Origin of the sequence: Microcoleus sp. B9-D4 (assembly GCF_036705105.1) — a bacterium.
Taxonomy (GTDB): Bacteria; Cyanobacteriota; Cyanobacteriia; order Cyanobacteriales; family Microcoleaceae; genus Microcoleus.
In genome coordinates this window covers 1-57,671 of record NZ_JAUBTS010000034.1, presented here as the reverse complement: position 1 = coordinate 57,671, position 57,671 = coordinate 1, and the positions used below count along the sequence as shown (strand labels likewise).

At 44.7% G+C, this 57,671-nt stretch carries 51 protein-coding genes and 1 tRNA gene (1 of these 52 running past the window's edge); 37 read left to right on the top strand and 15 right to left on the bottom strand.

All coding sequences use genetic code 11. The annotated features are described in order from the left end of the window. A protein-coding gene (locus tag QUB24_RS19930) for a glycosyltransferase family 2 protein (RefSeq protein ID WP_333154908.1) crosses the window boundary here: on the top strand, window positions 1–1,558 show its 3' portion. Its footprint begins 944 nt before the window's first position; the window shows 1,558 of its 2,502 coding nt (coding positions 945–2,502); the start codon falls outside the window, past its left edge; it ends in the stop codon at window positions 1,556–1,558. On the opposite strand, the gene QUB24_RS19925 is transcribed toward QUB24_RS19930, so the two are convergent. Together QUB24_RS19925 and QUB24_RS19920 are read right to left on the bottom strand one after the other, a co-directional pair. Next, the gene (locus QUB24_RS19925) at window positions 1,555–1,698 is read right to left on the bottom strand and encodes a hypothetical protein (protein WP_333154907.1); all 144 of its coding nucleotides are present in this window, start codon (window positions 1,696–1,698) and stop codon (window positions 1,555–1,557) included. The genes QUB24_RS19930 and QUB24_RS19925 overlap by 4 nt on opposite strands. Window positions 1,699–1,764: 66 nt before the next feature. Next, window positions 1,765–3,192 (bottom strand): ABC transporter substrate-binding protein, encoded by a 1,428-nt coding sequence (locus tag QUB24_RS19920; protein WP_333154906.1) that lies wholly within the window; start codon window positions 3,190–3,192, stop codon window positions 1,765–1,767. Between the two features lie 906 nt (window positions 3,193–4,098). Between QUB24_RS19920 and QUB24_RS19915 the strand changes: the two genes are divergently transcribed. From QUB24_RS19915 to QUB24_RS19890, 6 genes are all read left to right on the top strand, one after another. Beyond that, the gene (locus QUB24_RS19915) at window positions 4,099–5,010 is read left to right on the top strand and encodes a heme A synthase (protein ID WP_333154904.1); all 912 of its coding nucleotides are present in this window, start codon (window positions 4,099–4,101) and stop codon (window positions 5,008–5,010) included. A gap of 133 nt (window positions 5,011–5,143) precedes the next feature. Next, entirely contained in the window at window positions 5,144–6,121 is a 978-nt protein-coding gene (locus tag QUB24_RS19910; protein WP_333154923.1) for a heme o synthase, read from the top strand. 79 nt (window positions 6,122–6,200) lie between these two features. Beyond that, on the top strand, window positions 6,201–6,440 hold the full coding sequence (locus QUB24_RS19905; RefSeq protein ID WP_333154902.1) for a hypothetical protein: 240 nt from the start codon (window positions 6,201–6,203) through the stop codon (window positions 6,438–6,440). A 100-nt stretch (window positions 6,441–6,540) separates the two neighbouring features. Further along, window positions 6,541–6,786, top strand: a complete 246-nt coding sequence (locus QUB24_RS19900) for a DUF433 domain-containing protein (protein WP_333154900.1) — start codon at window positions 6,541–6,543, stop codon at window positions 6,784–6,786. Beyond that, window positions 6,786–7,142, top strand: coding sequence for a DUF5615 family PIN-like protein (locus tag QUB24_RS19895; RefSeq protein WP_333154898.1), 357 nt, complete (start codon window positions 6,786–6,788; stop codon window positions 7,140–7,142). The genes QUB24_RS19900 and QUB24_RS19895 overlap by 1 nt, the downstream gene beginning before the upstream one ends. Before the next feature lie 114 nt (window positions 7,143–7,256). After that, window positions 7,257–8,285, top strand: a complete 1,029-nt coding sequence (locus tag QUB24_RS19890) for a hypothetical protein (RefSeq protein ID WP_333154897.1) — start codon at window positions 7,257–7,259, stop codon at window positions 8,283–8,285. 228 nt (window positions 8,286–8,513) lie between these two features. On the opposite strand, the gene QUB24_RS19885 is transcribed toward QUB24_RS19890, so the two are convergent. After that, window positions 8,514–9,113, bottom strand: a complete 600-nt coding sequence (locus tag QUB24_RS19885; RefSeq protein WP_333154896.1) for a class I SAM-dependent methyltransferase — start codon at window positions 9,111–9,113, stop codon at window positions 8,514–8,516. Window positions 9,114–9,822: 709 nt separating this feature from the next. Between QUB24_RS19885 and QUB24_RS19880 the strand changes: the two genes are divergently transcribed. From QUB24_RS19880 to QUB24_RS19865, 4 genes are all read left to right on the top strand, one after another. Then, window positions 9,823–10,062 carry a hypothetical protein gene (locus tag QUB24_RS19880; protein WP_333154895.1) on the top strand — a complete coding sequence of 80 codons (240 nt, stop codon included), beginning with the start codon at window positions 9,823–9,825 and terminating at the stop codon, window positions 10,060–10,062. Further along, the gene (locus QUB24_RS19875) at window positions 10,059–10,310 is read left to right on the top strand and encodes a hypothetical protein (protein ID WP_333154893.1); all 252 of its coding nucleotides are present in this window, start codon (window positions 10,059–10,061) and stop codon (window positions 10,308–10,310) included. Before QUB24_RS19880 ends, QUB24_RS19875 begins: the two co-directional genes overlap by 4 nt. 18 nt (window positions 10,311–10,328) lie before the next feature. Further along, the gene (locus tag QUB24_RS19870) at window positions 10,329–11,021 is read left to right on the top strand and encodes an SRPBCC family protein (RefSeq protein ID WP_333154892.1); all 693 of its coding nucleotides are present in this window, start codon (window positions 10,329–10,331) and stop codon (window positions 11,019–11,021) included. A gap of 476 nt (window positions 11,022–11,497) precedes the next feature. Then, window positions 11,498–11,872 (top strand): signal peptidase I, encoded by a 375-nt coding sequence (locus QUB24_RS19865; RefSeq protein ID WP_333154890.1) that lies wholly within the window; start codon window positions 11,498–11,500, stop codon window positions 11,870–11,872. On the opposite strand, the gene galK is transcribed toward QUB24_RS19865, so the two are convergent. After that, window positions 11,862–12,941: a galactokinase gene (galK, locus tag QUB24_RS19860; RefSeq protein WP_333154889.1), complete on the bottom strand. Its 1,080-nt coding sequence runs from the start codon at window positions 12,939–12,941 to the stop codon at window positions 11,862–11,864. The genes QUB24_RS19865 and galK overlap by 11 nt on opposite strands. A gap of 237 nt (window positions 12,942–13,178) precedes the next feature. Here galK and rsmA point away from each other — a divergent pair, with 237 nt between their 5' ends. Then, window positions 13,179–14,000: a 16S rRNA (adenine(1518)-N(6)/adenine(1519)-N(6))-dimethyltransferase RsmA gene (rsmA, locus tag QUB24_RS19855; RefSeq protein WP_333154887.1), complete on the top strand. Its 822-nt coding sequence runs from the start codon at window positions 13,179–13,181 to the stop codon at window positions 13,998–14,000. Window positions 14,001–14,205: 205 nt separating this feature from the next. Here rsmA and QUB24_RS19850 read toward each other — a convergent pair whose 3' ends face one another. Further along, window positions 14,206–15,732, bottom strand: a complete 1,527-nt coding sequence (locus tag QUB24_RS19850; protein WP_333154885.1) for an ATP-binding protein — start codon at window positions 15,730–15,732, stop codon at window positions 14,206–14,208. A gap of 90 nt (window positions 15,733–15,822) precedes the next feature. Between QUB24_RS19850 and ispE the strand changes: the two genes are divergently transcribed. The 6 genes from ispE (at window position 15,823) to QUB24_RS19820 (ending at window position 20,073) form a co-directional block, all read left to right on the top strand. Next, a complete protein-coding gene (gene ispE, locus QUB24_RS19845) occupies window positions 15,823–16,800 on the top strand; it encodes a 4-(cytidine 5'-diphospho)-2-C-methyl-D-erythritol kinase (RefSeq protein WP_333154883.1) in 978 nt (325 codons plus the stop codon). Between the two features lie 183 nt (window positions 16,801–16,983). After that, entirely contained in the window at window positions 16,984–17,337 is a 354-nt protein-coding gene (locus tag QUB24_RS19840) for a DUF3082 domain-containing protein (RefSeq protein ID WP_333154882.1), read from the top strand. Window positions 17,338–17,412: 75 nt separating this feature from the next. Further along, on the top strand, window positions 17,413–18,039 hold the full coding sequence (locus QUB24_RS19835) for a DUF488 domain-containing protein (protein ID WP_333154881.1): 627 nt from the start codon (window positions 17,413–17,415) through the stop codon (window positions 18,037–18,039). Continuing rightward, entirely contained in the window at window positions 18,017–18,469 is a 453-nt protein-coding gene (locus tag QUB24_RS19830) for a DUF488 domain-containing protein (RefSeq protein WP_333108398.1), read from the top strand. The genes QUB24_RS19835 and QUB24_RS19830 overlap by 23 nt, the downstream gene beginning before the upstream one ends. 65 nt (window positions 18,470–18,534) lie before the next feature. After that, on the top strand, window positions 18,535–19,215 hold the full coding sequence (locus tag QUB24_RS19825; protein ID WP_333154879.1) for a dual OB domain-containing protein: 681 nt from the start codon (window positions 18,535–18,537) through the stop codon (window positions 19,213–19,215). 105 nt (window positions 19,216–19,320) lie between these two features. Then, the gene (locus QUB24_RS19820) at window positions 19,321–20,073 is read left to right on the top strand and encodes a hypothetical protein (RefSeq protein ID WP_333154878.1); all 753 of its coding nucleotides are present in this window, start codon (window positions 19,321–19,323) and stop codon (window positions 20,071–20,073) included. A gap of 71 nt (window positions 20,074–20,144) precedes the next feature. Here QUB24_RS19820 and QUB24_RS19815 read toward each other — a convergent pair whose 3' ends face one another. Together QUB24_RS19815 and QUB24_RS19810 are read right to left on the bottom strand one after the other, a co-directional pair. Continuing rightward, window positions 20,145–20,768, bottom strand: coding sequence for a type I restriction endonuclease (locus QUB24_RS19815; protein ID WP_333154876.1), 624 nt, complete (start codon window positions 20,766–20,768; stop codon window positions 20,145–20,147). A 103-nt stretch (window positions 20,769–20,871) separates the two neighbouring features. Beyond that, window positions 20,872–21,348, bottom strand: coding sequence for a type II toxin-antitoxin system Phd/YefM family antitoxin (locus QUB24_RS19810; protein WP_333154875.1), 477 nt, complete (start codon window positions 21,346–21,348; stop codon window positions 20,872–20,874). A 202-nt stretch (window positions 21,349–21,550) separates the two neighbouring features. On the opposite strand from QUB24_RS19810, the gene metH reads away from it, so the two are divergent. Beyond that, on the top strand, window positions 21,551–25,102 hold the full coding sequence (metH, locus tag QUB24_RS19805; RefSeq protein ID WP_333154873.1) for a methionine synthase: 3,552 nt from the start codon (window positions 21,551–21,553) through the stop codon (window positions 25,100–25,102). Between the two features lie 250 nt (window positions 25,103–25,352). On the opposite strand, the gene QUB24_RS19800 is transcribed toward metH, so the two are convergent. Next, a complete protein-coding gene (locus QUB24_RS19800) occupies window positions 25,353–25,976 on the bottom strand; it encodes a hypothetical protein (protein ID WP_333154872.1) in 624 nt (207 codons plus the stop codon). A gap of 270 nt (window positions 25,977–26,246) precedes the next feature. Beyond that, the gene (locus tag QUB24_RS19795; protein ID WP_172184303.1) at window positions 26,247–26,573 is read right to left on the bottom strand and encodes a YbjQ family protein; all 327 of its coding nucleotides are present in this window, start codon (window positions 26,571–26,573) and stop codon (window positions 26,247–26,249) included. Window positions 26,574–26,723: 150 nt separating this feature from the next. Between QUB24_RS19795 and QUB24_RS19790 the strand changes: the two genes are divergently transcribed. Both QUB24_RS19790 and crtO read left to right on the top strand, forming a co-directional pair. Then, window positions 26,724–27,824, top strand: a complete 1,101-nt coding sequence (locus QUB24_RS19790; protein WP_333154871.1) for a tetratricopeptide repeat protein — start codon at window positions 26,724–26,726, stop codon at window positions 27,822–27,824. Window positions 27,825–28,254: 430 nt separating this feature from the next. Next, entirely contained in the window at window positions 28,255–29,952 is a 1,698-nt protein-coding gene (crtO, locus tag QUB24_RS19785; RefSeq protein ID WP_333154870.1) for a beta-carotene ketolase CrtO, read from the top strand. Window positions 29,953–30,038: 86 nt separating this feature from the next. Here crtO and QUB24_RS19780 read toward each other — a convergent pair whose 3' ends face one another. Next, entirely contained in the window at window positions 30,039–30,836 is a 798-nt protein-coding gene (locus tag QUB24_RS19780; RefSeq protein ID WP_333154869.1) for a HEAT repeat domain-containing protein, read from the bottom strand. A gap of 44 nt (window positions 30,837–30,880) precedes the next feature. Then, window positions 30,881–31,114, bottom strand: a complete 234-nt coding sequence (locus tag QUB24_RS19775; protein WP_333154868.1) for a polymorphic toxin type 34 domain-containing protein — start codon at window positions 31,112–31,114, stop codon at window positions 30,881–30,883. A 229-nt stretch (window positions 31,115–31,343) separates the two neighbouring features. Here QUB24_RS19775 and QUB24_RS19770 point away from each other — a divergent pair, with 229 nt between their 5' ends. From QUB24_RS19770 to QUB24_RS19750, 5 genes are all read left to right on the top strand, one after another. Further along, window positions 31,344–32,444, top strand: coding sequence for a saccharopine dehydrogenase NADP-binding domain-containing protein (locus QUB24_RS19770; protein ID WP_333154867.1), 1,101 nt, complete (start codon window positions 31,344–31,346; stop codon window positions 32,442–32,444). A gap of 400 nt (window positions 32,445–32,844) precedes the next feature. Continuing rightward, on the top strand, window positions 32,845–33,195 hold the full coding sequence (locus tag QUB24_RS19765) for a hypothetical protein (protein WP_333154866.1): 351 nt from the start codon (window positions 32,845–32,847) through the stop codon (window positions 33,193–33,195). A gap of 287 nt (window positions 33,196–33,482) precedes the next feature. Further along, window positions 33,483–34,004 carry a hypothetical protein gene (locus QUB24_RS19760; protein ID WP_333154865.1) on the top strand — a complete coding sequence of 174 codons (522 nt, stop codon included), beginning with the start codon at window positions 33,483–33,485 and terminating at the stop codon, window positions 34,002–34,004. A gap of 539 nt (window positions 34,005–34,543) precedes the next feature. Then, window positions 34,544–35,890, top strand: a complete 1,347-nt coding sequence (locus QUB24_RS19755) for a hypothetical protein (RefSeq protein ID WP_445300421.1) — start codon at window positions 34,544–34,546, stop codon at window positions 35,888–35,890. 484 nt (window positions 35,891–36,374) lie between these two features. After that, window positions 36,375–38,261, top strand: a complete 1,887-nt coding sequence (locus QUB24_RS19750) for a PAS domain S-box protein (protein WP_333154864.1) — start codon at window positions 36,375–36,377, stop codon at window positions 38,259–38,261. A gap of 81 nt (window positions 38,262–38,342) precedes the next feature. Here the strand turns inward: QUB24_RS19750 and QUB24_RS19745 are convergent, their stop codons facing one another. Beyond that, window positions 38,343–38,660, bottom strand: a complete 318-nt coding sequence (locus QUB24_RS19745) for a hypothetical protein (protein WP_333056746.1) — start codon at window positions 38,658–38,660, stop codon at window positions 38,343–38,345. A gap of 112 nt (window positions 38,661–38,772) precedes the next feature. Here QUB24_RS19745 and QUB24_RS19740 point away from each other — a divergent pair, with 112 nt between their 5' ends. The 5 genes from QUB24_RS19740 to QUB24_RS19720 all read left to right on the top strand — a co-directional run bounded on the left by QUB24_RS19740 (window position 38,773) and on the right by QUB24_RS19720 (window position 44,864). Beyond that, window positions 38,773–39,666, top strand: a complete 894-nt coding sequence (locus QUB24_RS19740; protein WP_333154863.1) for an ion channel — start codon at window positions 38,773–38,775, stop codon at window positions 39,664–39,666. Between the two features lie 194 nt (window positions 39,667–39,860). Beyond that, window positions 39,861–40,208, top strand: coding sequence for a DUF433 domain-containing protein (locus tag QUB24_RS19735; RefSeq protein WP_333154862.1), 348 nt, complete (start codon window positions 39,861–39,863; stop codon window positions 40,206–40,208). Window positions 40,209–40,211: 3 nt separating this feature from the next. After that, entirely contained in the window at window positions 40,212–40,385 is a 174-nt protein-coding gene (locus tag QUB24_RS19730) for a hypothetical protein (protein ID WP_333154861.1), read from the top strand. Between the two features lie 24 nt (window positions 40,386–40,409). Continuing rightward, window positions 40,410–41,585: an exonuclease SbcCD subunit D gene (locus tag QUB24_RS19725; RefSeq protein WP_333154859.1), complete on the top strand. Its 1,176-nt coding sequence runs from the start codon at window positions 40,410–40,412 to the stop codon at window positions 41,583–41,585. A 237-nt stretch (window positions 41,586–41,822) separates the two neighbouring features. Continuing rightward, window positions 41,823–44,864 carry an SMC family ATPase gene (locus tag QUB24_RS19720; protein WP_333154858.1) on the top strand — a complete coding sequence of 1,014 codons (3,042 nt, stop codon included), beginning with the start codon at window positions 41,823–41,825 and terminating at the stop codon, window positions 44,862–44,864. Between the two features lie 32 nt (window positions 44,865–44,896). Here QUB24_RS19720 and QUB24_RS19715 read toward each other — a convergent pair whose 3' ends face one another. Then, a complete protein-coding gene (locus QUB24_RS19715; protein ID WP_333154857.1) occupies window positions 44,897–45,472 on the bottom strand; it encodes a Uma2 family endonuclease in 576 nt (191 codons plus the stop codon). 96 nt (window positions 45,473–45,568) lie between these two features. Between QUB24_RS19715 and QUB24_RS19710 the strand changes: the two genes are divergently transcribed. The 3 genes from QUB24_RS19710 to QUB24_RS19700 all read left to right on the top strand — a co-directional run bounded on the left by QUB24_RS19710 (window position 45,569) and on the right by QUB24_RS19700 (window position 51,408). Further along, the gene (locus tag QUB24_RS19710; protein WP_333154856.1) at window positions 45,569–46,738 is read left to right on the top strand and encodes a pyridoxal phosphate-dependent aminotransferase; all 1,170 of its coding nucleotides are present in this window, start codon (window positions 45,569–45,571) and stop codon (window positions 46,736–46,738) included. 16 nt (window positions 46,739–46,754) lie between these two features. Next, window positions 46,755–48,644, top strand: a complete 1,890-nt coding sequence (locus QUB24_RS19705) for an aminopeptidase P family protein (RefSeq protein ID WP_333154854.1) — start codon at window positions 46,755–46,757, stop codon at window positions 48,642–48,644. Window positions 48,645–48,957: 313 nt separating this feature from the next. Further along, complete coding sequence (locus tag QUB24_RS19700; protein WP_333154853.1) at window positions 48,958–51,408, top strand: hypothetical protein; 2,451 nt, start codon at window positions 48,958–48,960, stop codon at window positions 51,406–51,408. A 325-nt stretch (window positions 51,409–51,733) separates the two neighbouring features. Here QUB24_RS19700 and QUB24_RS19695 read toward each other — a convergent pair. Both QUB24_RS19695 and QUB24_RS19690 read right to left on the bottom strand, forming a co-directional pair. Beyond that, window positions 51,734–51,806 (bottom strand) — tRNA-Thr (locus QUB24_RS19695). 140 nt (window positions 51,807–51,946) lie between these two features. Next, window positions 51,947–54,103, bottom strand: coding sequence for a WD40 domain-containing protein (locus QUB24_RS19690; protein ID WP_333154851.1), 2,157 nt, complete (start codon window positions 54,101–54,103; stop codon window positions 51,947–51,949). A gap of 382 nt (window positions 54,104–54,485) precedes the next feature. On the opposite strand from QUB24_RS19690, the gene QUB24_RS19685 reads away from it, so the two are divergent. The 3 genes from QUB24_RS19685 to cysW all read left to right on the top strand — a co-directional run bounded on the left by QUB24_RS19685 (window position 54,486) and on the right by cysW (window position 57,460). After that, on the top strand, window positions 54,486–55,631 hold the full coding sequence (locus QUB24_RS19685) for a sulfate ABC transporter substrate-binding protein (RefSeq protein ID WP_333154850.1): 1,146 nt from the start codon (window positions 54,486–54,488) through the stop codon (window positions 55,629–55,631). A 100-nt stretch (window positions 55,632–55,731) separates the two neighbouring features. Next, window positions 55,732–56,592: a sulfate ABC transporter permease subunit CysT gene (gene cysT / locus QUB24_RS19680; protein ID WP_333154848.1), complete on the top strand. Its 861-nt coding sequence runs from the start codon at window positions 55,732–55,734 to the stop codon at window positions 56,590–56,592. Next, complete coding sequence (cysW, locus tag QUB24_RS19675; RefSeq protein ID WP_333154846.1) at window positions 56,582–57,460, top strand: sulfate ABC transporter permease subunit CysW; 879 nt, start codon at window positions 56,582–56,584, stop codon at window positions 57,458–57,460. The genes cysT and cysW overlap by 11 nt, the downstream gene beginning before the upstream one ends. The last annotated feature ends 211 nt before the right edge of the window (window positions 57,461–57,671 follow it).

Below are 57,671 nucleotides of genomic sequence, written 5' to 3'. Positions count from 1 at the left end.
GCCGGAAGAAGAAATATTTTACAGGCAAATTGAAATCATCAAAGACAGCGCCGACAGCGTGGTTTGTTGCGGTACATCTTTTGTAGTGAGGCGAAGTGCTTTAGAAACAGCGGGAGGCTTGGTCACAGATTCAATCTGCGAAGATTATTTTACCGGAATTCGGCTGTCAGCAACCGGATATCGCTTAGTTTATTTAGATGAAAAATTGAGTGCTGGTTTGGCGGCTGAAAGTATAGAGGCTCATCTAAATCAACGGCTACGCTGGGCGCGAGGCACGCTTCAGGCATTTTTTATTGATTCCAATCCTTTAACAATTCGCGGTCTCAGATTCGTACAAAGGCTGTCTCATTTGGAAGGATTGTTGCACTGGTTTACCAGTTTAACCAAGGTTTTATATCTTTTGATACCTTTAGCTTATTCATTTTTTGGAATAATTCCTTTGCGGGCAAGTGCGCGGGAATTGCTGTACTTTTTCCTGCCTTACTATTTGGTGCAACTGACTGTGTTTTCTTGGCTGAACCGCCGATCGGGATCGGCTTTGCTTTCGGATATTTATTCGTTCGTCCAGTGTATTCCTTTAGCGGTGACGGTGGTGAGTTCCATGCTGAATCCGTTTGGGAAAGGGTTTCAGGTGACGCCAAAAGGAATGGCGAGCGATCGCTTTCGTTTTAACTGGAATTTGGGATGGCCTTTGATTGTCTTGTTCGCAGCTACAGCAGTCAGTTTGTGGCACAATTTAAACATTAATTTAGTTAAAAATGTTGGCACCGTACAGTCAATATCAGAAAGTGCAGATTTGTCAAAAAGCCTGGGTTGGGGATGGATTTGGAGCGCGTACAACCTGCTGATGCTGGGGATTGCCTTGCTGATTTTGGTGGATATTCCTAAGCCGGACATTTACGAATGGTTCAATTTACGCAGGGTTGTACAACTGAATATTGGCGGTCAAAGTTTTTGGGGTGTAACCACTGTAATTTCGGAAAGTGGCGCGGAAGTTGCTTTGACACAGTGGCCAAGTTTTGCGGTGAAAAATAAAGGCAGTAAAGAGAGTTTTACAGCAGCAGAGATTTTGCCAAAATATGCCGTTCCGACAACTTTATCCCAGGGTAAAATAAAAGCGCTCCCTCGCAGTGCGACAGTCAAAGCAAGTATATCTGTAGGGGCGTCTGTTGTTGAGTTGGGCACTGAGCGTCGTTTGGCAAAAGGTTTAATTGATTGCGATTCGGCGACTTTGGAAATTATGGAAGAGAACTGTTTTATTCCTGTGGCTAAGATTGAGTTGGTGAGCGATAAATCTCAGTTGGAGTCGAGTTTTCGGGATGGAAAAGAGTGCAGTTTTGCGGAATTTCCCACTGTGCGAATTGCGTTCGATCGCCTGAACATTAGCCAGCACCGCTGTTTGATCGAGATGCTTTACTGTCGGCCGGGCCAGTGGCAGCGGCAGGAAACTCCGGGAGAATGGCGATCGCTGTGGCTGTTGTTGAGAATTGCTTTGAAACCGAGGGCTGTTTTTGAGAGGAATAGGTCAGTTAGACCGATCGCAGTTTCGCAACTTTAGATCGAGTTTCCATCCCGCGCGGCTTGCACCAAACCTTTATCGCGCCAACAAATAATCCCATCAAGCTGCCCCCGCCAAGGAACAATGGTAGATTTTATAGCAACCGCCAAGACGGTTAGGAAGTTGTTAATGGCTGACACGATTGATTTTATTGCTTCTTCCTTCTTCCTTCTGCTATACATAGACAAATGACCAGAACTTGTTTTTTAATTAATCGGCACAAACTCGTAACCGTAACTGGTGCGATTTCCGGGTTTAACAGTTACTAATTGAACTGCGCGATTACGATCGCCCGAAGGTAAAAACCGAATCGGGCCCGATGCTCCTTTTGCCGAAAAATCTGACGCCGATAAAGCTTGTTGAATGCCTGTACGAGTCGGATTGCGCCCTAAACCAACAATTAACGCGATCGCCGCATCGTAGGCTAAAGCTGTGCGCCAACTTACTTCAGCATTCCAAAGTTGTTTGGATGTTTGGGGAAAGTTTGACTGCGGATCTGCGAGAATGTGCCAAGGAACAGCCAGCACCATATCTGTTGCTCCTGCGCCACCGATTTGCAGTGTTTTAGCAGTATAAGCACCGTCTCCCGCTAGTAATGGCAGCCGTTTGGCGTTTACTTGCACTACTTGCAAAGCTTGGTCGATCGTGGCTGAATTGGATGCTAACATAATAACTTCTGCTCCTTGGGCGATCGCACTTTTAACACTATCGGCGGCATTAAAATTGCCGTTAGCAAAGTCAAATTCGCCTACTATTTGTCCTCCATCTCCGTAAAGAGCCGTAGTGAATTCATCTTTTAAAGATTTGCTGTAACTGCTGGCCGAATTGAAAAATACAGCAGCTTTTTGCTTTGGCAATTTTCCCAGCATATAGCGGGAAAGAGCATTAGCCGCAAACCGATCGCTCGGCACTGTCCGAAATATATTGTTGGCAACTCCTGAAAGCTGCACCGACGTACTTGTGGGAGAAATTGCTACTAATTTTTTTTCCTGGTAAATCTTGCTTGCTGCTAAGGTTGTATCTGAACCAAAATGCCCGATCACTCCTAAAATTTCCGAGTTATTTGCTAAAGCACTGGCAATTTGTGCGGCAATTTCTGGATTGTTGTCATCGTTAGCAATTAGCACTTTTAATGGAGTACCGCTAATGCCGCCGCTTTGGTTGATTTCATTTTGAGCTTGAGCTACGCCCCGCATAATTTCTAGAGCAGCATTGATATCGCCACCAATGGGAACTGCGGCGGCAATTGTGTAGGATTTTTGGTTGCCAATACGGGCGTTGTTGAGGTAAATTAAGGCTTCTGGATCGTTGCGATTAGCTTGCAGGGAAGTTTCCAGGTTGGCAATAGCTGCGTTATAGTTGCCAGATGCGATCGCCTGTACTGCTGCTTGTTTGGTTGTTGTGGCTTGCTCTGGAAGTAACAGTTTTTGGCCAGCACTCAGACGCTGCTCAATTGCCAGCTCTGATTGCGGGGAATTCCCCGTCGGAGGCTTGGGAATTGTCTGATTTGGGGGTGATGAACCTCCGAGATTGATGCCGCCTCGGCTTGTCAGCCACCAAATACCTGCACCGGCTAGCCCGATCGTAATTAGGAGGGATAAGATGAGAACAGCAGTTTCATTTTTTTGTGACATAATTTTACATTTTTAGATTTTTGAAATAACGAAGTCATTACTCATTGTCATTAGTTATTAGGAGCAAGTAAAAAACATTGATCGAGGAGAACAAGTGATTTTAACTTGGCGATCCCGAATTGATGTAGGGTGCGTCAGATAGAGTGATTGTATCTATCAATTGATTATCTCGGAGCTGAGGCACCATGCAAGCCTAAAATCCAGTAGTCACTACTCCCTTATTATATGCGATCGCCCGGACATGATATAATTCAGTAACATTGGCATAGTAAAAATAGCGATCGCACTGTTTAGTCTGAATGCCTTCAAGGTGGTTCCACCAGAAAAGTGCAGGAATTTTTATAAATTACCGATTCAAAGATTAGTAAACCCTACCCTGCAAAAGCGCCACTTCCTCCATTCCAAATTTAGTTAAGCAGGCAAGAAATGATAACTGGTGGATTAGATAAAACGCTGAGTGTTGGAACTGAATTATACAATCTGAGGTGAGTAAACCTGAGAACTACCTTGAATAACACCTAGGGGGTAACTCTTCAGTCCTGTATTTAGTTACAAATTTTTACGTTAAAGTTGGGTATATATCATAAACCTTTGAAAAAAAGCTTTTCTTAATCATATCTTTATTTTTCTCCGCGAGTGCGACAGGGAGGGAGGCTGTAACAGCAAAGGGTTCGGTAAAATAATTAAAGTTTGTTGAAATTTATAAAAATAGCTGCAATACTTTGTAATGTAAAGAGGAAAGTTGAAAAATATCTAAAGACAAACTAATTGGATTGCGATGTCGCTAAGGTAGTATATATGACGGTTTGTCACAGAAAAAGAGTGTTAAGCTCCGCTAAGCTCAGCAAAAGTAAAAGCTCGCTATTTCATTAAGTTCGATCGATAACAAAGGCTAAGGTAAAGTTCATGGCAAACTCAGTTTTAAATCAGCCAAAAGCAGCAGGAGTGCAGTGGCAGCCAAAAGATATTATCCGCGGTCTAGTGTGGAAAATTGCGATCGCAACCTGGCTGTTAATGGCAGTAGGCAGCGCCACGCGAGTGATGAATGCGGGGCTCGCTTGCCCCGACTGGCCGCTGTGCTACGGTCAATTAATACCTGCAGCGCAAATGAATTTGCAGGTATTTCTGGAATGGTTTCACCGATTGGACGCTGCGGCGATTGGCTTAAGCGCGATCGCACTTTTAGGACTATCTTTGTTTTACCGCAGCCGCCTGCCAAAATGGCTGCCGATTGCGAGCGCCGGAGCACTATTTTTAATCGTTTTTCAAGGCGTATTGGGCGGCTTGACAGTAACACAACTGCTGAGATTTGACATCGTTACCGCTCACTTGGGAACAGCTTTACTATTTTTTGGCGCCCTGCTAGTCATCGGTTTCATGCTGACTCCCTACGAAGCTACAGGAAATGTCGGCAAATTAGCTTGGGTAAGTTCTATCGCAGCATTGTTAGTTTACCTGCAAAGTTTGCTAGGAGCATTAGTAGGCTCTAGATGGGCACTACACCAATGTTTGAGCTCCTCAGAATTGTGCTCGGTAATGAACAGCCACATCGCCGGTATCGTACCAGCTACAGCAGCGACTTTAGCCGTAGCAGTCATGGCTTGGCGGCAGCCTGCACTGAGTCCAAATTTGCGAAAACTGGCTAACTGGGCGAGTGTTTGCCTCATTGCTCAATTAGTTCTGGGATTAGCAACTTTCCGGCTGCACCTTCAGGTAGAACCGCTGACAGTCGCCCACCAAGCAGTCGGTGCTGCTTTGCTGGGAACCCTGATAGCTTTTAGTGTTTTAGCTTGGCGCGATCGAGTTTTATCAGCTTGAGAGATAAGACTAAAGTAAGAGGCGGCGGGTTTATTAATTCTTGTAGCTACATCAAATATTTCTTGTAAAACCCGCCACTCCAACCTAATGACTAATGACGAATTCGCAAATAATTACTAACAGCTTACAACCGATGCAAGAAATCCTTACCAACGACAGTCCCCGTCTCCACGAAAACTTTTCGCAAGTCGTGAAAAGTTACTATCAACTAACAAAACCCAGAATTATTTTACTGCTGCTAATCACCACCTCAGCAGGAATGTGGATGGCGGCTAAAGGAGAAGTCGATCCGCTATTACTGGTATCAACTATTACTGGAGGCGCTTTAGCTTCTGCGTCGGCGAATACGATTAATTGTGTCTACGACAGTGACATCGATTATATTATGGAGCGCACCCGGTGGCGGCCGATTCCTTCGGGGCGTGTCAAGAAGCGCGATGCTTTGATATTTGCGATCGCCCTAGCTACAATATCCTTTACATTGCTCACAGTTGTTGCCAACTTATTAGCCGCATTGCTAGCAATGTCAGGCATCGTTTTCTATGTCCTAATTTACACCCACTGGCTGAAGCGTCACAGCGTGCAAAACATCGTCATTGGCGGTGCAGCCGGGGCGATTCCCCCGCTAGTTGGGTGGGCTGCGGTGACGGGAGATTTGAGTTGGGGTGCGTGGCTGCTGTTTGGGATTATATTCCTGTGGACTCCGCCGCATTTTTGGGCATTAGCAATGATGATTCGCGACGAATACAAGGAAGTAGGCGTCCCGATGTTACCCGTAATTGAGGGCGACGAAGAGACAGCCCGCCAAATTTGGATTTACACGCTATTGATGATTCCTGCAACTTTGCTGCTAGTTTATCCCCTGAATTTAGCCGGCGCGGTGTATGCGGGAACAGCTATTTTCCTCGGTGCTATTTTTGCCCAAAAAGCTTGGTTGCTGTTGCAGACTCCAGAGGATAAGATTGTTGCGCGATCGCTCTTCAAATACTCTATTCTGTACCTGATGCTCTTGTGCGCCGGAATAGTCGTTGACAGTTTGCCTGCGACTCATAATTTTACTACTGCTGTTGTACAAAATGTGCAAACTTTGATGAGTGCAGTTGTGATGTAGTCTGCTTTTAGATCCCCGGCTTCTTGAAGAAGTCGGGGCTCTGGGTATATTGTAAAATTTAAAGTGGAGGAAAGTTCTGATGGCTGAGAATACTGTGAAAGTAGACATCTCATTTCAATCACTACTGGAAGCTATTTCGTCACTGGGAATTGCTGAAAGATACAAGATATGGGAATTTTTGGAAGCTGAATTATTCCCGGATGAGGACGATTCTCCAGAAGACATTGCCGAAATTGAAGCGGCCCGTGCTGATTACAAAGCTGGAGATTACACAACTTTTGATCGATATATGGCACAACGGGCAAATAAATCGACATGACTTACACTATCCTTGATGAACCTTTAAAGACAGTGACAGTTAATTTTAAAATCTTAACTATGCTCATAATAGATGAAAACCCTATAGAGGCGCACTGGTTATGAACTGGAAAGCACACATTCACTCAAATCCTAAAATTCTCCTTGGCAAGCCTGTAATTAAGGGGACACGAATATCAGTGGAGTTCGTTCTAGGGCTATTTTCAGAAGGTTGGACGCAGCAACAAATTCTAGAAAACTACCCAACGCTTAATGCTGAATCTCTACAAGCTGTATTTGCTTTCGCGGCGGAGTGCCTCAAAGAAGACGTATTTTACACGCCTTTACTGTTTGCTGAGGCAAGTTAATGCGGTTTCTGGCAAATGAAAACTTTCCACTACAGAGTTTACGAATTCTACGACAAGCGGATCTGAAAGTCGCTTCTGTTACCGAGGATTCTCCAGGTATTGAGGATGCCGAGGTTTTGGCTCGTGCGGCGGATGAGCAACGGGTGATTTTGACCTTCGATCGCGATTACGGCGAACTCATTTATCGTTTGCGGCTGCGATCGCCAAGAGGTGTCATTTATTTGCGGTTTCGTCCTCACACGCCGGAAGAACCAGCCTCAATATTGTTAAATTTATTACATACCGAAGGATTGCAATTTGAGGAACGGTTTACGGTGGTGGAGCGCGATCAAATTCGTCAACGTCCCCTACCTTAGTTATTGCCGGAAGCAGGTAGTTGTGGGAATTGAGGCAGGGTTTGGGTTTAGCAGTCCTTAATTCACACTCAGTGTGTTACAGTTGTAATACAAACTTGGCTCACTTATAATCTTATGATGAACCTCGAACGTAAAACACATAGAGATGGCAACTTACACCCTAAAGCATTTAATTGTCTAAAACTTCTCGATGAAAGCTTTACCTATCACAACGATCACACCCAACGGCATCCGTTCTCAATCTACAGTCGCTCAATACAGAAAGTAATGCAGTCTTTCAATGCTGTTCTGGATGAAATCGATCAGATTTCTACGGCTTTGTTTAATGCTGATGGAAATTTAGATTATCCTTTAAAGAAGCTGCCTGATTTACAAAAAGAGTTACTATATGCCTTGCAATCTCACATTGATGATTGCTACCGTATTCTTAAAGTTATTCACCCCTATAATAGCAATGTTAATGAAATATTTGTAGAGAGTTGGTTGGATAAGGTCAAACACCCTGGGTATAAAGATTTTCATAACGAAATCAAGAGATACAGAGACTCATTTGCTCCTATTGTTAATAAGATTAAACACAATGGTGGTCAATTGCGTCCCATAATGATGTACTCAAGGGGACGTGGCCTAGTTGCACGTACGGTAGATAAAGGTATTCAAATTTTTCCTAAAAATGCTCGTATTGTTGGGTATTTTCTAGAGGGGATGCAACCTAATGGGCGTATAGGCCCTGATTGTGAAATTCATCTCGATGGTATAACCGCTATTTCTTTAAATCGTGACCTACGTTATCACTTTGCAAATCTCTACCGAGTTGGTGATCATTTGAGGGCTGCAATTGCCAGAACGGTTCGTCACTTTCACGAAATAAAATTGCCTCGCCATGTCGCTTTTAATGATACCGCATCCCAATATGATATAGAGTCAATTGCAGAACGCGTCAGTAAGCTGCCACCTCTATTCTTTGAGAATGAGTTTTCTAAGAAAACACCAGATATTAAGTTCCACCGTCATAACGGGAATGCAGATTTGATTTTGGAGGTTCCTGGTTCTCAGTATATGACTTGGGAGGGAGAAGTAATGATCTATTCTGAAATACAAGTAGATGCTGTTTGCCCTTACTATCAACTTCCTTACAGGTAAGCCAGAAGCGTTTGTAATTCTATAGTCGCAATGCCTAACAACGAAATAAAATTGTCTAGGTTGGGTTTCGTTCCTCAACCCAACCTAGGCGAATTTTAATTTTTAGCCTTAACTTAACTGTATTAGTTCATCACCAATTTGGACTAAAAACCAGGAGCGATCGCCCATCAACATCCTAATACAGCCACCAGTTGCGACATCTCACACTTTAATGGTGCGAATGATAGATTAGGTCTTTTGGGCAATTATATAAACATGATTTTGAGGATACTGGTCATATTCGAGATGGCGGCAGGTGCAATGATGCTCAACCAGAATTTGCAGGAAAGTATCTACACCCAAAGTGCTGTAATCAAAGTCTTGACCTTGAAATGCTCCCGAAACCTCGCTGCTTGTATGTCCGCCGCCACAAGTGAACAGGATCACTCCATTGGGTTCAAGCGCATCGCATAGCTTTTGTATCACAGGCGCTTGCTTGTTGAGTGGCAGATGAAACGTGCTATCCCACGCTGCAATCAGGCTGTAAAGTTTCGGCGGCAGCCAATCACAAATGTCTTCCCGGTAAAATGTGATTTCTGGATGTAGCTGCTGGGCTAAATTGATCATTTCGCTAGAAATATCAAGTCCTTCAGGCTGAAATCCATGCTTGGATAAGCTGTTAATCAAACGCCCGCTGCTTCCACACCCGACATCAAGTGCTGCGTGCTGCTTAGAAGTAAATTCGATCGCCCGTTCTAATTGGGCAATCCCGTAGGTTGAATCTTGATGCTCAGTTTGCCACCATTGGGCAATTCGGTCGTAGCGGGCCGATGTATCATTTGGCTCCATAGAGTCACCTCATAAGTGTCGATCGACATTTTCAGCGAAATTAAAATCTTTGTGTACGCCACACGCAGGCTATCCTAATGCCCCTAATGCTCTCAATGACGTTGTTAGCACCATCCTTGTGACTCCGCGCTTTGCTTTGCCTCCGCAGCTTATCGAGATCAAATTCATCGCTAAGCTGTTACGCATTTAAACCACTAACGAGGTTTGTATAGTGCGTCAGTTATAACACTTACTGCACAAGGGAAACACTTTTCTTTTGTACTGACGCACCCTACTATCGTCTTTTAAATGCCCAACAGCTTAAGGTTTAGCTACTTCTAAAAATTGGCGTTGCATATTGGCGGGAAGATTTTTAATTTTATCAAAGCTGAAAACCCTTATTTTTCTGGCGGGCTCTTCAGCCCACCCCATAAGATTCATCCCAAAATTATGCAAAGCCGAAAAGAGAAGTGCGATCGTGTCTTGTCGGGCAAATCGAGACAGGCAAGGTTTTGGAGTTGCAGGCCGAAAGGGTCTATTTGCTTGGAGGCGTAAGAATTAGGGGCTTCGATTGGAACAGCGGCTGAAACCTCCGTTTGAGTCCGGGGATGAAATGCTCTACAGCAGGCGATCATTACTTTAGGCAGACGCAGGAGCCGCGCCAGGAAAGATACATTTTAAAGAATCTGTTGTTTTCATTACACAACCCTTTATAAAAGGAGTTTCAGCGGTGAACTTAATATCTGTAGAGGGACTCAAAGCGCTGGTACAACAATCTCCTGGATTGTGCGTCTCAATTTATATGCCAGTCGCTCGATCAACAGAAATTAAACAAAATCCGATTCGGTTCAAAAATTTAATCAGAGAGGCTGAACACAAAATAGTAGAGTACGGATTTGATAAAAAAGAAGCGATGGAATTGCTAGAGCCAGTCCGAGTAGAAACAGCGATAAAATTTCTGCTGATTTGAAACAAGCTGTTTCGGCTGCTTATTTTGGACGAGTCGATCGACTGTTTGTTGCTCTTGGCGTTCAGCAGTGGGGTACTTTTAATCCCGATACGAACGCGGTGCAAATCCACCCAGATGCAGAATTGGGCGACGAAGATTTGTTGAATACGGCAGCAATTCAAACTATTCTCAACGGCGGAACTATTTACGCGGCACCGCCAAATAAAGTGCCGGAGGATGCACCTTTAGCTGCTATTTTTCGCTATTAATTTACCAGGTTTAAACCAATGGAATCTACTTCAATGACAAATTCCGACAAACAAAACCAAAGTAGCAGCGGCGATACCGAACGCTGGGCATCTTTAATAGGTGGCGGGGCGCTGGTGCTTTTTGGTTTGTCGCAGCGTTCTTTGAGAGGTGCTTTGCTGGCGGTTGCGGGCGGTGGTTTAGCGGCTCGCGGGCTGGGGGTGGTGGAGGGTTTACAGTCGGCCGCAGATCCGAATCAAAGCATTAAAGTTGAAAAGACGGTGACGATCGACAAACCGGCTGATGAATTGTACCGTTTATGGCGCAATTTTGAAAATTTGCCTCGGTTTATGAAGCATCTCAAACACGTTACGGTAATAGATGAAAAACGTTCTCACTGGATTGCCAGCGCGCCGATGGGCAATAGTGTGGAATGGGATGCAGAGATTGTCCGCGAAGAAGAAAATCGCTTAATTGCTTGGGCGTCTGTGGAAGGATCTGATGTTGACAATTCGGGTTTCGTGCGCTTTCAACCGGCACCAGCGGGACGGGGTACTGAGGTAAAAGTTGTGATCGAATACAACCCTCCGGGCGGTGCAATTGGTGCTGGTGCTGCTAAACTATTTGGCGAAGCTCCCGAACAGCAAATTGCCAATGATTTACGTCGCTTTAAGCAGTTAATGGAAGCTGGGGAAATAGCGACTACGGAAGGTCAATCTTCGGGCCGCAAGTAAGTATAGCACTTTTGGTGGTAAGCCCTTGTAGGGACACGGCGAGTGTAGGGACTTAGGCCAAGCCCATAGGTGTTCAACTTAAGCTTTTTGTCCACCAGTCCTCCCGCCCACCCGTTAGTTCGCCAGGGAATGAATTCCCTGTCTCATAGCTAAAGTCCTCTCACAGAGGACTGAAAAACTCATTAGTCGTCTTCAGACGACTTTAGCTTTGAGGCAGCCAGGGAATGAATTCCCTGTCTCATAGCTAAAGTCCTCTCACAGAGGACTGAAAAACTCATTAGTCGTCTTCAGACGACTTTAGCTTTGAGGCAGGGGTTTCAACCCCTGTCGGACTGTGGGACTATCGGTTGTACGTTAAGTTGACACCTATGGACTCTTGGAGTGTCCCTACGACACAAGCGATCGAGTGGGATGTCCTTGAGTACAAAACGTAGAGTTTGTGCTCTCAAGCTATTTGTTGTTTACCTGATTAATTGATGTCATCTCAAGTGGTTTTCGGAAATGCGGGCGCTGAAGGTGCAAGTCGGGGCGGTTGGTTTGCGGGTCACTTTATGACTCCTGAAGATGACCCGCGATCGACTTCTGTTTTAGAGGTAAAATGGGGCACTCACCCCGCCGGAGATTGTAGGACTCAGTGGGCGGTAAATGCGGCAGCCACGACGCTTTCTATCCTGGTAAAAGGGCGGTTTCGCCTGCAATTTCCAGAACAAGAAATCTTGCTTTCTCGCGAAGGAGATTATGCTCTCTGGCAGCCGGGAGTGCCTCATTATTGGTCTGCCGAGGAGGATTCGGTAATCGTGACTGTGCGGTGGCCTTCGTTGTCGGGAGATAGTTCTGGAGTTAAGAATTAACTGTAATTTCGGGAACCAAAACGCGGCCGCTATAACCTGCGCGCTGGTAGCGATCGATCGCCTCGGATGCGATAACACCCGCTTTTCCACTCTCCACCAAGGCTACGCAAGCACCGCCAAAACCTCCGCCCGTCAGCCTTGCGCCGAAGACTCCTGGGATTGACTGCAAGATGGCCGCCAGCGTGTCTACTGCCGGCACCGAAACTTCGTAGTCGTCGCGCTGACTGGCATGGGAAGCATTCATTAACTCGCCAAAACGTTTTGCTGGCAAAGATTTTACCGCTTCGAGTACGCGGTTGTTTTCCGTAACCACGTGGCGCGCTCGCTTTCTGAGGGGTTCCGGCAATACTTCGACAGCTTGGGGATCGGCGATATCCCTGAGAGCCTTAACTCCCAATATCCGCGCGGATTCCTCACACTCGGCGCGTCGCTGGTTGTAGCCGCTTCCTGCTGCCAGTTGGTGGCTTTCGCCACTGTCAATTATTAAAATTTCTGTGTTTGTGGGAAAAGGTATCGGGCGGCATTCGAGGCTGCGGGTGTCGATAAATAGCATTGTGTTGGTGTCTGCTAAACTCGACGCCATTTGATCCATGATGCCACAGTTCAAGCCGGCATATCGGATTTCGACTTGCTGTCCGATTTGAGCTAGGCGCACGTCGTCTAGGGGGAGGTTCAGCAGGGCGCGCACTCCTCTGAGGGTGGCTATTTCTAAAGCGGCGCTGCTGGACAAACCGGCTCCGATCGGCACAGTCGAGGTAATGTAGAGATTTATTGGCGGTATTTTGTATCCTTCTTTTTCTAACAGTCTCAGGCAGCCACAAATATAACTGACGAATTTTTGCGGTATGGTATCGTCGTCTGAATAATTTATGAGTTCGTCATATTCTGCTGAATAGAAATGGTGGCGATCGTCACTGCTGAAGCCGATTTGTACTGTTGTGCGCTGGGGAATCGCAGTTGGAAGTACAAATCCATCGTTGTAGTCTGTGTGTTCGCCCAGCAGGTTTACTCTGCCGGGGGCGCTGGCTGTGGTTTTGGGTAAGGTACCAAATACTCGTTGGAATTTCATTTTTGGGGAAGTGGTAATTGGTTCTTGGTAATTGGTAATTGGGAATTGGGAATGGGAAATTGGTAATTGGGAATTGGGAAGAAATAAATTAATTTTTTATCGTTTATCTTTATTATAGTGCCCATGTTTTTTGGTTAGTTCAACCCCTGTTAACAAAAATAAACATCACCGTAGGTTGGGAAAAGATATTGAGCTGTGATAGAATGACAGGCTAAGATTTCTCCAACAATTCAAAAAATGCGATCGACCCGACCCCGAAAACAGTTTGCTCAACATTGGCTCAAAAGCGAGAAAGCCTTAGATAAGATTGTGAAAGCGGCTTCTTTGGATGGCGATCGCGTCCTGGAAATTGGGCCGGGCACGGGGATTTTGACTCGGCGTTTGCTGCCTGCGGCTGAGTCTGTTGTTGCTGTGGAGATCGATCGAGATTTGTGTGTCAAGCTAGCCAAACAACTCGGCAAAACCGACAATTTTTTACTGCTGCAAGGCGACATCCTGGAAATGGACTTAGAGGCTGAACTAACGGCCTTTCCCAAATTCCAAAATCCTAATAAAGTTGTTGCCAATATTCCTTATAATATCACCGGCCCGATCCTGCAAAAACTGCTGGGAACGATATCTGTTCCTGCGGCTAAACCCTTCGATGCGATCGTGCTCTTAGTGCAGAAAGAAGTGGCCCAAAGGCTTTACGCTAAACCGGGTTCGACAGCTTTTGGGGCGCTGTCAGTGCGGGTGCAGTATTTAGCAGAATGCGAGTTAATTTGCGATGTGCCGTCTAAAGACTTTTTTCCGCCGCCAAAAGTCGATTCTGCCGTGGTGCGGCTGCTTCCGAGACAGATAGAAACTGCTGCGGTTAATCCGCGCTATTTGGAGAATTTAGTTAAGTTGGGATTTGGTAGCAAGCGTAAGATGCTGCGAAATAATTTGAAAGGGGCTGTGGACTTAGATAAACTTGTTCACTTGTTAGAAGAGTTACAGATAAATCCTCAATCTCGCGCTGAAGATTTAAGCGTGGATCAATGGGTCAAGTTGAGTAATAATATTATGTGCGAGGTTTGAAGTTAACGATTCTGTTATAGCCTTTCTCAGTAACATAAAGCATCGGCATCGGGCATCGGGCATACCTCACCACGCTTGAGAAGCGCTATAGATACCGGAATTCTTAAAGAATTCTGTATCTGGATCTTCTGTTTTTTTATAAATAAGGACTCTCCGGTCTGACTACAAATTGTTGAATTTAGGTTGGTTGTGGATTTTTAAAGGTTTATTGCAGCCTAATCGGAATTTTAATAATAAATTCTGCACCTTTCCCCGGTGCAGAAATACACTGCAATTCGCCTTTATGTCTTACTGTGATAATTTGATAGCCAATCGATAAACCCAATCCCGTGCCTTTACCTACTGGTTTAGTGGTAAAAAATGGATTAAATAACTGGTTCCTCACCGATTCTGTTATTTCTGGCCCGTTGTTCCTAATTCGGATTTCTACCACTTCACTGTCTAAAAGTTTAGTAGAAATTTTGATGAGGGGACGATTAGCTTCATTGGCTGCAATCCCCTCGCTGTGACTGTCTTCTTCTAAAGCATCAATAGCATTAGCCAGGATATTCATAAACACTTGATTTAGCTGTCCCGGATAGCACTCTATTTGGGGTAAATTGCCATATTCTTTGATAATTTGAATTTTCCCTAAGCCCGGCTTAGCATTCAATCTGCTTTGCAAAATCATCAGTGTGCTGTCAATTCCTTCGTGAACATCGGCTAATTTCATTTCTGCTTCGTCATGGCGCGAAAAAACTCGCAGCGACTTGACAATACCGAGAATGCGCTCGGCCCCGTTTTTCATAGAAATTAATATTTTTGGTAGGTCATAGATAATAAAATCTAAATCTACAGACTGGAGTTTTTCTTTAAGTGTGGGTAGGGGATTCGGATACTGCTCTTGATAGATATTCACCAATTCTAGCAAACTATCGGCATACTCGCGAGCGTGAGTAACATTCGCGTAAATAAAGTTAATCGGATTGTTGATTTCATGAGCAACCCCAGCGACCAATTGCCCCAAAGATGACATTTTTTCGCTTTGAATTAGCTTTGATTGAGCCTGCTGCAATTCAGACAAGGCTTGTTCGAGCTGTTGAGTTTGAGACTTTAACTCTGCGGTGCGTTCCTCAACTCGAATTTCTAATTCTTCTTTAGATTTTTTTAGTGCAGTTTCTGCTAATTGCCGCTCGACAATTTCCGATGCTAGGAGTCGGTTTGCCAATTCTAACTGTTGAGTTTTAAATTTTAACTCTGCGGTGCGTTCCTCAACTCGAATTTCTAATTCTTCTTTGGCTTTTTTTAGTGCAGCTTCGGCTAATTGGCGCTCGACAATTTCCGAGGCTAGGAGTCGGTTGGCGGATTCTAACTGTGCGGGACTGGGAAGTGCTAGGGCTTGAGGGATTAAGTCTACCAAAAGTATGGCTGTAGCAAATGAAATAAGGGCAGTAATTGCTTTCATTGTTCCTGAAAGCCAATAGGTAGGATGCCAAAGTGTCCAGAGTTCAAATATGTGAGTGATGCCACAGGCGACGATAAAGGCTCCAAACAGGGCAAAGATCCAATCAAAGGGCAAATCTTCGCGTTTGGAAATAAAATAAATCAGTGTAATCGGGATAGAGAAATACGCGAGTGCAATGATAGAATCTGAGGCAACGTGAAGCCAGACTAACGGGGTATGCCAGAGATAGCAGTGACCGTGAGGAATAAATGACCCGGAACTAAAAAAAGTTTTCCACATTTCCTGCATAATTTTTCCTTTGAGTTGTGAGAAAATGGACTCTGACTGGTGTCAATTAATTTCAACCAGGGGTTTCTTTCACCTGCGGCTTAATCACCTATGCGTTCATATTCTCTGCTAGCTTCCGCAAAAATCAATCTGTATCTGGAAATCATAGGCGATCGCCCCGACGGATTTCACGAACTGGCGATGGTACTTCAAAGCATAGATTTAGCCGATCGAATTGACTTGCGCGCGATCGGTACGGACACGATTCGCGTGCGCTGCGATCACCCACAAGTCCCTCCTGATAAGAATAACCTGGCCTACCGGGCGGCGGATTTGTTGGCGAAGCAATTCCCCGATGCTTTGGCGAAATACGGCGGAGTCGAGATTGTTATTCACAAGCAGATTCCGGTGGCGGCGGGGCTCGCCGGTGGTTCTGCAAATGCGGCTGCGGTTTTAGTCGGGATGGATTTGCTGTGGCAATTGGGACTTACTCAGTCGGAGTTGCAAGAGTTGGGGGGAACTTTGGGTTCGGATGTGCCTTTTTGCATTGCTGGAGGTACGGCTTTGGCAACTGGTCGCGGAGATAAACTGTCGCCGCTGCCTGATTTGGGAGGCTTTTCTGTGGTGTTGGCCAAGTACCGTAACCTCAGTATTTCTACGGCATGGGCGTATCAAACTTATCGCCAGCAGTTCAGTAGTTCCTATTGTGCAGCGGAAGATTTGGAGTGCCGTCGGCAACGGCTGCATTCGGGCCCGATGGTGGGGGCGATCGCCCAAAAAGATCGATCGAAAATTGGTCAATTGCTGCACAACGATTTAGAAAAAGTTGCTTTACCTGTGTACCCGCAGGTGTTGCAGTTGCGGCAGGCTTTTGAGTCGGCGGGGGCTTTGGGAACGATGATGTCGGGTTCCGGGCCGACGGTGTTTGCGCTGGCGGAGTCTCCTGAGCAGGCTCAGCAAGTTGTGGAACGGGTTAAAAGTGCGATCGCTTCTCCTGATTTGGATTTTTGGGTAGCGCAGTTTAGCAATACTGGGATTCGGATTTTTTCGGAGGAAAATGATGTAAAAGCGCCGATTCCGAGGGTGTAACTCGAAGAGGGTGCGATCGCCATCGCCCGTTAAACCTGTCTAACAGGCGAGGGGGAAGATTAATCTAACTTTTCGCAGAGTCGATTGAGATCGAAGAACTGATAATATGTCATGCAACACCGATTTTAGTTTTGGTAAATTAACCAGAAATCTAAAATCTAAAATCTAAAATCTAAAATCGCCATGACTGATTTAACTAATCCAAATTCTACTTCTAAACCTCTGAGTTCGGCTGAAGAGGCAACCTCTGCATCTTCCACGCCGCCGACAATTTTGCGGTGCGTGATTGGTTCGCTGATCGCGGGCGGGTTTGCGGCGGCTTTGTACGCCCTAACTTTGTCGATCGTCCAAACTTTTGCAAATTCCCCCATTCATTCTGACAATGTGACTGCGATTAATATTGGCGCGGCTGTGCGAACTTTAGTCATGGGGATTGTGGCTTTGGGTGCGGGTGTTTTTGCTTTTGCATCTTTGGGTTTGATGCTGCTGGCTTTGCAACTTTTGATTCAAAAGTTGCTGAAAAAACCCACAGGTTGAAGTGTACAGGTTGAAACCATCGGGATACACAAATTCTCCTCCGCAAGGCAAAGACTGAATAGTAAGATCGAAGCAATGGAATTATTTACGATCGGCCACTCCAATCTGAGTATTGAAGCGTTTGTTTTTCTGCTGCAACAACACGGAATTACGGCGGTTGCGGACGTGCGATCGCATCCTTTTAGCCGCTATTTACCTCATTTTAATAAATCCGAAATTAAAGCTTCTCTGTCCAGTGTCGGCATTCAATATGTTTTTTTAGGCAAAGAGTTGGGCGCGAGACCAGAGGATTTAAGCTGTTACGATACTAGCGGTAAAGCTTTATACGATCGCATAGCAGCAACTCCTCTATTTTCCGAAGGAATTCAGCGGTTGATCCAAGGCGCAGCAAATTATAAAATCTGTTTAATGTGTGCGGAAAAAGACCCGATTACTTGTCATAGGACTATTTTAGTTTGCCAGAAACTCAGAGAATTTAATTTACAAATTAATCACATTCTTTCAGATGGCAATTTAGAAGCGCACCAGCATTTAGAAGAAAGACTTTTGAGCAAATTTAACAAAGGAAAAAAAAATAATGAGCCAATTCAGCTAAGCTTGTTTGAATTAGAGCCTCAAGTTAAACAGGAAATAGTTGATTTAGAAACAGCTTATTATCGTCACGGATTGGAAATCGCTTATGTCACAAAAGAAAGCAATTAATTTATTTACAATTGGTTTTACTCAAAAAAGCGCCGAGCAGTTTTTTGATACTTTGATGAAAGCGGGAGTCCGCAGGGTGATAGATACGCGGCTGAATAATGTATCGCAGTTGGCGGGTTTTGCTAAGCGGAAAGATTTAGAGTATTTTTTGCGAACCATTGGCAATATTGAGTACGTTCACATTCTGGATTTAGCGCCAACTCAAGATATTTTGGATGATTATAAAAAGAAAAAGGGAGATTGGGATGTTTATGAACAGAAGTTTTTGGAGTTGATGGGCGATCGACAAATTGAACACAAGGTTTCATCGGATATTTTAGACTGCGGGTGTCTGCTTTGTAGCGAACCAAAACCTCATAATTGTCACCGCCGCTTAGTTGCTGAATATCTCAGCGAGAAGTGGAAAAATGTCACAATTAATCATCTTTGATTTAGGGAAAATATTAGATAATGGTGGGATGAATCTAAAATCTAAAATCTAAAATCTAAAATCGAATGACTCGGATAATTTGTCTCGCTAATTCCTGGAAACGCGGCGACAGGTGCATCGCCGGAATTAATGAACTTCAAGGTAAGTGGGTGCGTCCTGTTTCCGACTTACCAGATGGCCAAATTCCTAAAGAAATGCGGCAGATAAATAGACTTGAACCCGCGTTGTTAGATGTTCTAGAAATTCCTCTGGCCAAGACGGGGCCTGACTTTGGCTTTGAGTGTGAAAATCTTTCTGTTTTACCGGGAAAATGGCGGCAAGTAGGGAAAGTTCCGCCAGCATATTTGCTGAAATATTGCCAGAGTCAAGAATATATTTTGCACAACGATTTGCGATATGTTACGGTGGAATATATGCAGTCTTTGCCAATGTGCGATCGCCTAACTTTGCAATTAGTCAAAGCAGTAAGATTTACGGTAAAAAAGCTAAGTCAAAGATTTGAAGGTGGTAATAAATGGGAAGGATCTATTGTCACGCAGCATGGTCAAAGATTGACTGCAACAATTACCGATCCGGTGTTTATTAGAAAGTTAGAATTGGGGTATCTACCGCAAAAAGCTTGTTTGGTAACAGTGAGTTTGAGTATGCCTTGGCGGCCCGATGATTGGGATGGAGATGACCCTTGTTGGAAGTTGATTGCGGGTGTGGTAGAGTTGCCGGAAGATGTTGTTTATGATGAAATTTAGTTTTGATCAAAATGGGCGATCGATTATTTATTTCTTTTTACTTACCGCAACAACTCTGTTCGTGCTATAATTCTGCGGGACTATAGCAGAAAGGGGTGCTTTTTGATGAAAGCAGAATTTTATTTTGACTGTCACAAATATATTTGCAGTTTAGTTCAAGTTGATTTTGTCAAAGAATTAAAAATAAAAAATCATCAAGGTTTTGTTTTGGCTGTTAAGCAAGGAGAAAAGATTGGACTTTTGGGAAAAAGTCGCCATAATGCTAAACAAGTTGATGTATCTAAGCCACATTTTTATAATGTAATTAAAGCGGCTATGAGCGCTTTGGAATTAGAAACTAAAAATGAGCTTATATTAGAGAGAAATCGAACTCTTGCTGATGCAGAAGAAATGATTCAGCAGCAAAACCGAGAAATTCGCGTTCTCAATGAACAGATTAGAATGCTTGGAACTAAGGTTGAGCAATTGTCAAGGGAAAAGCAGCAGTTATCCATGCAGCTAGTAGACAAGGAAATCAGAGAAACTGAAATGAGTCAAGAAATTTATAACTTTCCTGCTACGGATGAGGGAATTGAGCATGGGATGGGAGAAGCTGAAATTCCTGACAAAATCGAAGAATTGTCTGTTCAAGCTTCTGGGTTAGCCGTGCAGTTAATCGCAAATCAACAGAAGTTGGAGGAGATTGAGGAAGAGGAAGAAATTTGCGGGAGCGAGGTTGAAATTGTTGATTTAGAAATTATAGAAGAAGTAGAAGAAGTAGAAGAAAGTCTCAAAAAAGGAGAAGTTCAAGGAGGCGAAAGTGAAATTAAGCGACTGCCTAAAAGACCTTCCAACAAAAGGATGAGAAAGAAATCTTAATGCTTTAGTTAGAAAATCGCTTTTAATCAATAAGAGCGATCGCCCTTACATACTTTTTGCAACACAAAAACCTATTCCCTGAATAATTGAGCAAAGCGCTTTAACACCTTCAGGACAGTGTACAACCCATCCTCGCTCCGCAGCGTGAATGAATACGACTCAGCATACTTAGGTGTTCCTTGATTTGTCACTTTCAGGAAAATAAAATCAATGCCATTTGTGACAAATCCCAAAGCAGGTTTGTCAGGATGAGGATTTCCCAGCATATATGCTAAAGCTTGCGGAATTCCTGCTTCTAGCGAGTATTGTGACTTCTTTGCCTCAATTACCAATACCCAAAAATCCGGGGTAAAAACCAGTAAATCGAGGCGTCCTCTGACAATCGTGCCCTCATCTTCAGATTCAATTATCACCTCTTTTTCCGCACTCAAGTAAAAAGGAGCGCGATAAAAACCTGCTAGTCTTAATAGCGGAGCAAGCACAACCAATTTGACTACAGGTTCTAAGATTTCATACTCGGATAAGTGAATGTAGTCACCCTTGACTTCATCTAGAGTTTGCTTTTCCAAGTCTGTCAGTTCTGGTAAATCGTCCTGCCACTCTCGAAAAAACTGAGCATCGTCAGTGCGCTGCAATCCAAACTTTTCTATTAAGTCGCGCCGCTTGACATTTTGGGCTTGAATTATCTCCACCATAATTTTATGTCCTTGCTTTTTATTTAATTATATCCATTTGCACTTTCATCTTGCGATTTTTCTCTTGTGGTTGTGCGAGCCAACAATGTAAAATACTATTATCCTAGCATTTGCCCACCAAATTTTTCTCAGCCATTAAGTATTCCGGTATCCAGAATCTATATACCGACATGAGGATAGCTACAGGCAGAAAAATATCAACATCCTCTCCCATTTCTTCTGTGGGTAACAAGCCAAATAATTCGTCAAATTCCTTTACATCTGCTAAGATATTATCAAAGTCCTCTAAAAGTTCGTCCGGGTAGATACAGTGGATTCCCTTCTCATCTTCATAATAAGATTCTTCTTCAGGCAAGAATTGTGAAGGTTTGAGTTCTGCCATCAGATAATCTAGCTTGTGAAACTCTGCTTCCAAAACGATCGCGGCTACATCTTCCCCGGCTTGCTGTAAGAGAATCCGATCGCCCTTTAACATCACTCGTTTAATTGTGCCGATCGCATTTTCGCAAAATTCGTCAGCAGTTAAGCGAAAAAATCCCTCGCCACCGGTCGCCAGTTTTCCCCCCGCAGCCTCGCCCACAACGGAATTTTGACAAGAATCCAGGGCGATCGGTAAAATTACAGGTACGATGGCTACGCCCCGGCTTGCGCCTACGAACTATTGTCAGCAGCATTAAATCCTTCAGTAATTAGTCGTTTGCCAACAGTCACATAATTGTTGACAATATTGCACAATAGATAAAATTGTAAATATATAGCACCTACGTTTTTTTTTACCGCTTATGAATAGCAGATTCCTCGATCGCCTCCACCACCCCTCACGCCCCGTCATCGTCTTCGACGGCGCAATGGGAACCAACCTGCAAGTCCAAAACCTCACCGCAGAAGACTTTGGCGGCAAAGAATACGAAGGTTGCAACGAATATCTCGTCCACACCAAACCCGAAGCCGTCGCCAACGTGCACCGGGGATTCCTCGAAGCAGGGGCCGATGTCATCGAAACAGACACCTTTGGCGGGGCTTCCATCGTACTCGCCGAGTACGATTTGGCAGACAAAGCATATTATCTCAACAAAACTGCCGCCGAACTCGCCAAGGGTATCGCCGCCGAATTTTCCACCCCAGAAAAACCGAGATTTGTCGCAGGATCGATCGGGCCAGGCACTAAATTGCCAACATTAGGACACATTGATTTTGACACACTCACCGCCGCTTTTACCGAACAAGCCGAAGGACTTTATGACGGCGGCGTTGACTTATTTATTGTCGAAACTTGTCAAGATGTGCTGCAAATTAAATCAGCATTAAATGCCATTGAAGAAGTATTTAAGAAAAAAGGTGCGCGAATTCCGTTAATGGTATCAGTCACAATGGAAGCCACCGGCACAATGTTAGTCGGTTCCGACATCAGCGCCGCCCTAGCCATTTTGCAGCCGTACCCCATAGATATCTTAGGATTAAATTGTGCCACCGGGCCCGATCGCATGGCCGAACACGTCAAATACCTTTCCGAACATTCGCCCTTCGTCGTTTCCTGCGTTCCCAACGCCGGTTTACCCGAAAACATCGGCGGCCACGCCCACTACAAACTCACGCCCATAGAATTAAAAATGGCCTTGATGCGCTTTGTCGAAGACTTAGGCGTGCAAGTCATCGGCGGCTGCTGCGGAACCCGCTACGATCACATCCGCCAACTATCAGAAATTGGCAAAACTCTAACACCCAAAATCCGCGAAATTACTTGGGAACCATCGGCCGCCTCAATTTATAGCGCCCAACCCTACGAACAAGAAAATTCCTTCTTAATTGTCGGCGAAAGACTCAACGCCAGCGGTTCCAAAAAATGCCGCGATTTACTAAACGCCGAAGACTGGGACGGTTTAGTAGCAATGGCCAGGGAACAAGTGCGAGAAGGCGCGCACATTCTCGATGTCAACGTTGATTATGTCGGCCGCGACGGCGTGCGAGACATGAAAGAATTAGTTTCCCGCGTTGTGACTAATGCAACTCTCCCTTTAATGCTGGATTCCACAGAATGGGAAAAGATGGAAGCAGGCTTAAAAGTTGCGGGCGGCAAATGCTTGCTGAATTCCACTAACTACGAAGACGGAGAACCGCGTTTTTATCAAGTTTTAGAGTTGGCGAAAAAATACGGCGCGGGCATAGTTATTGGTACAATTGACGAAGACGGAATGGCGAGAACCGCAGACAAAAAATTTGCGATCGCCCAACGCGCCTATAACGCCGCCGTCGCCTACGGAATTCCCGCCGAGGAAATCTTTTTTGACACCCTAGCATTGCCCATTTCTACCGGGATTGAAGAAGACAGAAAAAACGGCAAAGCTACCATCGAATCCATTCGCCGCATTCGCCAAGAATTACCAGGCTGTCACGTAATTTTAGGAGTTTCTAACATCTCCTTCGGCTTGAATCCGGCGGCGCGGCAAGTCTTGAATTCCATGTTTTTGCACGAAGCAATGCAAGCGGGGATGGACTCGGCAATTGTCAGCGCCAATAAGATTTTGCCCCTCGCCAAAATCGACCCCAAACACCAAGAAATCTGCCGTAAACTCATTTACGACGAACGGGAGTTTGACGGCGAAATTTGCGTTTACGACCCCTTGGGCGAACTGACAACGGTGTTTGCGGGCAAAACTACCAAGCGCGATCGGACAGAAGACGCAAGCCTCCCGGTAGAAGAACGCCTAAAGCAGCACATCATCGACGGCGAACGCATTGGGCTCGACATCCAACTCGCCAAAGCCTTAGAAACCTATCCGCCTCTCCACATTATCAATACTTTCCTATTAGACGGGATGAAAGTAGTCGGAGAATTGTTCGGTTCGGGACAAATGCAACTGCCATTTGTATTGCAGTCAGCAGAAACCATGAAAGCGGCAGTTGCATATTTAGAACCGCACATGGAAAAGTCCGAATCCGGGGACAACGCCAAAGGAACATTTATCATCGCTACTGTCAAAGGCGACGTTCACGATATCGGCAAAAACTTAGTTGATATTATTTTATCAAACAATGGCTACCGAGTGATTAACTTGGGTATTAAACAGTCGGTTGACAATATCATCGAAGCCTACGAAAAGCACAAAGCCGACTGTATAGCGATGAGTGGCTTGTTGGTCAAATCCACCGCGTTCATGAAAGAGAATCTGGAAGTATTCAACCAGAAAGGAATCACCGTCCCCGTAATTTTGGGCGGCGCGGCTTTGACTCCCAAGTTTGTACATGAAGACTGCCAAAATACTTATAAAGGTAAAGTCGTTTACGGCAAAGATGCGTTTTCTGACTTACACTTTATGGACAAACTTATGCCAGCAAAATCTGCTGGTAAATGGGAAGATTTGCAAGGGTTTTTAGATGAAATTGAGGATGAGAATGGGGCGGTTAAAGAAGCTAAAGCGGCGCCAGAAAATACTGTAGAAGAGGCCAATAAAGCAGACACTCCTGTGGTGATTGATACCAGGCGATCCGAAGCAGTGGCCGCAGATATCGATCGCCCGAATCCTCCTTTCTGGGGAACGAAACTGTTGCAGGGAGAAGACATCCCCTTTGAGGAGATTTTCTGGCACTTAGATTTGCAAGCCTTAGTTGCCGGTCAGTGGCAGTTCCGCAAGCCCAAAGACCAATCGCGGGAAGAATACGATGCTTTCTTAGCTGAGAAAGTTTATCCGATTTTGGAGGAATGGAAACACAAAATTATCGCAGAAAAATTACTGCAGCCGCAAGCAATTTACGGCTATTTTCCCTGTCAAGCTGAAGGCAATTCTTTGCATTTGTACGACCCAGAAATTATGAATGGCGGGCAAGATGTATCGACACCCGCTGCAACATTCACATTTCCCCGCCAAAAATCGGCGCGCCGGCTGTGCATTGCCGACTTCTTTGCGCCCAAAGAATCGGGTAAAATCGATGTATTTCCGATGCAAGTAGCGACAGTGGGAGAAATTGCTACAGAGTACGCGCAAAAGCTATTTGCTAATAATCAATATACCGACTATCTCTACTTTCATGGATTAGCGGTACAGACAGCGGAAGCAATCGCAGAGTGGACTCACGCGCGAATTCGGCGGGAATTGGGCTTTGGTAGCGAAGAACCGGACAACATTCGCGATATGCTAGCCCAAAGATATCGCGGTTCGCGGTACAGTTTTGGCTATCCCGCTTGTCCGAATATGGCGGATCAGTATAAGCAACTGGAATTGTTAAAGTGCGATCGTATCAACCTGTACATGGATGAAAGCGAGCAACTTTATCCCGAACAATCAACAACCGCAATTATCACGTATCACCCAGCAGCCAAATACTTCAGCGCTTAATTTATAGGGTAGGCTATAAGCACCTTTCTCTTGCTTTGATCGTTCATTATCCTCGTTACCAGGCAGAGCCTGGTAACGCAGATCCGGAGGCTCTGCCTCCATTTAAAAACCGGGAGGCAGAGCCTCAAAAAATGCGTTTTCAGGTATAACTTGCCAACAATAAAAAAATAGTTTACGAATTAAAGCAACAAAAAAGCACCTTAACAAAAGTGCTTTCAAGAATATGAAATTTCCGTATCTGACGAAACTTTTATGAGTAATTCCGGGGAGTGCGGGCGCCGGCAGATGCTCCTACCATCGAAGCAACTAAACCCAATAACGAGCCGAACAAAAACGACCAACCAGCTTTCGCGGCATTACCAGCAATATTGCGAGCATCCTGAGCAGATACGTTAGGTGCTCGGTTCGGCAAATCGACCCCGCCCTGCTGCGCTTGATTAATTGCTTCTCCCGCATTCGCAGCTATGACGCCAAAAGTACCGGCCACGCCATTTGCTAACAGCCAAGAGCCAATTGTTAAGGTCGTTGCCCACAAAATTGCTCCGTTCAAAAGCGCTGTGTTGCGATTCATTGGGCCGCAAGCGCGAGCAGTTACCCAACCGCCAACGGCCAAGCTAATTAACAAACTGATAATTGACCAAATGCCGACGCCGGTACCCACGTCTCCTGAAATACTGCGCGGAGCTCCTGAATTAGCAATGTTGCTCAAGCCGATCGCAGCACCCAATGCACTTAACACCAGTTGTGTGCCGATCGCAATTACCAAACCTGAAAAAATCGGGCCCCAACGTACTCGATCGTGGTATTCCATCACTGAATTTACGACCACGGGTTCGGTACCAACGTTATCTACAGGTCTATTTACGTATGACATAGGTTTTTCTTTCCTCTTAGAGTTGCTTTAATTTTTAACAATCTTTCACCTAAGCACTGATTGTGGCTGAGATTGATAAAAACTATATCTGCCTGGGGAAATAACCAGTATCTATGTCTGAAGAAAGAAACGAAAAAGTCATCAGCCCGCGCGCCAGTCGCTATTAGCTAATGACTGATGACTGATGACTGATGACTAATAACTATTTTATCCCGTTAGAAAAGTTCCCGCACGTATACAGGAAATGCGGACGTATAAAGGAAAGACAGCTTAACGCAATCTTACAGCCGTTCCAACGGCAGTAATCAGCAGCAAAGCCCCGCTGGAGTCTACATTAATCGTGCCGGTGTCCACTTCCACCCCGATTACGGCATTGGCGCCGAGGCGTTGGGCCCGTTTTTCCAGTTCCGCGAGGGCATCTCGCTGTCCTTTGAGAAACACTTCCTCGTAACTGCCGGTGCGCCCGCCGATGATGTCGCGAATGCCCGCGAAGAAGTCTCGCAGGGCATTGGTGCCGTAGACAACCTCAGCAGTTACAATTCCCAGGTAAGATTGAATTTCTGCTCCTTGGATGATATCAGTTGTTGTTACAATCATCAGTTGGCCTCAATCGCGAAAATTTTGAGTGGGTCTTGTTCTGTAGATTTACTACATCTCGCCGCTCAAACATTCCTGGTAAACCCTAAGCTGTCAGCTTAACAAGGTGACAGCCCCTCGCTCTTTTATTCCACACACTCTTTGAAACAAATGGCCGTGTACAAACAAAGTCTCTTGGTATTCAGTACGTTGCTAGTAGCAGGATTCGCTGTCGCAGCGCCGCAGATAGCGCTCTCAGCAGAAACATCCGTTCAAGTCAACCCTCAAAATGATTCAAATTTAGATGCTCTGCTGCGACAAGGGCGCGAGTTGGTAGATTTAGGAGACTACAGTAAGGCGATCGCCATTTATCAGGAAGCGGCGCGTTTAGATACGGAAAACCCCCGCATTTTTTCGGGTATTGGCTATTTAGAAGCGCGTCAGGGCAACTATCAAGCCTCAGTAGAATTTTACCAACAAGCGATCGGTCTCGAACCGAATAATGCTGACTTTCAATACGCATTAGGATATGCTATGGCGAATTTACAAAACTATCCCGCAGCAGCCACAGCTTATCGCCGCGCCGCTGTGCTCGATCGCAAAAATGTCAATGCCCGGATCGGTCTCGGAGTGGTACTCTTTCAGCAAAAAGATTACAGCGGTTCTTTTAAAGCATACCAAGAGGCGATCGCCCTCGATCCGAAAAATTGGCAAGCTTATTCTTCAATGGGTTTAGTATTGATCCAGCAGGGAAATTTTGCCAGTGCTGTCACCGTGCTCCAACAAGCAGCCGAACTCGCTCCCAAACAAGCCGGTGTCCAGTTAAAATTAGGCACTGCTTTGCTGCGTGCCGGCTATACTTCCGAAGGGCTAGCAGCTTTTGAAGAAGCTGCCAAATTGGAGCCCCGGAATCCAGAAGTGCAGCTAGAAATTGGCGAACTTCTCCAGGCTCAAAACGACTTCGACGGAGCGCTGATAGCTTATCAGCGGGCTATTGCGGTGCGACCTAATTTAGTGGAAGCACACGCAGGAATCGGGGAAATTCAACTGGAAAAACAAGATTTTTTAGGAGCGATTGCTACTTTTAAGCGAGTGATAAGGCTCGCTCCAGACCGGGCAGAAGCTTATTACAATATGGGTAAGGCACTCAAAGCGCGCGATCGCAAATCCGAAGCAATTGAAGCTTTTCAACAAGCCCTCGACACTTACCGCCAGCAAGGCAACAATGATGGTGCAAAAAAAGCTGAGGCGGCCTTGCGGGAACTAAAGTAATATTTCTCAATGTACTAATTGGTAATTGGCTAGCAGTTTTGAGTGTGGAGTAAGTAATCATCCTAGGGCTAAACTCCTTCCACTCGCCGTGTTGCAAGAAAAAAAGCCATCTCAAAACTGTTTCTATTCCCTATTTCCTAGGCCCCCTTTCCTGTTCCTTCTTCCTTGTTACTTGTTTGCTTAAGTTTTTAATTGAATGCAGATAAATGTGGCGAATTATAGTATAATAGTGGCGCGATTGGAGAAGGGCGTTCGCTCTCTAAGTTTAAGAAGAAATAAGGCGATCGCACAACAGCATTTTGTCAAAGCTCCATCTTTTGTAAGATGCTAAAACGGCTTACTGACAATTAATCTATTTCTCTTGATAGAGACTGCCAAGTTGTTAACATTTGTAAAATGAGCAAAATATCCTATCCCCAGAGCTTCATCTATGCAAACGTATGACGTGATTATCATAGGAGCCGGTCACAATGGACTGGTCTGCGCCTCTTATCTCCTCAAAGCGGGATATACCGTCCTGTTGTTAGAAAAACGTTCGGTTCCCGGAGGCGCGGCCACTACCGAAGCTGCGATTCCCGAATTACCGGATTTTAAATTCAATTTGTGCGCGATCGACCACGAATTTATCCATTTAGGGCCAGTTGTAGAAGAATTAGAGCTGGAAAAATACGGTTTAGAATATCTTTTCTGCGATCCAGTGGCCTTTTGTCCGCATCCCGATGGCAAATATTTCTTAGCGCACAAATCCGTAGAAAAAACTTGTGCTGAAATTGCCCGCTACAACGAGCGCGATGCTAAAAAATATGCCGAATATACAGACTTTTGGCAGCGGGCTTTAGGGGCAATGGTTCCGATGTTTAATGCGCCACCAAAATCCATCATAGATATTCTGGGCAACTACGATATTTCAAAGATCAAAGATTTATTGTCAGTCATTGGTTCCCCCGACAAAACGCTGGACTTTATTCGCACGATGCTCACCAGCGCGGAAGACCTTCTCAACGAGTGGTTTGACGAGGAATTTATCAAAGCACCCCTAGCAAGATTAGCCGCAGAACTCGGCGCGCCTCCTTCGCAAAAAACCCTGGCGGTAGGGGCAATTATGCTAGCAATGAGGCACAATCCCGGCATGGCAAGACCGCGCGGAGGGACGGGTGCATTAGTGCAAGCGCTGCTCAATTTAGTGAAAAGCTATTCAGGTGTGGTACTTACCGACCAGCACGTCGAAAAAATATTAGTTGATGACGGTCGCGCTGTGGGAGTTCGAGTGGCCGGCGGCACGGAATACCGCGCTACAAAAGGTGTCATTTCTAATATTGATGCTAAGCGCTTGTTTCTGCACTTAATGGATTCGAGCGATGTTGACAGTGCTGACCCGGATTTGCGGGAAAGATTGGAGCGCAAAATTGTTAACAACAACGAGACTATTCTCAAAATAGACTTAGCTCTCAATGAAATGCCCAAGTTCGATCGCTGGAACCATCGAGACGAGTATTTAATGGGTTCGGTTTTAATTGCCGACTCCGTGAGACACGTTGAAATTTCTCACAGCGAGCCTTCAATCGGCAGAATCCCTGACTCCGATCCGTCGATGTATGTGGTGTTTCCGACGGTACGAGACCCGTCAATGGCTCCTCCCGGACACCATACAGCTTGGATTGAATTTTTTGCTCCTTACATGATCGAAAATGCTGAAGGAACCGGCCAGCACGGTACGGGTTGGACGGATGAGCTGAAAAACAAAGTTGCCGATCGCTGCATCGATAAATTAGCAGAATACGCGCCAAATATCAAGAATTCAATTATCGGCCGTCGCGTGGAAAGTCCGGCCGAATTGGGAGAGCGTTTGGGGGCTTTGAAGGGGAATTATTACCACGTTGACATGACGTTGGATCAGATGATATTTTTCCGTCCTTTACCGGAGTTGGCGAATTACAAAACGCCGATCGACGGTTTGTTTCTCACGGGGGCGGGAACCCATCCGGGCGGCTCGATTTCGGGTATGCCGGGACGCAATACCGCTCGCGTCTTCATGCACTCGCAGCAGCCTTTCGCGCAGACTTTCGCAGATGCGGCTAATACTCTGAAAGCGAAGGGTAAGTCGATATTTCGGAGTAATGAGAAGTAAGATTTTTAGCAACCGCAGATGAGGGCCGTTCGACGCAAACAAACGCAGATAAATTACATCTGCGTTTGTTTGTTTGTATTGATTTATCAGTGTGCCAGTATTTCTTTTGCTTGATGCCGCATCAAAGGAAATCGCTGGGCGAGCGCACTCAATATTTTATCTAAATCAGGAACATCTTTGGCAATATTTGGCGTTGGCTCCCGTTCCGTCAAATCTGTTAAAATAGTCAAAATGTGCTGAGCAAAATCTTCATCAGCCTTATCCAACAAATCCACTAGCTTCGCGATATCTTCTTTCGCACCCAACCAATATCTCGCTCCCAGCAATTCAGCTTTTACTGATAAAGGAAGTTCCGAGTTTAGATAGTTTTCAAGTTTTGGCAATAGCTGCGGCGTACCTAAAAGCCCAATCGAGTTAGCAGCATAGCATCGAACTGCTTCATCTTCATTAGTATCAAGCAGTGAAAGCTCCAGAGTTTCTATAGCTGATGCTTCTCCTAAATACCCGAGAGTTTCTGCTGCTGATGCGCGAACTAGCGCTGAAGGGTCATTTCTGAGAATATATTCTATAGGTACAACCGCTGGAGTATAATCAAGTTCTCCAAGGGCCTCCACGGCTTCAGACCTAACCAGTTCTTCTTCATCGTCCAGCAAAGTGATTAACGCAGGCCCAACCGTTTCTACTTCCTCACTTCCCAGATAACCCAAGGCCGCTGCTGCATCAGCTCGAACCGATGAATTGGGTGACTTTATTAATTGTACTATTTTCGGCACAGCTTCATAAGCTTCTGCATCAACAAGCTTAAGAAGTGCTTTTGTTTGAAGGGAGTAGTTATCCGAATCGCAATCATCTAGCAGTGTTTTAGTTATGATATTATTCATCATTTTTATTCCTTCCTGTCCATTTATTTTCTGGCGGTTTTAGTGAACTAAAATCTTTGCTTCTTCTTTTTCTTTTGTTTACCGCTGTGACGGCTGTGTCGGGTTTTAGAAGCTTTCTGAGTCCTTCTAATTTTCCTCCTCTCTTTTTGATTCTGCTCTTCTATAGCTTGATATTCGAGAATTTTCAGTGCTGTAGCCATATCTGGAGCTAAACCTCCTTGGATCAGTTGGTTAGCTTTTTCTACGATGCCTGTATCCCCTATGTTGCCTTCTGATGTCATAACCTATCTTTATTTTGTTTAATCATAAATAAATATATTACTTTTGCAATGCTGGTGAACTGACTGTAGGGCATGGTTGTTTGGGAGAATTTCTCGCTCCGGGATCGCCTGCGGATTGCCGGGATCTCGCCCTCGATCCCTAATATTATTGCAAATTCATACTTTATGTGGATGAAAAGACCGGCCCCAAGTTGAGAGACTGAAAGATGGCGTTACCCTTTTTTTAGCGATGGCAAACCGAGTTTTGATTGTCGGTGGGCGGGGACGAATTGGCAGCAGCGTTGCCCAAGACCTTGTTACCCATACCGACGCGGAAATTACTGTTACCGGACGCAACTCTGAAGCCTCTATTGGGCCAGGATTGCCCCCCGATCGGGTGCAGTACCAAACTTTTGATTTAGCGGACAGTGCAGCCCTGCGAAAAGCAGTTTCAGAATCTAATCTTGTCGTTCACTGTGCGGGGCCTTTTCACTACCGAGACGCCAGTGTATTGAAAACTTGCATAGAAGCAGGTGTTAATTATACTGATGTCAGCGACAGCCGCAGTTTTACTCGCAGAGCTTTAGAATTGCGCGAAGCCGCTAAAAATGCTGGAATTACTGCTATTATTAACACGGGCATTTTCCCCGGTGTGTCTAACAGCATGGTGCGTCGAGATGTGGAACAATTAGATGAAGCCGAACACATCCATTTGAGTTATGTTGTCGGAGGTTCCGGTGGCGCTGGCGTTACCGTCATGAGAACCACTTTTTTAGGTTTGCAAACTCCTTTTGAGGTTTGGGCCGATCGCAAGTGGCAGCAAGTAAAACCCTACAGCGATCGCGAAACAATTGAATTTCCCGCGCCCTACGGCAACACAGGCGTTTACTGGTTCGATATGCCGGAAGCAATCACTTTGCCCGAAACTTTCCCCGTCAAATCAGTTGTGACTAAATTCGGTACGTCTCCCGACCTTTACAATCACCTTACCTGGTTTGTTGCTAAGTATTGGCCGGCTAGCTGGCTCAAAAATAACTCTGTGATTGAATTTCTCTCCTACGTCAGTTATGGGATGACCAGTGTTACTAATAGTTTTAGTGGGGTTGGTGTGGCAGTGCGATCGCAAGTGACAGGTCTCAAAAACGGTCAACCCGCTAAAGTTTGCTCGACAGCGATACACCCTAGTGCAGCAGTCGCTACGGGCATCGGTACTGGCAGCATAGCTCAATTAATGTTAGAAGGAAAACTGGAAAAACCGGGCGTTTGGTCGGTAGAGCAAGGTCTTTCTACCGAACTATTTGAACAAGCGATGCAGAGTCGCCACCTCGATATAAATCAAGAATGGTTGTAACTTTTGGCTTTAAATCCGTTGGGATGTTTCTCCTGTTGCGAATAACTGAAATGGGGTAGCAATCTCAATCAGCCTTTCATAAACAGGCTTTGGGGTCTGTTGTCCAAGAAATTTTATTTGTTGTGGAACGGGCACTCCTAGCCTGTTACTGAGCATGGTACGTGATGTGAGCAATTTTCTATTTAGAAGCGGAGAGAACTAATCTATCTTTTGGTAGAAGTAAAGTTAACGAGCAGGCGTTTAATATATTTCACAACACGGTAAATCTCCCTTTTCGCTGTATCTGGGTGCAGCACTTGCAACAAAAGTTGCCCCGATCGCTAAATTTTGAAATGTGCGATCGCAGTGAAGGGGTGACAAACACCATAATTTTTGCGAAAAAATACGAGGAGAAGTTGATATGAAGCGGGTTTTAAAAGCTCTAGGACAAACATTGAGCCAAAGCATTTTGCTGGTCTGTACCCTGGCGTTCATTGGTTTGCTAAGTCTAGCGATAGTACCCAGTCAGGCTGCTTACGCAGGTCAAGACAGAACTCAGGCGCAGCCAGAAGCTAAAATTACTGACCCCGCAGAAAGTTTCGAGGATCTCAATCCCCAAGCAGCTTACGAAGAAATAGTCAAAACCTCTCAAAATCCTGCAAAGGTCGAGAAAGCTTACGACGAAAGCTTAAAGGAATACAAGGGAGAACACCCGCAAGAAGGCATAGTTCAAAAAGCTGAAGATTTGATCGAAAAGGTCACGGGCAACTAATAAATCAAGAGATTTAGATATAACTCAAGTTGCTGGTAAATACACAGCTTCAGTGAGTACACAATAAAGCCGATCTCAGAACTCAATTGAACATAATGATTTAGGGTGCGCCGAGGCGCACCCGATCGCTTGAGAGTAGTGTGTAAAACTCGTTTTTGAGTCGAGAAGTATGTTTTCATTTCCCTCATTTTTAAGCTAGCAGCTTCATCCTTAAGGCAGATGAATATATATGAATTTAAAAGCTAAATTTAATAATAGTTACATTTAGATAAAAGGAAAAAAATATCATGAGCGATGACAAAAAAACGGTACATGAACCTGATGCTAACCTAGACCCGATTTCCGGGGAAAAGGGAGCTCATCCAGTCGCAACGGGTATTGGTGCGGCGAGTGCGGGTGCTGCGGGTGCTGCGATCGGCGGTGCCATCGGCGGGCCTGTAGGAGCTGTTGTGGGCGCTGTTGTGGGTTCGTTTAGCGGCGGTTTGGTGGGCAAAGGTGTGGGCGAGGCGATCGACCCCACGGTAGAAGATGCTTACTGGCAAAGCAACTACAGTTCCCGTCCTTACGTGGACACTAGCGCGACTTACGAAGATTATCAGCCTGCTTACCGCACTGGTTATGAGGGATACACTCGCTATGGCGCTACTGGTAAGAAATACCACGAGATAGAACCGGATTTGCAGCGCGACTACGAAACAAATCGCGGTAAGTCTAATGTGACTTGGGAAAAAGCTAAGCACGCCACGCGCGACGCTTGGGATCGGGTGGAACGGGCTGTTCCTGGTGACATTGACAAAGACGGCCGCTAAGGGCTTACGCCAAGTATTTCTCAGTCTTGGAGACACACAAACTCAAGCATTCCGGTGATTTTTAGCCGGGTACCGGAATGGAGAGAAGTGTTTGATAAAAAAACCCGGCTGCTGCGTCTGAGACTGTTGTTGATAGGTTGCACAGTTTTCAACGCAAGTTTAGCGAAGTTGTTGGGGATTTTGAGCCCCTCTCTACATGGGAGAGGGGTATTTTTAGGTTAAGTGGAAATCACATTTTTGAGCACGATTTTTCTTTGACAGGGCTGTTTGCTGTGAGAGCACGAAGGGAGATGTATAGGCAAAGCTTTGGGGGACGATCGCACTCCTAATAAACGCTTTTTACAAAATCGGGATGCTTCCGTTTGAGATTAACATTTTTTTTTGACTATTAGCCTTAAAATTAAACTAATTCAGGACTGAGGCATCGATCGCATATTTCTGTCATTGTTCGCGATGCGCTTTCTTCAATCGCAGCCGGATCGTAAAGCGTCGGTGGCTTCAAGTCCGATAATTGTTAATCTAAATCCTCTCATTCAAAATTGGTATTACTTGTGGATGAAATGTTGGAAAGAGCTTGGACACTCAAGCAAAATTTAATTGACTTTGTGCTGGATGCTGAGGGAGAGTTGGCGGTAGCTTTGGAAGCTTATGCTGCTGCTCGATCGACCGGCGAGCGCTACGATATTGCTCAGCAAAATCAAGTGATTGACAGTTTTACCATCGAAGGTAAAGTCGGAGAGAAAACGCCGACCGACCTATTTGTCGAAAGTCAGCCAGATTTAACCGAGAGCGATCGTAGCTTGCTGGAAAGTTGGCGGCACAGAAGCTTCACAGGCTTATTTGAAATCACTCAACTTTTCCCCGACAGGTTTGAACTGATGAACTGGCTGACGGCAAAGCACTACGTTGTCAAGCCCAACAGTCCTAATTTTCTTGCAGAAATGTCTCGCTTTAAGTTAGGAGAAATCTTGCGGGCTCGGATTTCTCCCCTCACCGATGACTGGTGGATACTTTCGAGCTCTCCCATCCTGATGGGGAAATTGGGCAAGCCGAAGTTGGCGGTGGCGATCGGCAATTTCAAGCAAAATCACAAAAGTAACCTGTACAGCGATGCCCCGGAATTGTTAGAGCAAGCTTGGCAGTCGGTAGAAAAGTACCATGAAGATTTTACCGAATTTTTTGGTAGTGATGAATTGACGCTATCGGGATATCACCTGAATAAACAGTTGGCTGAATTTCAGGAATTTATCACTAAAAAACGCCTAGCTGATATGGGCGTTGATGGAAGTAAATCTCTGGCGGATATCGTTGAAGATGCCGGAGTCGATCGAGAAGAAGTCAAAGCAGCAGCCATCGCGGCGGCTGGTGCCGATGCTAAAGCAGTTGAGGTAATGCTCGACAGCAATGCTAGTGCAAAAATGGTAATGCCGAAAGTCGAATTGCCCGATCGCTTCAAGAAAGCCGAACAGGTGAGTGCACTTTCTCATCCTCGCTGGGGACAAACCTTTTTGTCTACTTACGCTCAATTTACTGCACTGCTAGCAGCCGAAGACTTTTCAACCGTTCCCGGTTACGAGAAGCTGGTGCGTAACTATCTAGAAGATCCTGCAATTAATGTCTGGATTTGGCAACGGTTAGCTAAAGTTAATCCAGCGAAATTAGAACAAATTTTGCAAACTGTATTGGAACGTACAGACTTTCAGCTCGATCGCGATTTAGATGCCTTGCTGCAAGAGTTTAAAAAACCCTTAGAACCCGAACTCCCGGAAATTGCCAGCGTTCCCCTGCACCTGCACAACTTATTTCAGGAAGCTTTAGGCGAAGTTAATAAGTCAAAATCCAAGCCACAGGAGAAAAAGAAAAGCTCTAAGGGCTTTAAATCCTGATTTTAGGAACAGGCCGAAAAGCCTGTTCCTAATCTGCCTACTGGCATCACAATCTCTGCACTTCACCGTAAAATTACTTACTCTATCCCATCTAAAATTTTAACTCTAAAATCGATTCACCGAAGTTGAAAAACCCGGAATATTAGTGCGAGCGTCCCGCTCGCGAGTTGCAGTGCGAGCGTCCCCGCTCGCGCTGCAACTCGAAAAATTATGATTCCGATGAAGCGCGGAAACGATATCAGTCGTGTTTAATTCACACTTTAAAAATCACAACTATTTTCAGTAATATAACTGAACTCAATATTTTTTTGTTCGCTCAAACTTGGTGGAATTATCCATCTGTGTCAGCGCCGAGGGATTGGCATCGAAATTAAAACTCTACCGCTCAACTTCAAGATTTATTTCTTTTGACACTTGACTCAAACAAGGTGTTATGATGGGAAATATAAAAAAATAGTCTTCATAAGTTTGAGCGCTGACTACAATGATGCAAAATCTATTGAAACACGTGCGGGAATTGCAGGGACATATTGAGCAACTACCTGTAGATAAACAGGCGATGTTAACAAGCACTGTCGAGCATTTGTCCGCATCTTTACAAGAATTGGCTGCAGAGTTTCAGTCACTTTTGTTGTCTAAACAAGCCCAAGTCAAGTTAGAAAGAATTAACAGCAATTTAGAGATTAAAGTTGCCCAGCAAGCTGCTACTATCAGACATTTAGAGCAGCAGTTAGAGCAAAGCCAGATGCTGTACAAAAGGGTGACTCAGGCACTGACAAAAGGGGAATCCAGACTGCAAAGTCTCCTGCGAAATTCTTCCGATTTGATGACAATTCTCGAAGCAGACGGACGCATCCGAGACCAAAATTCGATCGCAGCAGAGCGGATGTTAGGCTACAATCTCGAACAAAGAATTGGCGAATTCCAAGACGATTTGATCCACCCAGACGATCTACCTGTTTGGCAAGCATATTTGGCCAAATTACTCAAACAGCCAGGGATTGCACCGCCTGTAGAATATCGGAAACGGCACGCTAACGGTTCTTGGGTGTATTTAGAAGTCATTGGTAACAATTTACTCCACGATTCCAGCATCAACGGCATAGTCATCAATTCCCGCGATATCACAGAGCGCAAGTTCTCAGAAGCAGCTTTGAAAAAATCGCAAAAGCAAATCGTTAATATCTTAGAAAAAATCACAGACGGCTTTTATGTGCTCAACCGCCAGTGGCAGTTTACCTACCTCAACGCGAAAGCAGAGCAGTGCTGGCAAAGAGGGCGTCAAGAACTTATAGGTAAAAATATTTGGGATGAGTTTCCTGATACAGCCGACACGATTTTTTTCAAGCAGTTTTACAGAGCGGTATCTGAGAACGTTAATGTTAAATTTGAAGGATATTACCCGCAGCTAAATATTTGGTTTGAAGTCGAGGCTTATCCCTCGGAAGAAGGTTTGTCGGTGTTTTTTCAAAATATAACCGATCGCAAAAATGCAGAAAACGCACTGCGAGCATCAGAATCGCGCTACCGTATTCTCTCGCAAATGACTTCAGATTTTGCCTATTCTTTTAAAGTATTGCCTGACAATACCTGGGCCTGCGAATGGATGACTGAAGCTTTTACTAAAATTACGGGTTATACTCCCAAAGAAATCGCAACTTCCGGCGGTTTACAATTCGACTGCATTCATCCCGACGACCTAGAAATGCTGCTGGAACAAATGCAGCTTCGTTCATCTAGCCGCAAGGAAGTAAGCGAGTATCGAATTGTCACCAAATCCGGTGAAATCCGGTGGCTGTGGGATTGTCGGCAAGTTGTGTGGGATGAAGTCGAGAACCGCGCTGTCGGCATTTATGGTGCTTGTCAGGACATCACACAACACAAGCTGGTAGAGGCTAAATTGTGCGAAACCAATCAAGTTTTACAAGGCTTAATTAAAGCTTTGCCGCTGGCAGTTGTCGGGGTTGATAGTAATGCTTTGGTCACGGTGTGGAATTCTGCGGCGGAGCGAGTTTTTGGCTGGAAGGAGTCTGAGGTTGTGGGGGAGCTTTTGCCGATCGTCCCTAGCGATGAAAACGTAGATTTTAATGCGATGTTTCAGTCAGAATTGGCAGGGGAAGCGCAAGTTGCTAGGGAATGTCGGCGGCGGCGGAAAGACGGTTCATCAATTGATGTCTGTATTTGGACTGCACCGATGCGAGATGCTGAGGGCTTGACTTCTGGCACTATCAAGATAGTTTCTCAGATTTCAGAAGCAAACGGAATGGAGGAAAATATGGGCCGGTTGCAATCCCGCAGAAATCGACTAGAACCATTTTGGGCGCGTTATGTCAAGCTTCCTGCGGGAATTAAAAATTTACAAACAACCTGAAACCAAAGTCTTGTGGGGTGGGCACTCTTAGCCCGCCCCAAAAATACAATTTAGATGCGGGACACCTTAGCTTCACGTTTTTTAATCTTCGACTTGCCGAACAGCCATGCGTTGCAGTGGCAGACTGAGTATGCTGGAAACTGTCAACAAGTAAGATAGAACCGTGGTCAGCTTCAGACTTGCCAACAACCAGTTGTCCTCCGGCAGAGGCATCTTTAGGGCAAAGACAGACATGGAGTAGACTATTGAGTAAACAAAACTCATCTTAATCAGGATTTCTTCGCTTAAAGTGCGATCGTCCCTTGGCTGCGATTTGCGATCGCTCAGCAAAATTAGACCCGCAATAGAAGCCACACAAGAAACCATAACGAGATAGTCATGCCAGTTAAGCTCAACCATTTTCAAACTTCCTTGATATCCTAATTTTTAGAATCTGACATCAGTCTAAAGGATAAGTTTTCCCAGTCAAAACAATAGTTACAAATTGACACAGCGGTAGTTACAAATCTCAATGAAAAATAATCGCGATCGGCAGCCACAGGCTCGTTTAGTCAGCCGCCAAGGACAATTTCCCTTAAATATTGTCAAGTTGGGAGTACCTCGCCTGCATTTTGCCGACCTCTACCACAGGCTGCTAACTCTTTCTTGGCCACAATTTTTCATGCTCATTTGTCTCTCGTATACAGTCACGAATTCTTTATTTGCCTTAGCTTACTTGGCGGGAGGAGATTGCATTGCTAACGCACGGCCGGGTTCTTTCCAAGATGCCTTTTATTTCAGCGTGCAAACAATGGCGACGATCGGCTACGGCGCCATGTATCCGCGCACGGATTACGCTAATACTATAGTCGCGATCCAAGCGCTTTTTGGTTTGTGGGGAGTAGCGATGGTGACGGGACTGGCTTTTTCTAGATTTTCTCGACCAACAGCTAGAGTTATCTTCAGCCGCGTAGCTGTGATCGCTCCTTTCAACGGCGTTCCGACTCTGATGTACCGCACGGCCAATCAGCGTTTCAACCAGATTTTAGAAGCGCAGCAGCGAGCTACTTTGATCCGTGACGAGGTAACAGCGGAAGGAGAATTTATGCGGCGTTTTTACGATTTGCAATTGGTGCGAAGTCACTCTCCGGTTTTTGCGTTAACTTGGACGGTTATGCACCCAATTGATAAGAGCAGTCCTTTGTACCAACTTACTGCTCAAGACTTGATGGAACAGCAAGCAGAAATTGTAATTACCTTAACAGGAATTGACGAAACTGTTTCGCAAACTATTCATGCGCGACATTCTTTTGTGGCGTCTGAAATTATGTGGAATATGCGGTTTGTAGATATTCTTTTGCAATCGGCGACGGGAGGGCGGGTGGTTGATTATACTCGGTTTCACGATGTGCAGCCGGTTGAATGAAAGTTGTGAGTATAATAGTGCTATAGCAATCCTAAATGATTCGTGTAATTATTGTAGGGGCAAACCCCCCGTGGTTGCCCCGATGCAGGCTGGGGTAGGCACGGGGAGTAGGGGTAGCACTACCCCTACATATTTTTACAAATGATGCGAGGATTGCTATAGAATACCTGTATAGCAAAAAAAAGTTAATATTTATGAACTCAATAACTGCAAATACCACACTCAAAGAATTGCAACCGCAACTCTTGGCTTTAACTCCCGAAGAAAAGGCTCAAGCTATACAATTCCTAGCCCAAACTTTAAGCAACTTTTGGCCGGGAATTCAAAAGACTCCCGGTGTCATGGGCACAGAAGCCTGTATCCGAAAAACTCGGATTCCTGTTTGGCTGTTGGTAAGTTATCGCCGTCAAAGTGCCACCGATGCTCATATTTTAGAAGGTCATCCCGATCTGAGTGCCACAGATTTGGTGAATGCTTTTAGTTATGCTGAGGCATATCCTGATGAGATTGAAAGAGCAATTAGAGAACAGGAAGAGGCATAAACTGTGGCAGATATTTATACCTCGATCGCACAAAGCATTAAAACTGAAATATTTTACTATTTTACCATTTTTAATCAGGCTTTTATGAACGGGCAAGATGCCCGTTCCACAAAGAATGAATTTCTTGTGGAACGGGCATCTTGCCCGTTCTTGAAAATGGTACAACATCTCAGTTAACATAAACAAAATACTCCTCGTACTATGCGAATAATTCATACTGCTGACTGGCATTTAGGGCGACGTTTTCGAGGGATCGATCGCACTTTTGAAATTGCGATCGCCCTCGAACAGATTTTGAAGCAAGCAAAAGCATTGGATGTCGATGCTGTGCTCGTTGCGGGCGACATTTTCGACGTGCCCAACCCTCCCGCTTACGCCGAACGCATTGCTTATAACTTTTTTTGCGAACTCCAAGCCGCAGGAATTCCCGCAATTGCGATCGCCGGTAATCACGATTCGGCATCCCGCATCGACAGCATCGCGCAATTGCTTTCCCTCGCCGGTGTGCGCGCTTTAGGCAAACCCAGGCTTTCCGCCGACGGCGGCACAATTACTCTTAATACAAAAAGCGGTAAACTTTGTGTGGGAGCCATGCCTTTTGCTTCCGAACAAAGACTGTTAGATGCTAATTCTCTCTGGCAGTCTGGCGATGCCGATCGCCGGAAAGATTACCGCGAAATCGTAGCATATTTACTCGAAGATTTAACCAGAGAGTTTAGAGATAATACGGTCAATATTCTCATGGGACATATGAGCATTGACGGCGCTCGCTTGGCAAAATCCGAAGTCGCTTATTACACGCGAGAAAAATACCTCCTCTCATCGCAAACTCTGCCGCCGGAAGCTCAATATGTTGCCCTCGGACACATCCACATTCACCAGCGGATTTCTGAGACTTCTCCCGCTTATTATTCCGGTTCCTTGATTCAGTTAGATTTTGGAGAAGCGGAACAGGAAAAAGGATTTTGCTTGATAGAAGTGGAGCCGGGAAGTCAGGCAAAGGTGGAATTTAAGCCTGTGGCTTGCCACAAGCCGTTAAAAGTGCTTAAATGTCATAACGACAATCTTGATGAAACTTTACAATCTCATCAGTATCATCCTGGTTTCTTGAAAGTAATTGTCGAACTGGACAGTCCGCAAATCGGACTTGCCGATCGAGTGCGCCAAATCTGTTCTCAAGCGCTGTTAATTGAACCGCGCTATCCAGATGCAGCGCTAGAAGCAACAGAAATAACTAATATCGATCCCAATAATTTCGATCCGGCAGCCGAGTTTTGCAACTATTATCAAAACCGATTGGGAACGACACCAAAACCGGCAGTATTGGAGGAATTTAAAAATTTGTACAAGAAGTTTAAGGAAACAGTTAACAATTAAATGCGTAAAAAGATACAATCCAAAATCCAAAATCTCAAATTTCAAATAGTTTTAAGACTGAAACCCACGCTTAATGTCGCTTGTAGTCGAGTCTAGATCCCCCTAAATCCCCCTTAAGAAGGGGGACTTTGATAATACTCTTGTCCCCCCCTTGTTAAGGGGGGTTAGGGGGGATCGGGAAGACTGTAGACCTGAATATAACAATCTAAAACCCCAAATCCCAAATCTAAAATCAGTATGCGTCCACTCGAACTTATTCTCGAAGGATTTACCAGCTTCCACCGCGAACAGCGTTTAGATTTTTCTCAACTCGATTTGTTTGCAATTACTGGTGCTACAGGTGCGGGAAAATCTTCACTGTTAGATGCCATGACTTACGCTCTTTTTGGCACGACAACTCGCAGCGGCAAACAAGTAAGTGATTTGGCAAGTCAAGGCAGCGAAAATTTAAAAGTGCAGTTGCGCTTTGCTGTGGGTTCGGCACAGTACCGGGTGACGCGAAGGTGGCGTTTCCGTCCAAAATCTCCCGAAAATAAGGTAATTTTGGACAACTGGCAAAATGGTCAATGGGAAACTTTGGGGACGAGTATCGTTGCTGTTCAAAATACTATTGAACAGATTTTAGGAATGGATTTTGATACTTTTACGCGAGCAATTGTTCTGCCTCAAGGCAAGTTTGATGAGTTTATTAAAGGGGATACTTCAAAACGTCGGGAAATTTTGCGGCAGCTAGCAGGATTTGAGATTTTTGAGCAGATGCGGAAGGAAACAAATGAACTCGCAAAGTTGCTGAAACAGGAACGGGAAATGGTGGAAAGGCAGCTAGCTGAGCTGAGTGCGCCGACGGCTGATGAGGTGGATCAAAGACGATCGCAACTTTTGATTTTAGAGCAGCAGTTGCCTGAGCTCGATCGCGCTGTGATGAAAGCTCAGAAGGCTCTAGATGAAGAGGAACAGCTATTTTCGCAAATCGCTCGCTGGCAAGAGTTACAACAACAACTGGCCCAATTAAATGCTAATTCCGCTGAAATGGAAATTTTAGCACAGCGTTTAGAAAGAGCGCAAGCTGCCAATCATTTACAGGGAGATTGGGCTTTAGTGCGATCGGCTCGCACTCAGTATGAAACTGCCGAAAGTGCCTCGGTGGCAGCGCGAAAGCAGTTAATTAAAGCTCGCTCTGAGCTGGCAGTAGAGCAGCAGCAACTTGACGCGGCAAAAGCCAAAGAAGAGGTGCTAGCGCCACAAATTAAGGCTCGTGAAGATGCTCTAGCTGCTGCTAAAGTATATGAAGAACAACGCGCTCAATTAGAAAAAGAAGTTGCGCTTGCCCAAAAAATTCAACAGGAAAAACTCCGCTTTTTCATGGCAGCAGATAAAGACCTGCAAGCTGCTAACACTAAAATTCAAGGTGCGGGTTTTCGAGTTACTCAAGCAGCGGCACAGCTCGCACAGTATGCGCCGGGAGGAAAGCGTTTAGAGCAATTACAGCAAATTTCACCCTTATTGATGGAAATTCAGCTAATTACCAAGCAGCAAAAGACTCAGCAAGCACAGTTGGATAAATCTATCGCCGATCACGAAAAAGCTCAACAGAATTATGTGGAGGTTGCCAGTAATTTAGAAACAGCCGAAATCCGACTAAAAGAGTGCGATCGCGAATTAGAAGTGGCCCAAACCGCTAATGCGGAAGCGGCACGTTTAGAGAGTGTTGCTGCTGTCAGAATGTCGCTGAATTCTGGCGATACTTGCCCGGTGTGTGGGGGGGTGCATCCTGAGAGCGATCGGCTCCCTCCTTTGCCCGATTCTAATATTGTCGATGTCGCTGGTTTGCGGCGGAAATTGGCGGTGGCAAATCAGGTTTTTCAAGATGCTCAAAGGTTGGTGGCTGAGGGAAAAAGTGCAGTTTCAGCCTGCCTGCAAAAAGAGTCTGAAATTGCTCAAATGCTCGAATTAACTGCGGATAGAGTTGCCGAATTACAGCAGCAAATCACTCAAGTTCTGGAAAATCCTCAGTGGGAAAGCTTAGGGTTGCAGCAGGAGTTGGCAATCCTTAAAGAGAGCGATCGCCAATACCGCGAAACTGAACAGCAGTTCCAACTGGCATCATTGGAATATGATAATTTTCAGGAAAGATTTAATTTGGCGGTGGCGACTCAAGCAGCTAAACAGCAGGAATATCAAGATGCGATCGCCGAATCAGACCGCCGCCAGCAGCAGTTGCAAAGTTGTGTAAATGCGCTTTATCAAATTACCGAATATCAACCTTATGCTAATTTAGCAAAAGTCTTAGAGCAAGACAAGCAAGACTTGGCAAATCTGCTAAAAGTTGCCGAAAAATCCTATCAAACTGCTCAAAATAAGGTTATTCAAGCCGCAGAGAGAGAGCAACAAGCTGGAGAGACTTTTGGGCAAGCCCAAGCCCAGAAACAGCAGCTAAACCTGGATTGGTCAGCAAAATTAACGGCGGCTGATTTCACAGAAGAGACATTTTTAGCAGCGGTTGCGACTGTTAAGGAACAATCAGAATGGGAAAATGCTATTCGCTCTCACCGCGAATCAAAAATTCAGTTAGAGACGCGGGCGAAAGATTTGAGCGAGGCGATCGCAGGCAGAACTACGGATGAAAATACTTTAGCACAAGTGCGATCGGCAAAACATACCGCCCAAGAAAACCTCAAACAAGCCAACAACAACCGCGCCGAACTTTTAGCTTGGATTCAAGTAGCAGCCCAAAATCTCGAACAAGCCGAAAGACTGTCACAGCAAATCACAAATTTCACAGAACAAGAGCAAACTTATCACACCTTAGCGCAGAATCTCAAATCCAACGAATTTCAATCCTACATTTTAGAACATTTAGAAGCAGAATTAGTTGGAAGCGCCACATTAATTTTGCAAGAATTAACCGAAAATCGCTACAAACTAAAAAACCAAGACGGCGAATATTGGGTAGCAGATAATTGGAACGGCGGCGAAGCTAGACGAGTCCGAACCCTTTCCGGCGGCGAAACCTTTGCAACTTCCTTATCAATGGCTTTAGCTTTATCAGAAAAACTGTCTCAAGGATCTCACTTGGGTAGCTTGTTTCTCGATGAAGGATTTGGTACTTTAGATACCGAAACTCTCGAAAGCGTTACTCAAATTTTAGAATCTTTGCGCCAGCGAGACAGGCTGATTGGAGTGATTACCCACGTTCGAGAATTGGGCGAAAGATTGCCCGCACAAGTTAAAGTTTCCAAATCTCCGCAAGGTTCTAGAATAGAAGTTGAAAGAGTTTAAGTCTCTACTTTTTGCGATATATTGTAGTTTTTCTAGAATTGTGTTTCTTCTTCTGTAAAGATAGGAGGCCACAATTCTGAAACGGGCAATTCCCAACCGGGGAAAAGTTCTGGTAATGTTAAGATATCGCCATTTTGTAAAATTTGTGGTTCGCCAGCCGCTCGATAAATCTTCACTGTTTCTGCATCAGGATCGATCGCAATTCCGACAATCGCTCCGAGCTCAACAAACTTCAAAACCTTGGTTTCGATAGGCTGCGTGCGATCGCTTTGAGACTTAATCTCTACCACCAAATCGGGAACCAACTGTCCAAAATAACGCGGACTTTGGCGCAATCGTGCGGCGCGCACAAAGGAAACATCGGGCGCTTTGACGTTAGTATCTGGCATAATAAAGCCGCCTGCGGAGTCAAAAACTCGTCCGAGACGGCGGGGATTTACCCAAGCGAAAAGAAAGGCAATGAGACGGCTGCTGATTTCACTGGATACGATGTCAGATGGGCCCATAATTGAAAGTCTCCCGTCTTCTAGTTCAATTTGGTAATCTAAACCAGCTTCAGAAAAAGCCTTTTGAACTTGCTCAACATCTTTGACAGTAATCGTTGACATAGGAAGTCTCTCCTGTTATGAGCTGATATTTCATTTTAGCACGATCGCTATTTTCAATCTATAATTTAGTTAACCCCCCAAGCAACAAAATATTATATGAAAAATTACCCCACTAGAATGCAATCGGTGCAGTCGCCCATAATTCCCGTAGTTGGCGAACTGATTCGCCAAAATCCGGGAACAATATCTTTAGGACAAGGTGTAGTTTACTACAATCCGCCACAAGAATCATTTGAGAAAATTCCCGAATTCTTCGCAAATCTCGACAATCACAAATACAAAGCCGTGGAAGGAATTCCACAATTACAGGATGCAATCGCAGCCAAACTAAAAACAGATAACGACATTGAAATTAATAGTAAAAACTGCATTGTCGTTACCGCCGGCAGCAACATGGGATTTACCAACGCTATTCTCGCTATCACTTCGGCGGGGGACGAAGTTATTATCCAATCCCCTTATTATTTCAACCACGAAATGGCGGCAATTATGGCAAATTGCCGACCTGTGATAGTAGAAACTGACGCCAACTATCAACTTAATCTCGATGCTATAAAAAAAGCAATTACCGACAAAACGCGAGCCATAGTTACCATTTCACCAAATAATCCCACTGGTGTTGTTTATTCAGCCGAAGCACTCCGAGAAGTTAACGAAATTTGTCGCCAGCACAACATCTATCACATCAGCGATGAAGCTTACGAATATTTTACTTATAACGCCGTAAAACACTGTTCGCCCGCCGCTTTTCCCAATAGCAGCGAACATACAATTTCTCTGTTTAGCCTCTCCAAAGCCTACGGTTTTGCGAGTTGGCGGATCGGGTATATGGTAATACCAGAACACTTGCTGGTTTCAGTGAGAAAGATTCAAGATACCATCTTAATTTGTCCGCCCGTAATTTCTCAGTATGCAGCCCTGGGAGCCTTGCAAGTTGGTAGAGGTTACTGCGATAATTACGTAAGGGCGATCGCATCTGTGCGACAACTCGTATTAGACGAACTCAATAGCATCCAAGGTTTGTGTACAATTTCCCCGGCCGCTGGAGCATTCTACTTTTTCTTGAAAGTTGATACTGAAATCGATACAATGGAATTAGTAGAAAAATTAATTCGCGAATATCACGTAGCGGTGCTTCCCGGTACAACCTTCGGCATGGATAACGGCTGCTATTTGCGGGTGGCTTACGGTGCTTTGGAAAAAGCAACCGCCACCGCAGGTATTAGGAGATTAGTTAAAGGTTTGAAGACAATTTTAAACAAGTAAAATAGGAAAATTAAAAATGGTTGCCACGAACTTGAAAGCAAATACAAATATTCAAGATACCTCCGCTGCAAAATTGGCAGACTTGCGCGATTTGATGGCAGACTACGACTTAGATTGCTATTACATCCCAGCGGTTGACGAACACTTAAATTTATCAGTTCCAGCAGCCAAGCAGCGGCGAGCTTGGATGTGCGGTTTTACGGGTTCCGCCGGCGATTTGTTGGTTGGCAAAGATTCCGCTTGGTTGTTTGTGGATTCCCGCTATTACGAACAAGCCGAATTGCAAGTCGATACTGGAATTATTCAAATATCGAAACTCGGCTTAGAAGGAAATTTAACCTTAATTGAAACTTTAGAAAAACTGGCTGCAGAATCGGCAGAAAAATCAAGGAAAATTCGCCTTGGTTTTGACCCATTTACCGTAGCGACAGAGCAATATCAAAATTGGGTGAAAAAATTTGCAACGGCGGAGATTGAGCTCATACCAATCCCGGAGAATTTGACAGACAAAGTGCGATCGCAAACTCCTTGGCAAACAGCAGAGACTTTACCCGCGATTGATGCAGAACCCATATTTAGCTTACCTGCATCCCTGACAGGAGAAACCGCAGCCGAAAAATTAGCCAGAGTCAGGGAAGCGATGCAAAAAGCCAACATTGATGTGCTTCCGATTACCAACCTGAATCAAATAGCGTGGCTGTTCAATCTCCGAGGCTCGGATATTCCCCACATTCCCATTTTCATATCCTATGCCCTTGTCACCACAGATTCAGCGTTTTTGTTTACAAATCCCGAACGAATTTCGCTAGAAATCAAACAAGAATTGCGGGCGGATGTAACTTTGCTTCCCTACGCCGACTATCCGCATACATTAGAAACTTGCGTAAATTTGCCACATAAAGTTCGGGTACTTTTAGACCCGAAACACAGCACAGCAGGCACGTACCAGTTAATATTAAACCATCAAGAAGCACAGTTTTACAACATCGAAATAGTTTTTAAGTCACATCCGGTAGAAGGGATGAAAGCTCGCAAAAATCCCGTAGAAATTGAGCAGATGAAATCAGCCAATTTTAAAGCAAGTCGAGCGAAAACTTTGACTTTAAAGTGGTTGACAGAACAGCTAGAAAATGGTAAGGTAGTTACCGAGTTTGATGTAAAAGAAAGCATCGAAAATTTTTACCAGCAAGAAACTGATTTTCAGACTTTAACTTTTAGAACGATCGCCGGTGCGGGAGCCAATAGCTCGATCGTACATTACGGAACCCCCAGCCCTGAAATAACGTTAAAACCGGGGGAACTGCTGCTGCTTGACTCAGGAGCGCAATATTTAGCAGGTACAACCGACGATACGAGAACAGTAAGTATCGGAGAACCGACGGCGCTACAAATAGAACACTACACAACAGTCTTAATCGCGCACATCAACTGTGCAATGCAGCAATTCCCCAAAGGAACAACGGGAACGCAATTAGATGCGATCGCCCGTGCGGTATTATGGCAAGAACAGCTAGACTACGGACACGGTACAGGGCACGGAGTCGGCGCGTTTTTAGCCGGTCACGAAGGGCCAAATGGCATCAGCAAATCTGTGCAGTATCCCCTGGAAGCGGGAATGGTAACGAGCATCGAACCGGGATATTACGAACCGGGATGGGGCGGAATTCGCATCGAAAATCTCTATGTTGTCAGGGAAATGCCATCCAAAAACGGTACCGTTTGGTACGGATTTGAATCCCTGACGTATATTCCGTTTGAGCGCAAATTGATAAATGTCGATCGACTCTCAAAGACTCAACTCGCATGGTTGAATAATTATCACGCTTCGGTAGTCGAGAAACTGGAACCCGTACTTGATGCAGCAACAATTGAATGGTTGAAAAAAGCCTGCGCTGCGTTAGGTTAAGCCTTGTAATTTGTCGCACATTTAACTTGTGCACCTATTTTTCGGGAAACTCTTGTGGGGTGGGCAGGCGAGCCCGCCCCAAAGCTACAAAATAGCATATATCAGATAGGGACACGGCACTGCCATCTCCCTACTGTTACCTAGTTACATAGTTACACTTCTCAGGATAAAATCACCTACTGATAAATAGCTAAAACTATTGCTATAGAATTTTAGGTTTTCAGACAATTAGGTGATTTAAGTCACAGTCTATGCAGAGGACTACTGTTAAATTCATAATGATAATTACCAAAAACAAGGGGGGTTAAGTTTTGTGAAAGCAGAATCAGAAGTATCTATTCCTTTTGCCATATCTATGTTTTTAGATAAAGAATTTACACCTGATGATGATACGCTAAACTATGAATCCTATAAAAAGCTAGGTCTTACTTGTGGTAAATGTAGAGAACTTATCTTTTTTAAGCCAGGTAGAGAGAGAGTTTCTCACTTCTCTCATTTCAATGAGACAGGCCAAGGTTGTGAGTGGAAAACAAAGAGCAATGCCAATACCAATACACAACATACTGACTCAGAAAGTAGAGAACAAAGCTTAGAAAAGTTCCAGAATAAATTTAAAGGGATTATTGAACGAGCCATAATCCAATATCAAAAAATCTCATCTTCTCAGCTTCTTAGTCAACAAATAGAGGAGGGTAAAAGGTTAGTTGCTGAATATAACATTAATATCGAGGCGTGGCTAAGGTGGTTTAAGGGAAAAATAAACAGAAAATATGTTAAAAATGTCGCAGTCTCTCTGTATCAAAATAATGAGTTATTATCGGAGGAAAATAGTAGAGTTCTTTTAAATTTACTTGATTACTTGTGCGTTCCTGCTAGTGAAGATGTTTTGAGATATCTCCTTTATTATGTAGTTTTTTTGTTGAATAAGAAGATAGCTGTTAATAAGGATTTCGAGGAAGTTTGCTCTAAAGTCATTGAAATAATAAGTTTTGCTGATTGGGAAAAAGAATATAAACGACCACAAGAATTGGTAGAGCGGCAAAGACCTAAGCCTATTAAGTTGGACGGTGCAAAAGTAGCACAGGGAACTGTAATATTTAGGTCGGTAGTTGGTACTACTCCTTTATTAGCTTGCTTAGAACCATCGGGTAAGGAATGGAAGTTAATAGGACTTCCGGTTAAAGTGCCAGAGTATGACCTTGCGAGGTATGTAGTAGGTAATCTCAGTCAGAATCAAGCTATTGCTTATCTGCATAGGGAAATTGACAGACTCAAAAATCAAAACAAGGTAAATAGTCTAAAGCTTATTGCTAGGCTAGAAAACCTATTAATTCAGGTAGTACAAGGGAAAAAGTTAAATCCAGAGAGTTTGCGAGAATCTACTGTAGTAATCAGGAAATATTTAGACAAAGCAGAGTTCAAGTATAATTCCTTGTATACGGATAACTACTATAGGAGTCACACGTTAGCAGATGTTTCCTTTATTCAAGAATTGGAGGCTAAAAAATTAACATACAGGTTTATTTGGGGGAGTGAAAGAGGTATAGGGCAATCAGAGGTATCTAGGGTTATTAAATGGCTTAAGAGGGTTCCCGCTCGCTTGGGAAAACAGTTTCCTATTAATTTTCCTAGCTTTGAAGAAGTCCGGGATTATCTACTAAGTATCTTTGAATTTGAAAACGTGGAGTTAATTATCAAGCAAGAGAGAGGAATTTACAGGGAGATATACATTGAGATCTACTATGAAGGGATGTTACAAAGTAGACAGCTTTTAGATATTACAAGTCAGATATCAAAGGACACAAGAGCGGGCAAGGTTTCTACTAAAGTATCTACATCGATCCAATATGTCGGAGATAGCGAGTTCTACAGTCTATTAAGGTGTACGAGTGCCGATCGGCAATTAGTGCGGGAAGCTAAAAGCCAACTTGAAAAAATAGTGCAAAAGTTTCTAGCTGCTAATCCGGCAAGATTTACGGGCGCAAACAAAGTATCAATGCCTACCTCAGTAGCAGATATTTGTGGATTTGGTTCTACTGCTAAGTCAATCAATCAAGTAATTGAAACCTTTAAAAAGTTCTCTCGTCCCTTTACTTCTGAATCAGAGGTGGGTAAAGGACAATTGATTAACTTGCAAACACTGCAAACCTACGATCAACACAACGTTACTCAGCTACTTGAGTTAATGACTAAGAACTGGAAACACTGGCAAAAAAGCAAGGATGAAAAAATAGAGTTAGGGGGGCAACTCTTCCATAAGCCCGATCCGGGTAAGTTAATGTTAGTAGTTCACAATCTACTAGATGAACAACCACATTTAGACACTTTAGTTTGGAGGGACTTGATTGATGTATTCTACCAACTGTCAAGATTGTCGATCGGTTTCAGGTGTGAGAATGGGGTAGTGCTAACCCCACATCACTTTTATGAGTCAGGTGTGGAAAGATGGAGTCATCGAATAAAGGTACAGCTAATTGATTTATTGCTAAAGGATCAATCAGCTAAGCAGTTACAGGCTGATAAAATATTGAAAGATGCTGAAGATTTAAAGGATAAATTAGCAATCGAGTCAGCAATCAATCTAGTACGAAAAACAAAGCAGGGAGGTATTGAAGGTTGGTTGCAGATGTCAATAGCTACCCTATATGCAGCGCTTGAAAAAGTAGACAGTAAATGGGAATCTAAAGTGAGTGCCGATGTATTAAAGCACCTATCTGCATTACATGAGGCTCTGTCAATATCAGAAGAAATAGAGGCAAGCTAGAAACAATTAGTTAGGGTATGATGTGGTAATCTACCCTAGCTCTTTCTACTAAAGTATGAAGCCTTTGACTTAAGTCAGTAAAAAGAATGAAATTTAGTAGATGTAAACAAATAAAACAGGTATATACCCTACTAGATAGCCAACCAGCTCTAAATCCCTATCTAGCTTAGCTTTACTTCGCACTTTTTAGAGACTACTAAGATAGGACATTATATCAGAAAGCCGAGCTTTAAGAGCTTAGTTGGGTATGGGGTTCTAGACCCACTTCATACCTAAAAATAAGACCAAGGCTCGAAGTTTCATCAAGCCTTGGTCTTATCAGTAAAGCTGGTGACAGGATTTGAACCTGCGACAGGCTGATTACAAATCAGCTACTCTACCAACTGAGTTACACCAGCAGTGAAACTTAATATAGCAAACTTATAGTGCTCAGCGCAACCCCCCCAGCCAACTTTTTTTTCAAATTGGCTCAAAACCCCTCCCCGCAAGGGCAAAACCGGAATTCTCTGCCCGCTGCCCACAGCCCACTGCCAATTAACTAATCGCAGCGCCAAATCTTAATCGTCTGATCCGCACTGCCGCTGGCGAGCAAATTGCCCGAAGGCGCGATCGCCACCGAGTACACCGTACCCGAATGTCCCTTAAGACTGGTCAACAACTCCCCCGTCTGCAAATTCCAAATATTAATCGTATTATCATCGCACCCGCTAGCCAAAGTCAAACCGTCCCCACTGATAGCAACCGACTCGCCCCGACTCACATAATTCTGCAAAATATGCACCGCCTCATTCGTTCCTAAATTCGTTACACCCTTTCCCCTCCCAGAATTAGTATTTAAAATCCGCAACAAACTGCCCGTATGCAAATTCCGCAGCTTAATCGTATAATCATTGCTGACGCTAGCAAGAATCTGACCATCCGGCGCGATCGCCACAGAATTCACCCCAACATTCAACCCCGAAAGAGTCCGCAGCAACTTGCCACTTTCCACATCCCAAACCTTACTCGTCGCATCCGAACTGCCACTCGCCAATATTTTACCGTCCGGGCTAAAAACCACCGCATTCACATTGTCAGAATGACCCCTCAAAGTCCGCAGCAACTCACCACTCCGCAAATTCCACAGCTTAATAGTATTATCAGCGCCGCCGCAGCTAGCAATTACCAAGCCATTCGGGTTAATCGCCACCGAATTCACCTCCATAGAATGTCCCGGAAAAGTACACAGCAAATCGCCGCTGTGCAAATTCCAAAACTTAATTGTTTCGTCCGAACTGCCGCTGACCAACATTTTTCCGTCATAGCTAATAGCAACCGAATTTACGCGATCGGAATGTCCCGTCAGAGTGCCAATTAATTCCGTTGTTTCTAAATTCCAAATCTTAATAGTTTTATCCCAACTACCGCTAGCCAAAATTTTGCCGTCAGGGCTAATCGCCAGAGAATTCACAAACGATGAATGTCCTGGCACCGTATATACACACCGCCATTTCTGATGTTTTAATTTGTGAGCTAATTCCTTCACCCGCTTAGCTGCAGCCTCAGATTCCTGTCTGCGTTTGAGTTCAGCCTCCTCCAAACGCTGGCGTTCCGCCCTAGCTTTCGCCTCTCGCAGCGCCAGCCGCCGCATCTCTCCCTTAGAGACTATTCGCTGCTGCTCCTGAATTTCTTTAAGAGTTTCAATATACGGTTTGGCCCAATCTTTAGAAAACCATTCTTGAGCAAATTCCGCCTCTAAATTAAATAGTTGAGGTTCGTGAGTAAAATCGATATTTAAATAATACAAATCAGCTAAAAAAGCCGCCAATAACTTGTGAATAGTCACAATTATTTGCCGAATAATCCGCAGGCTCAGCTTTTTATCTTTCCCCTCCGCCTCCAACTGGTGATAAACCTCTTCCCAATTCCAAGGCTGCATAGCTACTAGAGAAACGCTCTGATTGATAACTCCCCAAAAACCCACATGAAAATTAACTTCATAATCGCTGATATCGCTGTACAGTATAGCTGTCGGTACGGGAGACAACACAGTCTGCAACCGCTCCACATCAATATCAGAAATGGATTTTTTGAAATAGTCTCCGTAAAACTGAACCGGGCACAACTCTCCATGGGGGGGGTAGTGCTGGTTCAAAAAAGCTCTTAACTTAGCCGGCAGCTCGATATTCAGATTGTGGCGAAACGAATCGGGGCAATCTTGGCTAATTTTTGCGGGAGCAACTAACAGCAGCAATCGGTGCTGCTGCTGCTGCAAAATCTGTTCAGTTTCCTGCCTGCTCAAATTAGAAAACCAGTTGTCCTTGTCCCAAAGAGTTTGAATTTCGCTCAGCTTAACTCGAATTGCTTCTGATTGAAACTCCCGCATTAAGTCGCGGCAAAGTCGGCTAATTGCCCGCTTATCTCTTACTTCTTGTGCCTTAATTCGATTAGCTCGTTCTTCCTTTACCCTTTCTTCTGCGTCGGCGATCGCGATTAATTCTTGTTCTCTGGCCTGCTGCCGCTGCAAATATCTTACTTGTGCTTTAATCCAGCGGGGGTCTTTTTTGATTTGCTGGTTTAAAGCTGAAGAACCAGAGGGCTCAATTTCTGCATAGCGTTCGTTGACAGCGCTTGCTCCCAATCTTTCTCCCAATTCAGAGGCTACAGGCTTCAACAGTTCAATTAGGGTGTCTGAGACTGGGCGGGGTAAGGACATACCAGTTAAAACTTTTTCTTACTTAAGGACGATCGCGCGAGTCAGGCATATCTCGCTGGGGCGGGGACTCTTGGCAGGGCTATTAGATTTGGGCGATCGGCCGATCGTAGTCGTAAGGCGTATCTTGCAGGCGTATCGTGCAGCCGCGCCAGCTTAGCACCTTAACTTAATAATAATATTTATTTATACACTTTACATTTTACCCCGAATCTGACTCAAAAACACCGACGGAAAAGACTTCAGGATATGCGATCGACCCTGAGTTCCCCCAATTTGTTTTTTTTGTTGCCTTTTGACTCGCTCTTGTCTATAATCGTACTTCACAACCATAATTACGGTATTCCGACCTAAGAACCGTACTTTATCTAGAGGAACAAATATAATGACCCCGTGGCAACGCCTAACTCAACACCTTTACTGGCAGCAACAGCGATCAGCCAGCACAAATCAATCATTTACTGCCATGAAAAGATTTGTATCGCTATTTTTAGTGGGAATAACTTTAAGTCTAGCCGTTGCATCCTGCGGCCAGGGAACCACAAACAACCCCGCAGCCACTCCAGGCGGTGCTAGCCCAGCAGCCAACAAAGGCAACGTAGAATTAACCCTAGTATCCTTCGCCGTCACCAAAGCGGCCCACGAAGCGATAATTCCCAAATTCGTAGAACAATGGCAAAAAGAAAAAGGCCAAACCGTCACCTTCAACCAAAGCTACGGCGGTTCCGGTTCCCAAACTCGCGCCGTAATTGACGGTTTAGAAGCAGACATCGTACACCTAGCCCTCGCCCTCGACACCGCAAAAATCGAAAAAGCCGGACTCATTGAGCCCGGATGGGAAAAAGAAGTCCCCAACGAAGGCATAGTCAGCAAATCCGTAGGAGCAATAGTCACCCGCGAAGGCAATCCCAAAGGCATCAAAACCTGGGAAGATTTAAGCAAAGACGGAGTAAAAGTGATTACTGCCGATCCTAAAACATCAGGCGTTGCCCGCTGGAATTTCCTCGCACTTTGGGGTTCGGTTGTTAAAACCGGAGGAGACGAAACCAAAGCATTAGACTTGACTACTAAAGTCTACAAAAACGTCCCCATCCTGACTAAAGACGCCCGCGAAGCCACCGATGTATTTTTCAAACAAGGGCAAGGCGACGCCTTAATTAACTACGAAAACGAGATTATTTTGGCTGGTGAGAAAGGCGAAAAACCGACTTATAGTATTCCCGAAGTCAATGTTTCGATCGACAATCCCATTGCCGTTGTCGATAAAAACGTTGATAAACACGGTACTCGCGAAGTCGCCGAAGCATTTGTCAAGTTTCTGTACACCCCAGAAGCTCAGCGAGAATTTGCCAAAGCAGGCTTCCGCCCAGTAGATGCGACAGTAGCGGCGGAACCAGAATTTGTCCAAAAATATGCCCCCATCAAAACCCTATTTACAGCTCAAGACTTAGGAGGTTGGGGAGATATTCAGAAGAAATTCTTCGATGACGGAGCTGTTTTTGACAAAATTCAAGGTTCAATTAGACAGTAGTGGTCGGGGCGGGTTTACGAGATGATTGGTTTTAGGCAATTATTATTGGTAAAACCCGCCCCTACAGCACTTATTCTTTCCCACTCAAAACTATTGACTTATGGCTGGATCATCTGCAATCAGTAACCCTCTATCTCCGATCGAAAATATCAAAAAGGCGATCGGCAAAATCACCTTACCTTGGGGAATCACCCTAGGCTACCTCAGCTTAATGCTATTGCTCCCAGTTGCAGCAATGCTACTGAAAGCCAGCACAGCAAACCCAGCCGAATTTTGGAAAATTGCCACCAGTCCGATCGCCCTTTCCGCCTACGATGTCACCTTCTTTACGGCATTAATTGCGGCATTAATTAACGGAGTATTCGGCACATTAATTGCCTGGGTTTTAGTCCGCTACGACTTTCCCTTAAAACGGATTGTAGATGCAATCGTCGATTTGCCTTTTGCACTGCCCACCTCCGTCGCCGGTTTAACTCTCGCCACTGTTTACAGCGATAACGGCTGGATTGGTTCGCTTTTTGCACCTTTGGGAATCAAGATATCCTTTACTCGATTGGGCGTAGGTATAGCGATGATATTTATTTCCTTGCCATTTATCGTTAGAACCGTACAGCCAGTTTTAAACGAGATGGAAAAAGATATCGAAGAAGCAGCTTGGTGCTTAGGTGCTTCTCAATTTGAAACTTTCTGGCGAGTAGTTTTGCCACCGCTATTTCCGTCTATTTTAACCGGAGTAGCACTCGGATTTTCGCGAGCGGTTGGCGAGTACGGATCTACTGTAATTGTAGCTTCTAACATACCGTTCAAAGATTTAATCGCCCCAGTATTAATTTTTCAAAGGTTGGAACAGTACGACTATGCAGGAGCAACAGTTATCGGTACTGTCATGTTAGGTATTTCCCTGGCAATGCTGTTCGCCATTAATCTCTTACAAGCATGGAGAAGACGCTATGACGGCTAATATCAATTCACCTGCTGATTACAAATTTCCGCCCGCAGGTTCTAGTCGGCGTCAGGAAAAAGCTTGGGTAAAACCAACTTTAATCGGAATTGCGATCGGCTATCTCGCTCTTGTCTTATTTATCCCCACTCTCAACGTTTTTTATCAAGCTTTCAGAAAGGGATTTGAGCCATTTTTGTCTAACTTAACCTCGCCCGATTTTCTGCACGCAGCCCAACTAACCCTGATAATTTCTCTGATAGTTGTGCCTATAAATACAGTATTCGGTTTGTGTGCAGCCTGGGTAATTGGTCGCAACAAATTTCCGGGTCGGACGCTATTAATTAGCCTTTTAGACGTGCCTTTTGCCATCTCTCCCGTAGTTGCAGGTTTAATGATTGTACTGCTTTACGGTCGGCTGGGATGGTTCGGGCAGTGGCTGGAGGCGGCCAATATTAAGGTTATTTTTGCCTTCCCTGGGATGGTGCTGGCTACTGCCTTTGTTACCTTGCCTTTTGTGGCCCGCGAAGTAATTCCTGTTTTGGAAGAAGTGGGAACTGATCAAGAAGAGGCGGCGAAAACTTTGGGAGCAAATGACTGGCAAATTTTCTGGAATGTCACGCTTCCCAGTATTCGCTGGGGATTGCTTTACGGAGTAATTTTGACCAATGCTAGAGCAATGGGAGAATTTGGAGCCGTCTCTGTGGTGTCGGGAAATATTGCTAAAAAAACGCAAACTTTGCCTTTGTTTGTAGAGGATGCTTACAAGCAGTATGCGACGCAAGCCGCATTTTCTGCTGCGGTAGTTCTAGGTCTTTTAGCAGTTGTTACCCTCGTGCTTAAGGAGATTTTAGAACGAAAAACTAGGATAAAAGAAGTTGAAGAATAGTCAATCGATTTTAGATTTTAGATTTTAGATTGACTTGCGCGAGATAAATTCGGGGGCTTGAGGATTTTCGATTTTCGATTTGGGATTGATTCCACGGATAAATCACGTGGCGGGTACCATCAAGAAATTCCTGGGTCATTAGTCATTAGTCATTAGTCATTAGTCATTAGTCATTAGTCATTAGTCATTAGTCATTAGTCATTAGTCATTA

Coding starts and splice junctions, on each gene's coding strand:
- QUB24_RS19920 (WP_333154906.1), bottom strand. CDS start 3,192: ATGTCACAAAAAAATGAAACTGCTGTTCTCATCTTATCCCTCCTAATT.
- QUB24_RS19915 (WP_333154904.1), top strand. CDS start 4,099: ATGGCAAACTCAGTTTTAAATCAGCCAAAAGCAGCAGGAGTGCAGTGG.
- QUB24_RS19910 (WP_333154923.1), top strand. CDS start 5,144: ATGCAAGAAATCCTTACCAACGACAGTCCCCGTCTCCACGAAAACTTT.
- QUB24_RS19905 (WP_333154902.1), top strand. CDS start 6,201: ATGGCTGAGAATACTGTGAAAGTAGACATCTCATTTCAATCACTACTG.
- QUB24_RS19900 (WP_333154900.1), top strand. CDS start 6,541: ATGAACTGGAAAGCACACATTCACTCAAATCCTAAAATTCTCCTTGGC.
- QUB24_RS19895 (WP_333154898.1), top strand. CDS start 6,786: ATGCGGTTTCTGGCAAATGAAAACTTTCCACTACAGAGTTTACGAATT.
- QUB24_RS19890 (WP_333154897.1), top strand. CDS start 7,257: ATGATGAACCTCGAACGTAAAACACATAGAGATGGCAACTTACACCCT.
- QUB24_RS19885 (WP_333154896.1), bottom strand. CDS start 9,113: ATGGAGCCAAATGATACATCGGCCCGCTACGACCGAATTGCCCAATGG.
- QUB24_RS19870 (WP_333154892.1), top strand. CDS start 10,329: ATGGAATCTACTTCAATGACAAATTCCGACAAACAAAACCAAAGTAGC.
- QUB24_RS19865 (WP_333154890.1), top strand. CDS start 11,498: ATGTCATCTCAAGTGGTTTTCGGAAATGCGGGCGCTGAAGGTGCAAGT.
- galK (WP_333154889.1), bottom strand. CDS start 12,941: ATGAAATTCCAACGAGTATTTGGTACCTTACCCAAAACCACAGCCAGC.
- rsmA (WP_333154887.1), top strand. CDS start 13,179: ATGCGATCGACCCGACCCCGAAAACAGTTTGCTCAACATTGGCTCAAA.
- QUB24_RS19850 (WP_333154885.1), bottom strand. CDS start 15,732: ATGCAGGAAATGTGGAAAACTTTTTTTAGTTCCGGGTCATTTATTCCT.
- ispE (WP_333154883.1), top strand. CDS start 15,823: ATGCGTTCATATTCTCTGCTAGCTTCCGCAAAAATCAATCTGTATCTG.
- QUB24_RS19840 (WP_333154882.1), top strand. CDS start 16,984: ATGACTGATTTAACTAATCCAAATTCTACTTCTAAACCTCTGAGTTCG.
- QUB24_RS19835 (WP_333154881.1), top strand. CDS start 17,413: ATGGAATTATTTACGATCGGCCACTCCAATCTGAGTATTGAAGCGTTT.
- QUB24_RS19830 (WP_333108398.1), top strand. CDS start 18,017: ATGTCACAAAAGAAAGCAATTAATTTATTTACAATTGGTTTTACTCAA.
- QUB24_RS19825 (WP_333154879.1), top strand. CDS start 18,535: ATGACTCGGATAATTTGTCTCGCTAATTCCTGGAAACGCGGCGACAGG.
- QUB24_RS19820 (WP_333154878.1), top strand. CDS start 19,321: ATGAAAGCAGAATTTTATTTTGACTGTCACAAATATATTTGCAGTTTA.
- QUB24_RS19815 (WP_333154876.1), bottom strand. CDS start 20,768: ATGGTGGAGATAATTCAAGCCCAAAATGTCAAGCGGCGCGACTTAATA.
- metH (WP_333154873.1), top strand. CDS start 21,551: ATGAATAGCAGATTCCTCGATCGCCTCCACCACCCCTCACGCCCCGTC.
- QUB24_RS19800 (WP_333154872.1), bottom strand. CDS start 25,976: ATGTCATACGTAAATAGACCTGTAGATAACGTTGGTACCGAACCCGTG.
- QUB24_RS19795 (WP_172184303.1), bottom strand. CDS start 26,573: ATGATTGTAACAACAACTGATATCATCCAAGGAGCAGAAATTCAATCT.
- QUB24_RS19790 (WP_333154871.1), top strand. CDS start 26,724: ATGGCCGTGTACAAACAAAGTCTCTTGGTATTCAGTACGTTGCTAGTA.
- crtO (WP_333154870.1), top strand. CDS start 28,255: ATGCAAACGTATGACGTGATTATCATAGGAGCCGGTCACAATGGACTG.
- QUB24_RS19780 (WP_333154869.1), bottom strand. CDS start 30,836: ATGATGAATAATATCATAACTAAAACACTGCTAGATGATTGCGATTCG.
- QUB24_RS19775 (WP_333154868.1), bottom strand. CDS start 31,114: ATGACATCAGAAGGCAACATAGGGGATACAGGCATCGTAGAAAAAGCT.
- QUB24_RS19770 (WP_333154867.1), top strand. CDS start 31,344: ATGGCAAACCGAGTTTTGATTGTCGGTGGGCGGGGACGAATTGGCAGC.
- QUB24_RS19765 (WP_333154866.1), top strand. CDS start 32,845: ATGAAGCGGGTTTTAAAAGCTCTAGGACAAACATTGAGCCAAAGCATT.
- QUB24_RS19760 (WP_333154865.1), top strand. CDS start 33,483: ATGAGCGATGACAAAAAAACGGTACATGAACCTGATGCTAACCTAGAC.
- QUB24_RS19750 (WP_333154864.1), top strand. CDS start 36,375: ATGATGCAAAATCTATTGAAACACGTGCGGGAATTGCAGGGACATATT.
- QUB24_RS19745 (WP_333056746.1), bottom strand. CDS start 38,660: ATGGTTGAGCTTAACTGGCATGACTATCTCGTTATGGTTTCTTGTGTG.
- QUB24_RS19740 (WP_333154863.1), top strand. CDS start 38,773: ATGAAAAATAATCGCGATCGGCAGCCACAGGCTCGTTTAGTCAGCCGC.
- QUB24_RS19735 (WP_333154862.1), top strand. CDS start 39,861: ATGAACTCAATAACTGCAAATACCACACTCAAAGAATTGCAACCGCAA.
- QUB24_RS19725 (WP_333154859.1), top strand. CDS start 40,410: ATGCGAATAATTCATACTGCTGACTGGCATTTAGGGCGACGTTTTCGA.
- QUB24_RS19720 (WP_333154858.1), top strand. CDS start 41,823: ATGCGTCCACTCGAACTTATTCTCGAAGGATTTACCAGCTTCCACCGC.
- QUB24_RS19715 (WP_333154857.1), bottom strand. CDS start 45,472: ATGTCAACGATTACTGTCAAAGATGTTGAGCAAGTTCAAAAGGCTTTT.
- QUB24_RS19710 (WP_333154856.1), top strand. CDS start 45,569: ATGAAAAATTACCCCACTAGAATGCAATCGGTGCAGTCGCCCATAATT.
- QUB24_RS19705 (WP_333154854.1), top strand. CDS start 46,755: ATGGTTGCCACGAACTTGAAAGCAAATACAAATATTCAAGATACCTCC.
- QUB24_RS19690 (WP_333154851.1), bottom strand. CDS start 54,103: ATGTCCTTACCCCGCCCAGTCTCAGACACCCTAATTGAACTGTTGAAG.
- QUB24_RS19685 (WP_333154850.1), top strand. CDS start 54,486: ATGACCCCGTGGCAACGCCTAACTCAACACCTTTACTGGCAGCAACAG.
- cysT (WP_333154848.1), top strand. CDS start 55,732: ATGGCTGGATCATCTGCAATCAGTAACCCTCTATCTCCGATCGAAAAT.
- cysW (WP_333154846.1), top strand. CDS start 56,582: ATGACGGCTAATATCAATTCACCTGCTGATTACAAATTTCCGCCCGCA.